Below are 57671 nucleotides of genomic sequence, written 5' to 3'. Positions count from 1 at the left end.
ACCGCCTGGAGCTGGACATCGCCGGCGCGCGCACCGAGGTCGCGGAACTGGTCGGGCGTGCCCGGCCGGACGTGGTGCTGCTCAACGACGACGACCTGACCTACACCAAGATCCGGCTCGACGAGCGGTCGCTGGCCTGCGTCACCGAGGCGATCGGCGAGTTCGTCGAGCCGCTGCCGCGCGCGTTGTGCTGGGCCGCGGCGTGGGACATGACGCGCGACGCGGAGATGGCGGCGAGCGACTACCTCAAGCTGGTCCTGGCCGGTGCGGGCGGCGAGCGGGACATCAACATCGTCCAGTCGCTCCAGCGCCAGGTCACCAGCGCGTTGGAGCTCTACGTCGACCCGGCGCACCGTGAGCGCTCGCTGGCCGAACTCGCGGTCGCGGCCGAGCGGTTCCTGCGGGCGGCCGAGCCGGGCAGCGACCACCAGCTGGCCTGGACCCGCTGCCTGGCGACGGTGGCCGCACGACCGGACCACCTGGCGATCCTGCGCGGCCTGCTCGACGGTACCGAGACGATCGAGGGCCTGGCGATCGACCCGGACCTGCGCTGGACGCTGCTGCTGCGGCTGTCGGCGACCGGCGGGGCGAGCGAGGCCGACGTACTGGCCGAACTGGAGCGCGACTCCACCGCGGCCGGTCAGCGCTACGCGGAAGCGGCCCGCGCGGCCCGCCCGACCACCGAGGCCAAGGACGCGGCATGGGCGGCGGTGGTCGAATCCGACACCCTCCCCAACGCCACCCAGGCGGCGGTGATCGGCGGCTTCGTCCAGCCCGCCCAACGAGACCTGCTCGCCACTTACACGGAACGCTACTTCGACGCGATCGCAAACGTCTGGGCCACCCGCACCAACGAAATCGCCCAACAAATCGTCATCGGCCTCTACCCGACCCTCCAGGTCACGGAGGACACCCTCAACCGCACAGACGCCTGGCTGGCCTCCGCGGACCACCCGGCCGGCCTCCGCCGCCTGGTCCTCGAAAGCCGAGACGGCGTAGCCCGAAGCCTGCGAGCCCAAGCCCGAGACACCCACTGACAGGAGGCGGGCATCCCGGCGGCCCACCGGCATGGACCGGCCCGCCCCCCGCCCCACCAAACCGAGGCCGGCCCGCCCCACGCCCACCAGCCGGGGCAGGCCGGCCTGCGGCCCACTGTCCTCAAACGCCGGACAGGCTGAAAACCACCCACCCGTCACCAAACAGCCCGGCCGGCACCAGAAGCCAAACAGCCCGGCCGGCATTCGAGGCCGAACAGCCGGGCCGGCGCCTGAGGCCAAACAGCCCGGCCGGCGCCTGAGGCCAAACAGCCCGGCCGGCGCTTGAGGCCAAGCAGCCCGGCCGGCGCTTGAGGCCACCGGACCGGAGGTCGGCCCACCCCGAAAGGGTCAACCCGGTGCGCACCCCACCGCACCGACCCGATACCGTAACCCCCGTGGTGAACAGGAACGCACTTCGCGCCGGGGCCGTGTCGGCCGTAGTCACGCTCATGTCGCTGATCTCGGCGCCCGCCTTCGCGAACATCCGCGACGACGGCGACGAGCCGGGCGCAAGCATGGGCCTCGGCACGACGCTGGCCGTCTTCGTCGGCATCCCGATCCTGGCGTTCGTCGTCATCGCGGGCCTCGTGATGCTTCCGGACATCATCAAAAAGAAGCGCTGACCCTCCGCCGAAGCCGCCGACCGGGCCCACGCCCACTCGGCGGCTTCCGCACGTACGCGGCGACCCACCCCCCGCCCGCCCGCTAGCGCCCCCGCAGCGTCCGCGCCAGCGACACCGCGCGCGGATCCACCGGCAGGTCCTCCAGGCAGACCCGCCGCCCCTGGCCGTCGGCGACCGGCAGCAGCCAGTTCGGATACTCCCGCGAGGTGCCCGGCAGGTTCTGCGGCCGCCGATCGCCCACCCCGTCCGGCAGCCACACCCCCAGCAGCCGGCACGGCGTGGCCGCGAGCAGCCGATGCAGCGCCTCGACCGTCTCCCGCTCGCCCGCACCCGGCCGCAGGTACCCGCGCCGGCGCAACAGTTCGAGCCACTGCTCACGGTCGGCCAGGTCCTCGGCCCGCTCCACCTCCGCGTCCCGCACCAGCAGGTGCAGCCGCTCCCACAGGTCGATGTGCTCCCCCGCGAGCCGGGCCGCGGTGGGCGGCAGATCGTGCGTGGTCACCGTCGCCAGCGAACTCGCCCGCCACTGCTCGGGCGACAGCGGCCGGCCCTTGTCGTCGCGCTCGAACCACAACACCGAGGTGCCCAGGATCCCGCGCTCGGCAAGGTACGTGCGCACCCACGGCTCCACCGTGCCCAGGTCCTCGCCGATCACCACCGCGCCCGCCCGATGCGCCTCCAGGGCCAGGATGCCGACCATCGCCTCGTGGTCGTAGCGCACATAGGCGCCTTCGGCGGGGCTGTTGCCCTTCGGCACCCACCAGAACCGGAACAGCCCGAGCACGTGGTCCACCCGCACCGCGCCCGCGTGCCGAAAGACCGCGCGCAGCAGCTCCCGGTACGGCGCGTAGCCCGCCTCGGCCAACCGCTGCGGATGCCACGGCGGCTGGTTCCAGTCCTGCCCGATCTGGTTCATCGCGTCCGGCGGCGCCCCGCCCGTCGCCCCGAGCGCCAGCACCCCACCACCCCGGGCCGCGCCGAGCACCCACGCGTCCGCCCCGTCGGGGTGCACGCCCACCGCGAGGTCGTGCACGACGCCCACCGGCATGCCCGCCCGGGTCGCGGCCTCCTGCGCGGCGCGCAGCTGATCGGCCAGCACCCACTGGGTCCAGCGGTGGAAGTCGACCGTGCCGGCCAGCCGTTCGCGCGCCGCGGCGACCTCGGCCGAGTCCGGGTCGTGCAGTTCCCCGGGCCACTCGCGCCAGGTCGGGCCGTACTCCTCGACCAGCGCACACCAGGTGGCGAAGTCGGTCAACCACTGGCCCTCACGCGCGATGAACGCCCGGTAGTCGGCGTCGCGCCCCAGACTCCGCGGCACCTTGTGCACCAGCGCGAGCGCGGCCCGCTTGGCCGTGCGGACCGCGTCCCGGTCCAGCCGATCCGCGCCGTCCGACCCGTCCCCCGCCGAGGCCCGCAACTCCTCGGCGACCGCCCGCTCGACGGGGCTCAGATAGGCGAACTCGGGCACCGCCTCGACCCGCACGTACATCGGATCCGGAAAACGACGGCTCACCGGCAGATACGGCGAGGGCTCCACCGGCGGCACCGGCGAGGCCGCGTGCAGCGGATTGACCAGTACGAACCCGGCCCCCTGCGCACGCGCCGACCACGTGGCCAGATCGGCCAGGTCGGCGAGGTCGCCGATGCCCCACGAGCGGCGCGAGGGCAGCGAGTAGAGCTGGACCATGTAGCCCCACGCCCGCTCCGCCGGCACCGGCAGCACGGTCGGGGTGATCGCGATCGCGCACGACGCGTACACCCCATCGCCGTTCGCGCTCGGCACACCGCCCGAGCCCAACGACTCCTCCGGCTCGGGCGAGCAGCGCGCGTGCAGGGTGTGCCAGCCCAGCGGCAGGTCGGCGGGGACGCGGTGGGCCCCGATCGGGTCCCCCAGCGGGCCTGGCCCCGGGCCGGGGCCGACATCGCGCCGGACCCCGCCGTCCTCCAGTTCGATCCACAACTCGACCCGATGTCCCGCCGGCACGTTGACCGTGAAGCCGGCCGCGCGGCCCGCGCGCAGCACGAGCACCGGAGGCAGCAGCCGGGTCCGGCGCGCCTCGTCCTGCGCCGCCAGCGCGGCCCGAGCCGCCTCGGGCGTCGACGCGTCCACCCCCAGTGCGCCGAGCACCGCTATCACCGTCGCGGGAGCGGCGTGCACGGCCTCGCCGCGCCACCCCTCGTACTCCGTGGCCACCCCGAACGCGGAGGCGAGCCGGACCAATTCGGGAGACAACTGCGATACGCGTGGTTCCTCCATGCCCGCGAGCATCGCACCCGAACGGCCCGGCTGTCGGCGTGTTCGCCGCGGACGCGAACGGGTGTGTCGGGACCCGACCGCGGCGCGCGGACACGTCGAAACGCGGCGGGGAACCCGTCGCGGCGCAGCGACCCCGCGAAACGCGGCGCCCCGCCCCAACGCAAACGGCGACGGGCTCCCCTGAGGAAATCCGCCGCCGTCTAGGCGCTCGCGACCTGGTCGAAATGGTCGAAGCCCGCTTCCTGCGCACCGTACGGCGCCAGGTAGGGCTCCCAGCGTGGATCGCGGAACCCGGTACCGAGGATCCGCCACGCCAGGCCGGTGGGTTGGGCCGGCGGGCGCGGCATTCGCCAGCCCAGTTCGGCGATGTAGCGGTCGCTTTTGACGTGATTGCAGCGACGACACGCCGAGACCACGTTGTCCCACGTGTGCCGGCCGCCGCGGCTGCGGGGGACGACGTGGTCGACGCTGGTGGCGGCGCTTCCGCAATAGACACAACGCCCTCCGTCGCGGGCGAACAGCGCGCGGCGGGTGAGCGGTACCTGGCCCCGAAAGGGGATTCGGACGAAACGGGTCAGTCTGATGACACTGGGTACGGGAATCTCGGTGGTGGCGCTGTGCAGGATGGTGCCTGTCTCTTCCAGGCACATTGCCTTGTCGTTCAGCACGAGAATGAGTGCGCGGCGAACGGGCACCACGCACAGGGGCTCGTACGACGCGTTGAGGACCAGCGAATGCGGCACGTATGCCTCCCTGTGACGCCGACAGCGCGTGGCTCGCGCCGGGGACGATCGGCCTCCAGTGTCCATGGCGGGATACCCCACGCGCTACCAGGAATCGACAAGGTCACATAGCGTTCACCTGCACGAGTGGCCGCGCGTGGTGGATCGGTGACCGTCCGCATCGCCCGAACGCGCGACGGGCGCGGGCGTCTAGGGTGCGCCCATGACGCGCTCTGTGCAGCCCGCGGAACACGCCCCCCACGAGACCCCCCGCGCGCCCGCCGCCGCCCGTGGCGACACGGTCGACGTGCTGTTCGGCCGCTCCGTGCCGGATCCCTATCGTGCCCTGGAGGACCCGGACGCGCCGGCCACCCGCGCCTGGTCGGCCGCGCAGGACGAGTGGTTCCACGCCCATGTGGACCATCTGGCCGGACGCGATCGGCTGCGGGCGCGCCTGGACGAACTGCTCGCCACCGGGTCGATGGGGCTGCCCTGTTGGCGCGGTGGGCGGCACTTCCTGGTCCGCCGCGACCCGGGGCGCGAGCACGGCGTGTTGTTCGTGGTCGAGCCGGACGGGAGCGAGCGGGAGTTGGTGGATCCGATCGCGATCGACCCGGGCGGCACCACCACGCTCGACCAGTGGGTGCCCTCCGACGAGGGCGACCGACTGGCGTATCTGCTCTCCACCGGCGGGGACGAGGAGTCGCGCCTGTACGTGCTCGACGTCGCCGACGGCACCCGGATCGAGGGCCCGATCGACCGGATGCGGGACACCTCGATCGCCTGGCTTCCCGGCGGCGAGGCGTGTTATCTGGTGCGCCGACTGCCGCCGGAGGCGGTGCCCGAAGGTGAGGAGCAGCACCACCGCCGGGTGTACCTGCACCGGATCGGCGCGGATCCGGCCGAGGATGTGGAGGTGTTCGGCGCGGGCACCGATCCGGGCACCTACTTCGGCGTCGGGGTCAGTCGGGACGGCCGCTGGCTGAGCGTGTCCTCCTCCTCGGGCACCGCGCCGCGCAACGACCTGTGGCTGGCCGATCTGCACGAGGGTCCGCCGGAGCGGCCGGTACTGCGGCCGGTGACCGTGGGTCTGGACGCGCTCACCGGGGTGCGGGTGGGCCGCGACGGGCGGCTGTACGTGCTCACCGACCTGGACGCGCCGCGCGGCCGGCTGTGCGTGGCCGATCCGGCGGCGCCCGGGCCCGAGGGCTGGCACGATCTGGTCGCCGAAGAGCCGGACGCGGTGCTGACGGGCTTCGCGATCCTGGACGGACCGCAGGCGCCCCGACCGACCCTGCTGGTCGGTCGGACCCGGCACGCGGTGGGCGAGCTGTCCGCGTACGACCTGGCGGACGGGCGATTGTTGGCCCGCCCGAGCATGCCCGGCGGCTCGCCGGGGTCCATCGGCGGCCTCGCCGAACACCCCGAGGGCGGACACGAGGCGTGGTTCGGCTGGTCGGACTACACCGCCCCGTCGGCGGTGCTGCGCTACGACGCGCGTACCGGGGCGATCGACACCTGGGCCACCGCGCCCGGCACCACGACGCTGCCCGACGTACACGTGCGCCAGGAGACGTACCGCTCGGCCGACGGCACCACCGTGCACATGTTCGTGATCGCGCCGACCGCCGAACCGGACCGCCCCCGGCCCACCGTGCTCTACGGGTACGGCGGCTTCGGCATCTCGCTCGGCCCCGCCTACTCGGCGGGTGTGCTCGCCTGGGTGGAGGCCGGTGGGGTGTACGCGATCGCCAACCTGCGCGGCGGCGGCGAGGAGGGCGAGCAGTGGCATCGAGCGGGCATGCGGGGGCACAAGCAACACGTGTTCGACGACTTCCACGCCGCCGCGGAGCACTTGGTCGCCCGCGGGTGGACGACGCCCGACCGGCTAGCCGCGTCCGGCGGCTCCAACGGCGGCCTGCTCGTCGGCGCCGCGCTCACCCAGCGGCCCGAGTTGTACGCGGCCGTGGCCTGCTCGATGCCGCTGCTCGACATGGTCCGCTACGAGCGCTTCGGCCTGGGGCGGTTGTGGTCCGACGAGTACGGCACCGCCGAGGTGGCGGAGGAACTGCACTGGCTGCTGGGCTACTCGCCCTACCACCACGTGCGTCAGGGCGTGGCGTATCCGGCGGTGCTGTTCACCGTGTTCGACGGGGACAGCCGGGTGGATCCGCTGCACGCGCGCAAGATGTGCGCGGCCCTGCAACACGCGACCACGAGCGGGCGCCCGGTGCTGCTGCGGGCCGAGGCCGAGGTGGGTCACGCGGCCCGCTCGGTCACCCGCACGGTCGAACTGACCGCGGACACACTCTCCTTCCTGGCCGCGCACACCGGCCTCGGGCGCGGCGTCGGGTACGGGATCGACGAAGGTGAGGATCGGTGACTTAACGGTGATCAGCGACGAAAGGCGTGAAGGAGAGGTAACACACGAGTGCCCTCGGCCTCGTGACTACTGTGGGACGCGGGTCCCCGGTCGCGGGGAGATCGTCCCCCGCTCGTCGTCCGAAAGGTCTCGTACGTGTCCGCGCTCGTCCCCGGAGTCCAGTTGTCCCTCGACGCCGCCGCAGGCAACGGCAAGGTGTCGTCGTGGTTCGATCGGCACGGCGAGTCCCTCGTGGTGACGCCGATCCGGATCCTCGTGATCATCCTGGTCGCGCTGATCCTGCGGGCGGTGACCCGAAAGCTGATCACCCAGCTGGTCGGCCGGATGGCCAACAGCGGCACGGACAGCAGCGGGCGGCCGGTCACCGGCTTCCTGCTCAACGCCGAGCGCCGCCGCCAGCGCGCCGAGACGGTGGGCTCGGTGCTGCGCAGCACCGCGTCGTTCGTGATCCTGGGCATCGCCGGGCTGATGGTGCTCGGCGAGTTCAAGGTCAACCTCGCGCCGCTCCTCGCCAGCGCGGGCATCGCCGGCATCGCGCTCGGCTTCGGCGCGCGCAACCTGGTGACCGACTTCCTGTCCGGGATGTTCATGATCCTGGAGGACCAGTACGGCGTGGGCGACCTGGTCGACGCCGGTCCGGCCACCGGCACCGTGGTGGAGGTGGGCCTGCGGATCACCAAGCTGCGCGACGTGGACGGCACGGTCTGGTACATCCGCAACGGCGAGATCAAGCGGATCGGCAACAAGAGCCAGGGTTGGGGCACCGCCAAGGTGGACGTGCAGGTCGGCTACCACGAGGACGTGGACAAGGTCCGCGCGGTGATCACCTCCACCGCCGAGGCGCTGGCCGACGTGGAGCCGTGGAACGAGCGGGTCTGGGGCTCGGCGACGGTGGTCGGGATGGAGTCGGTGACGGCCGACGCGGTGGTGCTCCAGGTGCAGATCAAGACCATGCCGGGCCAGGAACTGCCGGTCGCGCGCGAGTTGCGGGGGCGGGTCAAGCGCGCGTTCGACGACGCGGGCATCCGCATCAGCGAACCAATCGCCAGCGCCACACCCCCCACCGAGGAGCCGGGCGCCCCGGCCCCCCAGGCCGAACCGGCCCCGGTCCCGGTCAACCCGCCGCCCACACCCCCCGCGCCGCAGGCTCCGGGGGCACCCTGAACCCGACCCCGCCGGCCCGGGTCCACCGCCCGTGTCGTGGGTGAACCCGGCGGCGGGGGCCGGGCCGGGCGTCTTCGGGGTGCGGGCGCGGGACCATTCGGGCTACCCGTGGCGCGCCTGCGGTCGTTGTGGCTGCCGCGTCGCCGAGACTGGGTCGGGTGAACGCTCCCCTGTGCCTGGTCACCGGATCCACCGGCTATCTGGGCGGCCGACTGGTGACCGAGTTGCTCGCCGCCGGTCATCGGGTGCGCTGCATGGCCCGGACCCCGGCCAAGCTGCGCGACCACCCGTGGGCGGACCGGGTGGAGATCGTGCGCGCCGACGCGCTCGATCCGTCCGCTGTGCGCCGCGCCCTCGACGGCGTGGACGTGGCCTACTACCTGATCCACGCGCTCGGCAGCGGGCCGCGCTTCGCCGACACCGACCGCGAGAGCGCGCGCGTGTTCGCCGAGGCGGCCGAGGACGCGGGCGTGGGCCGGCTCGTCTACCTCGGCGGCCTGGGCCCGGCCGCCGGTTCCGCGGCCCGCGACTCCTCCCCGCACCTGCGTTCGCGCGCCGAGGTGGGCGAGATCCTGCTCGCCGGCGCGGTGCCCACCGCCGTGCTGCGCGCGGCGGTGATCATCGGCTCGGGCTCGGCGTCCTTCGAGATGTTGCGCTACCTGACCGAGCGGCTGCCGGTGATGGTCACCCCGCGCTGGGTCACCTCCCGGATCCAGCCGATCGCCGTTCGCGACGTACTGCGCTACCTGGTCGGCTGCGCCACGCTGCCCCCGGACGTGAACCGCGCCTTCGACATCGGCGGCCCGGACGTGCTCACCTACGAGCAGATGATGCAGCGCTACGCGACCGTGGCCGGACTGCGCCGCCGCCGGGTGTTGCCGGTGCCGATGCTCTCGCCCTGGTTGTCCAGCCACTGGGTGGGCCTGATCACCCCCGTACCCGGAGCGCTGGCCCGACCGCTGGTGGAGTCGCTGCGCAGCGAGGTGGTCTGCCACGAGCACGACATCGCCCGCTACGTCCCCGACCCGCCGGAGGGCCTGATCGGCTTCGACCGGGCCCTCGAACTGGCGCTGGTCCGGATCCGCGACGCCGACGTGGCCACCCGCTGGTCCTCTGCGGCCACCGCCGGGGCGCCCAGCGATCCGCTGCCCACCGACCCGGACTGGTCCGGCGGCTCGCTGTACGAGGACGTCCGCGAGGCGGAGCCGGCCGCGTCCCCGGCGGCGGTGTGGCGGGTGATCGAGGGCATCGGCGGCGGCAACGGCTGGTACTCGTGGCCGCTCGCCTGGTCGGTGCGCGGCGCCCTGGATCGGATCGTGGGCGGGGTCGGACTGCGCCGGGGACGCCGTGATCCGCACCGGCTCCGGGTCGGCGACTCGCTCGACTTCTGGCGGGTGGAGGAGGTGGTGCCAGGCCGGCTGCTCCGCCTGCGCGCCGAGATGCGCCTGCCGGGCCTGGCCTGGCTGGAGTTCAGCGTCACCGACCGCGACGGCACCACGCACTACCGCCAGCGTGCGCTGTTCCATCCCCGTGGACTGTTCGGGCACGCGTACTGGTGGGCCGTGTTCCCCTTCCACGGCATCGTCTTCGGCGGCATGTGCCGGGGCATCGCCCGCGCCGCGGCACGTTAGGTCCCGTCCGGGGGCCTCCGGCTCGCGGGCCCATCTGAGAGGATGGAGCGGTGACCCAGATGCCGGCGCCGGAACCGAGTCTCTACGAAGCCGTGGGCGGCGAGGAGACGTTCGCCAAACTCGTGCACCGCTTCTATCAGGGTGTGCGCGAGGATCCCCTGCTGCGTCCGATGTATCCGGAGGAGGACCTGGACGGAGCCGAGGACCGGCTGCGGATGTTCCTCGTCCAATACTGGGGCGGCCCGCGCACCTACAGCGAACAACGCGGCCACCCGCGGCTGCGGATGCGGCACGCGCCGTTCGCCGTGACCGAGGAGGCGCGCGACGCGTGGTTGCGGCACATGCGCGCGGCGGTCGACGAGATCGCGCTGCCGGCCGCGCAGGAGAACACCCTCTGGGAATACCTGGTCTACGCCGCGCAGTCGATGGTCAACCGGCTCGACTGACGCGGCGACCGACGGCGGGCGGGACGGGGCGACAGCCACACCGGGAGCGATCCGACGGAGGCGGCCGATGGTACGCGGGTGGTGGCACGACGCGGTCTTCTACCAGGTCTATCCGCGCAGCTTCGCGGACGGCGACGGGGACGGGGTCGGCGATCTGCCCGGGCTCATCGCCCGCCTGCCGTACCTCCGGGACCTGGGTGTCGACGCGATCTGGCTGAGCCCCTTCTATCGGTCGCCGATGGTCGACGCCGGCTACGACGTCGCCGATCCGCGCGACGTGGACCCCCTGTTCGGCACCCTCGCCGACGCGGATCGGGTGTTCGCGCGGGCCCACGAACTCGGCCTGGCGGTCCTGGTGGACGTGGTCCCGAACCACACCTCTCGGGACAGCGCGTGGTTCGCCGCCGCGCTCGCCTCGCCCCCGGGCTCGGTCGAACGCTCCCGCTACCTCTTCCGCGACGGCCGGGGCACGGGCGGGGAGGAGCCGCCGAACAACTGGCTGTCCCAGTTCGGCGGCCCCGCGTGGACCCGGATCACCGAGGCCGACGGCCGTCCGGGCCAGTGGTATCTGCACCTGTACTCACCGGCGCAGCCCGACCTGAACTGGCGCAACCTCGAAGTGCGTTGCGAGTATCTGTCGATCCTGCGCTTTTGGCTGGACCGGGGCGTGGACGGCTTCCGGATCGACGTCGCGCACGGTCTGGTCAAGGCACTCGGCCTGCCGGACGTGCCGCCGGGCGTGCCGCAGGGGTGGGAGGGTCGGCTGCGGCACCGGTTGCCGTATTGGGACCAGCCCGAGGTGCACGACGTCTACCGCACGTGGCGTCGGCTGCTCGACTCGTACGCCGACGTGGACACCGGCGGCGGGCGGCGCGGGCGGATCGCGGTGGCCGAGGTGTGGCTGCCCCGGGCCGAGTGGTCGGCCGCCTACCTGCGACCCGGCGAGCTGCACCAGGCGTTCGACTTCCCCTTCCTGCTCGCCGGCTGGGACCCGGTCCGGCTGCGCGCGGCGATCGACGACGCCCTGGCCGCCACCGCCGCGGTGGGCGCGGCGCCGACGTGGGTGCTGGCCAACCACGACGTGGTGCGGCCGGTGACCCGGCTCGGCGGCGGAGCCCTCGGCCTCGCCCGGGCCAGGGCGGCGCTGCTGCTCGAACTCGCCCTGCCCGGCGCGGCCTACCTGTACCAGGGCGACGAGTTGGGTCTGCCGGAGGTCGAGGACCTGCCCGACGGGCTGCGTCGGGACCCGGTGTTCGCGCGCTCGGACGGTCGGCTGCCGGGCCGGGACGGGTGCCGGGTGCCGCTCCCGTGGGCCGGCGAGGCGGCGCCGTTCGACTTCACCTCGGGGGAGGCCGCCTGGTTGCCCCAGCCCGCGTCCTGGGCGGAGCTGACCGTCGCGGCCCAGCGGCACGACCCGGACTCCACCCTCGCGCTGTGCCGCACCGCGCTGCGCATCCGCCGGACCCACCCGGCCCTCGGCGCCCGCGCGGCCGGCCGCGGCCTGACCTGGGCCCGGGACGAACTCCCGCCGGACGTACTGGCCTTCACCCGAGTCCCCGGCTTCGGCTGCGCGGTGAACATGGGCAGGGCCCCGGCTCGCGTCCCCGTGACCGGTCCGCTGCTGCTGGCCTCGGGACCGGTGGAGCACACCGGGACCGGCGACCTGACCCTCCCGCCGAACACCGCGGCGTGGTGGTCGACCACCCCTTGACCACGACCTCGCCTCCGACGAGTCGACATCGGCGGCTCGACGCGGGCCGCGTTCTTTCGGGGGCGGTCAGCGGGTGAACAGCAGGCCCGGGGCGTCCTCGCGCCGGACCGATACCGAGCCGTAGCGGGCCTCCAGGCGCAGCCAGGCTCCGGTGCGCAACACCTCGGCCCGGGCGTCGGCGTCCGGCGGGCCCAGGAAGCCGAAGGACTGCGCGGCGTGCGCGGCCCGCAGCGGTAGTCGGCCGGCCATCGGTCGGGTCCAGATCCCGGCCGCGACCCGCTCGAACTCGGCACGCGGCATGCCCGGCTCGGTCCTGGCCCGGAACTCGGCGACGCCGGCGGCCACTTCGCGGGCCAGGTCGGGCACCGCGAGGTCGGAGACGTGTTCCCACCCGGTGCGCGGCGGCAGCAGGCCGGCCCACCCCGGACCGGTCACCGACGGCGGGAGCGACACACGCGCGTCGTCCGCGATCGCGTCGAGGAGTTGTCCGGCGGATACGGTCGCGTCCACCGTCGCGGGTTCGGCCAATTCGCTCGCCCGCAGCGTGATCACGCCCGAGGCGGCGGCACCGAACGGCGGATGCCCGAACGTACCGAGCACCATCCCCTCGGCCCGTATCCGCACCACCGCGCCGCGGTCGTAGCGCAGCAGTCGGCTCAGGTAGCCGCCCAGGTCCGCGGCGGCGGCCGGGTCGGCGAGTCGCAGCACGGTCATGCGCGGGCCGACCGCCCCGCCGACTCGTCCCGCGGTTCGAGGAAGCGGTCCAGGTAGGCCCGTTCCTCCTCGGTCAGCCGCCGGGGACGCTGCTCGACCAGCGAATAGGGCACGAGCACGGACAGCGCCGTGGCGTACACCTGCTCGTCGTCCCTGATCTCGTAGGCCAGGGTGAACCGGGCGGCCCCGATCCGGGTCACCCAGGTCTCCACCCGCACGGGTTCGGCGCGCCACACCAGCGGGCGTTTGTAGTCGATCTCGTGGCGGGCGATCACCACGCCCTCGGAGAGTGTCTTGGCCCCCTCGCGCTGCCCGAGGGTGAACATCATGTCCACGCGCGCCTCCTCCAGGTAGCGGAGGTATTGCACATTGTTGACGTGCCGGTAGGCGTCCATGTCGGACCACCGAACCGCCGCGTGATAGATGTGCCTGGCCACGTGCCCAGCCTCTTCTCTGTGATTGCCGACCGACCGGCGCGGCCCGGTGTCGCCGACGGCCTGCCGCATGGGACGTGCGACAGGCCGTCGGCCGCGCCGAACCGATCGGGTGGATCAGTTGCGCTTGAGCTTCTTGTAGGTCGCGCGATGCGGCCGGGCCGCGTCCGCGCCCAGGCGCTCGACCTTGTTCTTCTCGTACGACTCGAAGTTGCCCTCGAACCAGAACCACTTCGAGTCACCCTCGTAGGCGAGGATGTGCGTGGCGACCCGGTCCAGGAACCAGCGGTCGTGCGAGACGACCACGGCGCAGCCGGGGAACTCCAGGAGCGCGTTCTCCAGGCTGGACAGGGTCTCGACGTCGAGGTCGTTGGTCGGTTCGTCGAGCAGCAGCAGGTTGCCGCCCTGCTTGAGCGTCAGCGCCAGGTTGAGCCGGTTGCGCTCACCGCCGGAGAGCACCCCGGTGGGCTTCTGCTGGTCCGGACCCTTGAAGCCGAAGGCGCTGACGTAGGCCCGGGACGGGACCTCGACGTTGCCGACCTTGATGTAGTCCAGGCCGTCGGAGACGACCTCCCACAGGTTCTTCTTCGGGTCCAGGCCGCCGCGCGACTGGTCGACGTAGGAGACCTTGACGGTCTCGCCGACCTTGATGTCGCCGGTGTCGGGCGTCTCGGCGTCGATCAGCATCTTGAACAGCGTGGTCTTGCCCGCGCCGTTCGGACCGATGATGCCGACGATGCCGTTGCGCGGCAGCGTGAAGGACAGGTCGTCCATCAGCAGCTTGTCGTCGAACGCCTTGCTGAGGTGCTCGACCTCGATCACGACGTTGCCCAGGCGCGGACCCGGCGGGATCTGGATCTCCTCGAAGTCCAGCTTCCGCATCTTGTCCGCCTCGGCGGCCATCTCCTCGTAGCGGGCCAGTCGCGCCTTGCTCTTGGCCTGCCGGCCCTTCGCGTTGGAGCGGACCCACTCGAGCTCGTCCTTGAGCCGCTTCTGCCGCTTGGCGTCCTTTTGCCCTTCGACCTTCAGGCGGGTGGCCTTGGTGTCCAGGTAGGTGGAGTAGTTGCCCTCGTAGGGGTGCAGGCGACCGCGGTCCACCTCGCAGATCCACTGGGCGACGTTGTTCAGGAAGTACCGGTCGTGGGTGACCGCGACGACGGTGCCCGCGTACTTCTCCAGGTGCTGTTCCAGCCACTGGACGCTCTCCGCGTCGAGGTGGTTGGTCGGCTCGTCGAGGAGCAGCAGGTCGGGGGCTTCGAGGAGCAGCTTGCACAGCGCCACGCGGCGCTTCTCGCCACCGGAGAGGTTCACGATCGGCCAGTCGCCGGGCGGGCAGCCCAGCGCGTCCATGGCCTGTTCGAGCTGCGAGTCGAGTTCCCAGGCGTTCGCGTGGTCGAGCTGGTCCTGCAGCTCGCCCATCTCCGCCATCAGCTCGTCGGTGTAGTTCGTGGCCATCTCCTCGGCGATGGCGTTGAACCGGTCCAGCTTGCCCTTGATCTCCTTGACGCCGTCCTGGACGTTCTCCAGAACGGTCTTGGTCTCGTCGAGCGGAGGCTCTTGGAGCAGGATTCCGACGGTGTAGCCGGGGGACAGAAACGCGTCGCCGTTGGAGGGCTGTTCCAGCCCGGCCATGATCTTCAGAACGGTCGACTTACCCGCGCCGTTCGGGCCGACGACGCCGATCTTGGCTCCCGGCAGGAAGCTGAGCGTCACGTCGTCGAGGATCACCTTGTCGCCGTGCGCTTTACGCGCCTTGCGCATGGTGTAGATGTACTCAGCCATGCGTCCAAGCCTATGGTCTGGCGGACAGTGCCCGTGCATGGGTGCCCGGTGGGCGCGGGATTACGAACCCCAGGCCAAGCGCCTCGGCACGCACCCCACACCCACGCCCGACGGGCACGGGCCCGAGGCACCCCCCGGGGCAGCCTCCCGGGCAAACCCGGCCCGACGAGGATCGACCACCCTCGGCCCGCTCGTCCTCAAGCGCCGGACGGGCTGGGATTGCTTGGTTCGGGTGCCGCATGTGCGGTGGACCAACCGGGCTTGTAGCGGCTCGGTGCGGCGGTGCGCGGGTCGCTGTCGGCTTCCACTTGGCCGAGCGCACGGTTCGACCTCGCCGGGCGTCGGATCAAGACTGGGCCCGGCACCTCCGAAACCGACCCCAACCCGCCCGACTCTCGGCCTCGGCTCGACCCGACGCTGTGCCCGCCCCGGGGCCGGCCCCACCCGGCGGCGGCCGGCTCGGCGCTCGGGGCCGGCCTTGGCGGTCTGGGTTGGGCGTACGTGCGGGCCGGTGGGCGGGTTGTGGCAGGTAAGCGGGCCCCGGCGCGGTTGGGTGCGGCGGGGCCCGGTCCTTGGGGGTGGTGCTATGTGTGGCGGTTCGGCCGTCAGGCGGTGGCGCCGGTCGAGCCCTTGCGGCGACGCATGAAGAAGACGAGGCCGCCACCCGCGAGGACGAGCGCACCGGCGCCGCCCAGGATCGCGGGGGTGTTGCTGCCGTCGCTACCGGTCTCCGCGAGGTCCGGGCCCTTCGGGTTCACCGGGGCCGGGGTTCCGCCGGTGGTGCCACCGGTGGTGCCGCCGCCCGTGGTGCCGGCGGTCTCGCAGTCGAGGGTGCCGGTGAACTCCTTGGCGGTCTTGCCGTCGGGGCCCACGATCGTGATCTTGTACGCCTGGTCCTCCTGGACCTTCACGACCTGGTCGTACGACTTGCCCGCCTCGACGGTGGTTTCCTTGCCGTCGAGCTTGAACTTGTACGACTCGTCACCGTTGTTCTTCACGGTGACCTTCACGCCGCCGGCCACGCAGTCCTTGGTGGCGTTGATCTCCGGGAGCGGGCCCTTGCCGGGCTTGCCCCACTTGGCGACCGCGTGGTCCGAGGCCTGCACTTTCTGCTTGTCCGCGACGATCAGCAGCTGGCTGGTCGTCCCATTGGTGTTGACGCCCTGGAAGACCCGACCGGCCTGCACGGTCGACTCGCCGGAGACCTCGAGGGTCTGGCTGCCTTCCTTGGTGGCGCCTGTGGGGTTCACGTAGAGCTTGTCGCCGTTGCCGACCTTGGTGACCGGCTTGCCGTCGGCGTCCACCAGTACGGGCTTGCCGTCGGCGTCACCCGCGGTGAGCTTCGCGTTGATCGACTTGCCCTCGGCGTTGGTCTTGACCTCGAACGGGCCGATACCGGGCTTGTCGGTGATCTTGCCGGTCTTCTCGCCCGGGTTGAGCGAGAGCGAGACGGGCGGCTCGGTGACGTCGCCCTTGTTGGCGTCGCCGACCAGGTACTTGTACAGCTTGACGACGTCGGCGTCGTTCTTCTTGTTGCCCTCGTCCAGGTTCTGGCCGTCGGTGAAGTGCCAGATGGCGGCCTGCGTGGCAGCCGCGGCCTCACCCTCGGTCAGCTCCGGGCTCTTGATCGTCGTACGAACGTTGGCCAGGTCGACGGTCGGGAAGGAGTTGAGCAGGACCCACTTGACCTTGGCCTTGTCGGCCTTGGTCCCGAAGGACGTCTCCTTCCAGTTCGACTCGTCGTACTTCGCGCCGTCGTACACCTTGGTGTGGAAGTCGATGCAGTAGGTGCGGAGGATCTTTCCGTCCACCTGGAGCTTCAGGATCGACGCTCGCTGCGAGCCATCCTTGCCCTTCAGGAAGATGTCCGCACCGACATCGCCGCCCTGATAGACGCCCTTGGCGCCCTCCGCGTTGGCCGCACCCGCGAAACCGATCACGCCGGCCGCCGCCAGGCCCGTCGCCACGACCATGGCCGACAGGCGGGTGGCCGTCCGTCCCGGTGTACGGAACATGTGGTGGTCCCCTCGAAAAATGTATGCCGAATCTCGCGCGGCGCATCGTTCCCCCGAGCACGGCGCGAGTAAAGAACCGTTGAATGGTATGAGCCGGTGGGCCACCCCTCGCGACCCGGGGTAGCAATTTGTTTCACGTTCTTTACCTCGGGAGAAGATCCGACTCGAGGAAGGTAATTCGAATATCGCTGAGTCGACAAGTCCTCGACGGGAATAGTGGCTCATTGCGGTCGGCAAGCCGCATAGTTGCTGATCAGGGCGATCCGGTTCACTATTGATTTTTCAAGGTGCACAACCGTGCGAAACGGTCTTTTAGTGATCAATGCCTTGCCTCAGGCGTATTCACCCCCACGTTCCGACGCTTTCCGACCCCACCGCCGTGTCGGTTGCCTCGATTGCGGAGATTGGCCCGTTTCAATATGTATCGTACCGGCGGCGCGGTCGTCACAATTCTGTTTCAGATTCGTCCCGAAAACCGACCGGAATTATCTCGGCTATCGCCAATGAATGGCTTTCCCGAACATGCGGCCATGCCATGCATCAATTCATGCCGCCTCCTCTTCGCGTTCGGGACTGCTCCCCATCCCGATCGCGAGGACGCCCTGGTCGACCGTCGCTCCGGCGGCGACGTCGTCCGCGACGAGCGCCAGTCGGGCCGGTCGGGCCACCCGGCGGAACTCCGCGACCCCTCGGGCGAGGTCGTGTCCCACCGAGGAGGCGTCGATCTCGGTGACCGTCAACCACCGTCCCTCCCGCTCCCACTCGCGCACCCGCAGCCGCCCGGTGACCACGAGCGGGTCGCCCTTGTCGATCGAACTCGTCACGTTCTCGGCCAGCGCACGAAAGCACGCGATCGTGTAGAAGGACGCGTCCCCCGACACCCACTGGCCGCTGTCCCGGTCGAAGCGCCGCGGCGACACCGCCATCCGAAACCGCGCGAGCGGCACACCGGCCTGGGTCATCTGCACCCGGACCTCGCTCGCGGCATTGCCGACCACCGTCACATACGTGTCCACGCTTGCCTCCCTGTGTCATCGGCGTGCACCGCGACAACGCCGTCCGCACTCGACGATGCGGCATGCGGCGGTGGGGAGGCCGGGGATCGGGACGGGGTGTGGACAACTCGGTGCCTGTGGACAACGACGCGTCACTCACGTGGGTGACCACCCACCCACCCGACCCCCTCCCGCGCGGCCACGAACTCCGCGCACGCCTCCCGATACCGCGCCACCTCCGCCTCCCCCGGCCCCACCACCACCCGATCCGCCACATCCGCCACCCGCGCCCGCAGCGCGGCCTCCACCGCCACCATCCGCCGCCCCGCCGCACCCACCGCCGCCCGCCACCCACACCACGCCCCCGAGACCCCCACCACCAGCCCCGCGAACGCCACCCACGCCGCCACCGGAAGCCCGAGCCGGCGCGCCACCGGCACCCCCGTCCCCGCCAACCCGACCCCGAGCAGCCCGGCGATCACCGCGACCGCCCCGACCCATCGCGCACCCGCCGCCACCCGCGCACCCCGAGTCGGCGGCGGCGCCTTCGGCACGGCCCCGACCAGCGCCGCGTCCACCTCGTCCGGCAACACCCGCAACCCCTCGGCCAACGCCCGATGCACGCCGCCCACCCACACCGCCGGCATCCCCCGACTCAGCGTCGCCCCGGCCCGCCGGATCGCCTGCTCGGCCCGATGTACCTGCACCGGCTCGACCCGCACCACCGGCCGCCGCGCCCGACCCCACAACGACGCCCGCGCGGTCCGTACCCGCTCCCCCTCGGCCGCCGCCACCACGCCCACCCCGGCCGCATCGCACAACCCGCCCACCAGCACGTCCCGATCCGCCGCGGCGAACACCTCCACACCCGGCACCACGCCGGCGAAGTACGGCTCCAGCCGCTCGACCAACGCGTCCAGATCCGCGTTCAGCCGAGCCACCGACGCCTCGCCGCTCCCGGACACCCCGGCCACCACCCGGCGCAGCTCGGCGATCCCAAGCCCGGTCTCCGGCGAGGTCGCCAACACCCGCACCTCGGTGAGCCCGTCGGCCGCGAGCAACGCCCGTACATCGGTCAGACACGCCGCGAGATCCCCGACGGGCAGCCGATCCGCGTGGTTGAGCACGACCGTCATGCAGTGCGCGTGGTGCCGGAACACCCGGAGATAGCGGTCGTGCAGGAGCGCGTCGGCGTACTTCTGCGGATCGAGCACCCACACGATGTAGTCCGCGACCGCCACCAACGCGTCCACCTCCGCCCGGTGCGCGAGGTCGATCGAGTCGTGGTCCGGCAGGTCGAGCAGAATCAACCCGGCGGGCATCCCGCCACCACGCCGGGCGCCCTGCGAGCCGTGGCGGCCGTGCGCGGGCTCCGCCCCACCACCGTGCCACGCGTCCAACACCCCGTGCCGCGCCACCCGACACCCCGGCTCGATCCCGAGCAGATCGAGCAACGGCGCCGCCCCGTCGGGATCCCACGCGCACGCGAGCGTGGTCCGGGTCGTCGGCCGACGCACCCCGGTATCCGCCAGGCGCAACCCGGTAAGCACATTGAACAGCGACGACTTCCCCCCACCGGTGGCCCCCGCGAACGCCACCACGGTGTGCCGCCCGGCCGTGGCGAGCCGCGTCTCGGCATGCCCGAGCAGGTCCTCGGCGGCGGCAAGTTCGGCTCCGGGCAGCCGATCCCGGGCCAGCCGCACCGCCCGATCCAACGCGCCCGACCGCGCCACCAGCCGCGCCGATTCCTCCGTCTCGCTCACATGCCAGGCCCGGCGCACGGCGAAGCGATCGAGGTACTCCCCACCCGCCGTCATCGGCCCCGCCGAACCACGCCACCGGCTCGCCCGGCCCGGCGCCCACGCCCAGCCGCCCCGATCGGCGCCCGGGCGCCGCCCCTCACGCGCTCCTCCGCACCAGATCCAGCGCCTCGATCAACCCGACGTCGGCCCGCTCCGGCACCACCGCCACCGCGGCCACCCGCCGGCCCCGTTCCGCGTCGAGCGCCGCCGCGAACTCGGCGCGCAGGCCCCGACGGACGTCCAGGATCAACCGCGCCGCCGACTCGGCGCCGATCCGGGTCCCGAGCAGCCCCGCCGCGTCGCGCCCGATGCCCGGCCCCATCCCGGGCCCGCCCACCGCCGCGATCAGCGCGAGCTGTTCCCCCGCACCGGGCCAGACCACGGGGCCGGGCCGAAGCCGAGGCGGCGCGCCGTACGGCACACACCCCGACGCGCGCTCGGCCCCCCGCGCGAACGCGTCCGCCAACAGCGCGTCCAAGCCCTCCCGAACCGCGCCCGCCGCCCCGTCCGCGTCGCCCTCATGCCACCGAACGCCGGCCGCCCCACGCAACAACGAGCCGTCGTCCAGCGCCCGCAACGCCCACCGCGCCGTCGCCGCGTAGGCCCGATCCACACAGTCGCGCGTGCGTCCCGCCGCCTCGTACTGCCGCTCCACCGCCTGCGCCAACGGCGGCACCCGCCGGTCCAGGCTGTGCAACAACCCGCCCAGCGTGCGCCGCACCACCGCGGCCCGCGCGTCCGGATCGGCACCGCGCTCGGCGAGCCAGGTACGAATCGGCACCACGTTGCGCTCGGGCAACCCGGCCCCCGGCTCGACCTCGACGACCGGGTACAGCGGTACATCGCCGAGCCCGGCCTGCCGCAACAACCGCACGAAATCGGCCCGGACCAGGTCCGCCGGCACCGCCGGCACCCGGTTCAGCACGATCGCGAGCCGCGTGTTCCGATCCCGCGCGAGCCGAAGCAGATGCCACGGCGCGGCGTCCGCGTACCGCGCCGCGGACATGACGAACACCCACAGGTCGGCGGCGCCGAGCAGACGCACCGCGACCCGGCGGTTGTCGGCGGATACCGAGTCGATGTCGGGCACGTCGAGCAGCGCCAACCCGGGCGGCACCCGCTCGTCCAGGCGCAGTTCCACGGCGGTGTCCTCGGCGAACCAGTGCCGGTCCCGGGATCGGCAGACCAGGACCGGCACACGCGTGGTCGGCCGTACCGAACCGACCGCCGTGAGCGCCCGCCCGACCAGCGCGTTCACCAGCGTGGACCGGCCCGCCCCGGTGGAGCCGCCGACCACCGCGAGCAACGGCGCACGCGGCACCGCGAGGCGCGGCAGCACGTAGTCGTCGAGTTGTTCGATCAACTCGCGACGGGCCAGCCGCGCCTGCACGGCACCGGGCAGGTCGAGTGGGAAGCACGTCGCCACGACCCGATCGCGCAGGTCGGCGAGGGCTGCGGACAGGGTGTCGCTTCCCATGATCACCACGGGCGACCAATGCCCGAATTGTCCACATTCTCAACGTGCGGTCGGCACTACCTCACAGGGTCACCCGGTCGGCATCACGCGGGCCATCCACCGGCGTCACGCCGGCCCTCCGCCGACACCACACCGCCACGCGGTCGGCATCACGACGCTCACCCGGTCGGCAACACCACGGTCGCTCCGTCGGCGGAGGACCGCTGCGCCGCCTCGATCACCTCGATCACGGTCAGCGCCTCCGACAGTGGCACCGGCGGCCCGCCCTCCTCGCGCACCGCCGCCGCGAACATGGCGTAGTAGTCCTGGTAGGCCCCCGGCTCGGTCTCCACCGGCACGGTGTCGCCGGGCGTACCGAGCCTGCCCCACGCACTCTCCGGCTCGGTCCCCCACCCGGGCGTACCCACCGCCGCACTCCCGCCCCGCAGCAACTCCTCCTGCGGATCCATCCCGAACTTCACATACGACGCCTTCGACCCGAGCACCCGAAATCGCGGCCCGAGATCGGCCGCCGCCGCGCTCATCCACAGGTGCGAGCGCACTCCACCCTCGTGGGTGAGCGCCACGAAGCTGTCGTCGTCCACGACCGCCCCGTCCCGCCGCGTGTCCAGCTCGGCGTACACGTGCGTGGGTCGCCCGAACAACGACACGGCCTGGTCGATCAGGTGGGTGCCGAGGTCGTACAGGATCCCGCCGAGCGCCGCCGGGTCGGCCTGCTCCTTCCAGCCCGAGGTACGCACCTGCGGCCGCCACCGCTCGAACCGCGACTCGAACCGGTACACGTCGCCGAGCCGCCCCTCCTCGACAAGGCGCCGCACGGTCCGGAAATCACCGTCGAACCGCCGATTCTGGTACACCCCGAGCCCCCGCTTGGACCGCACCGCGGTCTCGCACAGCGCCCGCCCCTCCGCGAAGGTGCCCGCGAACGGCTTGTCGACGACCACGTGCAACCCGGCCTCCAGCGCCCGGGTGGCAAGCGGCACATGGAACCGGTTCGGCACGGTGATCACCACGAGGTCGAAGTCACCCGCGCGAGCGAACATCTCGTCGGTCGTCCCGATCACCTCGGCCCGCGGATACCGCGCCCGCACCTCGTCCTGCCGAGCCGGATTCCCGGTTACCACGGCGGCGAGTTCCAGCCCCTCGACGGCCGCCAGGACCGGCGCGTGGAAGGCCGAACCCCCCACGCCGTATCCGACAAGTACAGTCCTGATGGGACCCACTGCGCCTCCCGCTGTCCGTTTCGGCCCTTCCCTGATCACATTCTGGCCGCCAACTGCGTCTGATCAGGTAACGGTGACCGCCGGAACGCCGGTGAGGCATGCACACGGCCCTATTCTGTTGTGCCGCGACCGGATCCGGTGCAAGATCCTGATTCGCCCAGCCCTCGTAGCTCAGTGGACAGAGCAGGTGCCTTCTAAGCACTTGGTCGCAGGTTCGAGTCCTGCCGGGGGCACAGCCACGCCGCCGCGAGCCGCCCGCACCCCCGGGCGGCATCCGCGCAGGTCACAGCACACCTCGCCCAGACATGACGAAGCGCCGGACGCCCACCAAGTGAATCGGCGGGAGTCCGGCTCTCTCCGGCTGTCACCGGCCTTCTACGGGTAGCCACGACGAATACGCGACGAAGTCCGTCAGGGCAGCGTGAGCACCGCCTCGATTCGCTTATGCAGATCTGCTTCGTGTCCGGAGACGCACAGAGCGTAGACAGCGAGCGGAACGGCGACGCTGTTCCCTGCCCATGCCGCCACCCGCACGGGCGGCACCCCGGAATTCAGCCACTCGGTAAGACGGGAGTGCCGGAGGTCATACACCTTTTCGCCCAGCGGTGAGCCGTACCGCTCCGGCGTCGGCACAGCCTTGCGCGCGATGCCCCGGGCCCGCCGGTAAACCACTACGGAGAGCGCACCACCGCCCTCACGGGCTTGAGCCGCTGCACCGCGATGTGCTCGCGCAGGCTCACCACCAGTTTCGGATGGGCAGGCACGGGCCGTGTGTCGGTCTCCGGCCGCCACCGCGCGGACGTTGACCGATCGCGTCGAGCAGGGCAGCGGTCTGGGACGGGTTCGGCGATCACCGCTTCCACCACGCCGGACATGCGAACGGACGGCAGCGTCGTCACACCCTTCAGCGGGTTCGCGTCGAGTGCCCGCGAGCGCACCGCGAACTCCATCGCGTTGTAGAGGATCCGCCGGTTGCGCTGTGCCATGGACTTCGCGGCGTTCTCACCGTCCGACTTGCCCGCCATGGCACACACGACCACCGACAGGAATTCTTCCTCTTCCAGCACCGAAACGGGCCGCGTATTGCGCGCGACCCACCGAAGGACGCGCGAACTCGGCGGGCGCCTGATCGCGCTGCTCGCGGTTGAACGCCCACTCACGAAGCGCCGTCCGCAAGGTGACCGGATCGATCCCCTGAGGCTCGCTACGCAGCATGGCCACGGTCGCGGAAACGAGCGCCTTCGCGATGTTTTTGCGGTTGTTCGCCGAGACGTCCGGGATAGCCGCCGAAACACGGCTCACCCCCACTCGCGTGGGGACTTCCGCCCGCAGGACTGGGCCCAGGGTGATGCCGTCGGCTCACCCCCACTCGCGTGGGGACTTCGGCGACCCTGTCCCACGCACAGATCCTGCGGATCGGCTCACCCCCACTCGCGTGGGGACTTCGTGTTCATGGAGGCCCTGCGGCCCGAGTTCATCGGCTCACCCCCACTCGCGTGGGGACTTCACCTTCCGGGCCAATTCGGCCTGCCGGAACTCCGGCTCACCCCCACTCGCGTGGGGACTTCGCCTGGAACCACCGCGAAACGAACACGATGGGCGGCTCACCCCCACTCGCGTGGGGACTTCGTAGCCACGCCTCCTAGGGGTTGTGGTGACGACGGCTCACCCCCACTCGCGTGGGGACTTCCCTTGCTGACCTGCAGGTTCTTGAGGTCTTTGCCGATTCGTGATGCAGGTGAGGCCATTGCGGCAAGAGTCTTGCCTGATTCCGACCCGAACGGGGTTCGGCGCCGATCTCCTCTCCCGAAATGAACCATCAGCCAAGCCCACCCTCTGCTTGCTCCCCACTGCGTGAGCCCCTGGGCTGCTCCTTCGGCACCATTGCGGTCAACAGTTCGCCTTGCCCGGGAAGAGAAACGTACAGTCCTACGACGGATCGGCGACGACGCAACGTCGATCGGACGACTGGCTTCGGCCAGGCCTCAGGTCAGAGCCCCGGCAGCGACTGATGGCGCAGGTGCCTTCTATGCACTTGGTCGCAGGTTCGAGTCCTGCCGGGGGCACAGCCACGCCACCGCGAGCCGACCGCGCCCCGGGCGGCATCCGAGCAGGTCACGGCACGCCGAGCGCGATCGCACGGCATTCCGGCCCGCCCTCGAACCACCCGTCGGCACCCGACGGTCACCGCCCATTCACGCACGGCACCCGCCCCACGCGTGGCAACCCCTCCCAAGGCGCGCACAGAACCACGTCACACCCCCGAAGCACGCCCCCGGGTGGCCGATACTCCGCACCGAGCCGTGCTGAAATCGACCGCCCCATGAACGCAGCTCGGTAGCCGACCGTATTCGAAACGCCACGCAGATCCCGAACCGTCGACGCGCCGTCACCGCCGAGCCTCCGGATCGCCCGGTGTCGGGTAGGTCCTGAGCAGGCGGCGCACGCTGCGGGTCGACACCCCGAGCAGGTGGGCGAGTTCGATGTCGGTGACACCGGCGTGCCATGCCGTGTGGAGGGCGTGGGATACGCGGGTGTCGGCTTGCTCGTATATGTCCCGGGCGAGGGCGTGTGCGGCGGTGCGGGGTTCGAGGCGGTCCTGAATGCCGCGATGGGCGGCGCGGATGCGGAGCGCGCGCGGGCCAAGCGATCGCGGGCCTGGCCCACATCCGCCCCAGCGGTGGCGCGCCCGTCCGGTTCGGGGTTGTCATTCATGCGGCCGGCCGGCCGTCGGTCGTGAGGGTGGAGACGCGTCGGTGGAGGAGGCGGTCCGCGAAGGCTGCGCGGATTCCCTCGCTGTCGAGCCATCGGCCGATGCGTTCGTGCAGGTGGGTGGCCTGGTCCAGGGTGAGTCCGGTGTCCGGGAGGGGGTCGAGGCACAGTCGCGGTTCGGGCGGTGTCGTGGTCGGGATCAGATCGGGGCGTGTGCGCCCGATGTCGTCCAGCAGCCCGGCACGGTGATGCTCCTGGACATGCGCGATCAGCCCGGCCTCGTCCCGGACCGGCGCGACCAGCAACCGCAGCAACAGCCCGAACCCGTCCCGCACCAGCCGAGCCCGCCCCCGAGCGGGCTCCTCCGCATGCGGTGGCCGCAACAGCGTCGCGGCCAGAGCGGACACGTCGGCATCCGCGAGGTGACGGACCGCCCGATCCGGCCGCCCGTCGCAAGCGTGGTTGCCGGAGGCAAACACATCGAGCCGCCAGGGCCCGGACACACCGACACGTTCAAGGGTGACCGACCAGGCGGGAAGAGTGACCACCACAGCGGCCGGCTCGACTTCGGACACGGGAGGCTCCGTGAGATAGGTGGACAGAGGTGGTCGGTGCGGAACAAGAACGACGCCGCCGTCGGGACGGCTCGGGGGAGACCTCCTCGAACCCCGGACGTCCTCGTCCCGCCCGACCCCGGACCGGCAACGGGTGGCTGCGGGACCGGTGATGCGGCTCGGCGCGGACATCACGTCGACGACCAGCCGTTGTCCGGCCTGATCGGGCTCCGGCCGCGTCGGATCAGGTGGGCGCCGAGTTGGCGGTACAGCGCGGCTGCTTCGGCATCGGTGATGTCGGGCAGACGGCGCCCGGGGACATGTATCCGCACCGGCACCCGCTCGTCACCGCTGGGCCCGACGCGCACGATGTCGTCCAGGGTCGTTTCCTCGTTCATGCGGCTCACCTGCCTCTTCGGCCTCCGAGTGGTGGTCTCACCAGGATGTCGCGGGCATGCCGACGGGCCGGGTACGTGACGTACCCGGCCCGTCAATCCTGGGCAAACCCCGCTCGGTCAGAGGCCGATACGGCGGCTCATGCGGTGGAGGGGTTCGCGTGAGGTGAGGTGGTTGCGGCGGTGGGCCGTGGTGACCATGTCGCGGACCAAGGGGTGGGCGTGTACGTATTCCGGGGCGATGCGGTCGGCTTCCAGGAGGGCGCGCATGCTCGACTCGTCGTCGGCGTCCTGGGCGTGGGCGCGGGCGATGTCGATCTTCCGACGGGCGCGTCGTTCCTTGGGTAGGCGGGACGTGTCCACGTCGCGCGTCTCGTCCAACGCCGCTCGCCCGTCGCCGAGTTCGAGGCGAGCCGAGACGGCCAGGATGGCGGTGTTGGCCGGGCCGAAGGCGGTTTGGTAGTCGTCGCGCTCGCCGGTGCGCGCGGCGGCACGGCGGGCCTCGGACAGGTGGGCCTCGACGTCGCGGCGTCGGCACCACTGCGCCGCGCCGACCGCCGCGACCAGGTGCATCGTGCCCCACAGGGACCACGCGGCCATGTCGTCGTCGCCGAGCATGCCGTCGAGGCGATCGAGGGCGGAGTCGACGATGCCGTTCGCCTCGGTCGTGGCACCCGCCGACATGCACACCTCGGCCTGCGTCCACGCGGCGGCGAGCGACAGCAGCGGGTTGTCGGCGTCGGCCGCGGCGTCGGCGGCCTGTCGCGCGCAGACGGTGGCGAGGTCGATGTGGCCGAGTTTCTTCGTCATCATCGCCGCGTCGGTCAGGGCGCCCGACAGGAGTTCGTGCGCCTGCCGTCGGTCGTCGCCGTCGAGCCCGCGCGCGGCCCTGGACGCGTCGTCGACGAGCCCCGGCAGCAGCAGCCCCAACTCGCCGAATCGAGCGCTCGCCCGATATCGATGCGCGGTGAGCGTGTCCATGTGGATGTCCGCGAGCGCGCGCGGCGTGCCGGTCACCTGGCCGAGCTGGTTGCGAAGCAGGGCCCGGCGCAGGCCCGGCACGGCATCGAGACCGCGCGGGTGCTCGTCGGCGAGCGCGGGTCGAGCCGGAGCGCCCACCAGGTCGAGCAGCGAAACACCGAGCAGGTCGGCGATGGTCAGGATCGTGCTGAACCGGTCGAGCTGTCGTCGCCCGTCCTCCACGCTGCGCATCCACTCGGGCGAGCGGTCGAGTGCGGCGGCCATCTCGCGACGGTCGATGCCACGCTCCTTGCGCAGCGCCTTCACGCGTTGCCCAATGCTGAGTTCGTGATCGTCGGACACGGTCTCACCCACCTGGCTGTCGGGCAGGACCCCGGCAGCGGTGTGTCCTGCGGCGGAGGATGGCCTGCCAGTGCTGTCGATCCGCCGCCAGGCTACGCCGGACGAACCGCCGACTGACCCCCACAAAGCCCGCGAACCCCCGCCTCACGCCCAGCTTTTGCCCGCCCATGCCCGATCGGGTACACCCCGTACCAAGAGCCACGACCGCGGCCTCGTCGTCCGTCTCGCCCTGGCCCCGTCGAGGTCGGCGGGTGGGCTGTGTCGGTTGAAGGGATCGTCAGGCGGCCGGGCCGTTTTGGCACAGGAGGAAGCCGGTGGCCTGGAGGGTGATGGCCAGCAGGGCTACCGGGATCGCCACCGCGTAGCGGCGGCGGGGGTGGGGTGGGAGGACCAGGGCGAGGAAGGCGACGATGAAGGACAGTACGAACATGCCGAAGACCCAGGGCAGCCTGGTGTCGTACCAGTCGCGGCAGGCCTGGTCGCCGCAGGATTCGGTGCCGCCGCCCAGTCCGAGCAGCACGAACAGGTCGGTCATCGCGACCACGACGAACGTGAACAGGCCGCCGACGAACGTGATCGCGCGAGCGAATCCGTGCTCGCCACCGTCGGGGGTGGGAGGCATGTAGGTCATGCGGCCCACGCTAGGTAGGCGGGGTCGGGCCGAACATCCGTACAAGTACTCACTTCGGCCTGGGCCGCGCGGACGACACATCGGCCGCGCGGGTGAGGGCGGAGCGTGCGCTCGCGGGCCCGGCGCCGTGCGGGCGAGCACCGAGCGCGCCGCTCACGGCCTCGCCGCCGCGCGGGCGACGACCGATCGCGAAGTCGGGTGTGGACGCGAGGAGTTCCCCCGGCGACGGCTGCCCCGTCCCTACTCCGCCACCAGGATCTCCAGCCCCGCGTCCCGCAGCGCGTCGAGCGCGTCGGGGTCCGCCGGCCCGCTCGTGATCAGCAGGTCGATGTCGGCCAGCGGGCACACCTCGGCGAGTTCGGTCCGGCCCAGCTTCGAGCCGTCGGCGACCACGACCCGGCGCCCCGCCGCCCGCAACATCGCACGTTTCGCCTCGGCCTCGGGCAGGTTCACATTGGTGATGCCGCCCGTCGGGTGTACGCCGTTGCAGCCGAGGAAGACCGTGTCGGCGTGGATCCGCTCCAGGATGTGGTCGCCGAGCGGGTTGATCAGCGAGTGCTGGAGCGGTCGCAGCGTGCCGCCGGTGACCACGACGGAAAATCGCGGGATCGCCCGCTCCAACTCCAGCGCGATGGTCAGCCCGTTCGTGAAGACCACCAGGTCGCGCAGGTCCTCGCGGTCCACGAGGGCGCGTGCCACGAAGGTGGTGGTGGTGCCGACGTCCAGGACCACGCTCTCCGACGGCGACACCAGCGCCGCCGCGGCCCGACCGATCAGCGTCTTCGCGGGCGAGGCCGAGGTCAGCGCCTCCTCGAAGGACGGCTCGACGCGCGGATCGCGACCGGTGAACATCGCCCCGCCGCGTACCCGGCGTACCCGACCCTGGCGCTCCAGTACCTCCAGATCGGCCCGGACCGTGACGCGCGAGATGCCGAACGCCTCGGCCAGGTCGGTGACCTTGGCGAAGCCGCGATCCGCGATCGTGGCGGCCATCCGGGCGCGGCGGCCTTCGGCGGGCAGACCGTCGGTGTCGTCGTCAGGCATGGGCAGCATCTTGCGGACACCTTCCGAAACTTGTCAAACCGCAGGTGAGGGCGGGTTCGACCGGCTATCGGCAAGCATCAAGCCTGCCAATGCTTTCTAATTGACAAGATTTGGAAAGCTTCGCAAAATGAAGGCATGAAGAAGACGCAGGCCGTCCTGGCCGACGGTCGCGAGATCGTCTACTACGACACGCGGGACGAGGGGGTTCGCGCCGCCGTCGACACGCGCGACCTCGCCCCCGTGGTCAGCGGCTCCGAGATGCGCTACGACCGACTCCTCGACGAGTGGGTCGTGGTCGCCTCGCACCGGCAGACCCGGACCCACCTGCCCGCCGCCGACGCGTGTCCACTGTGTCCGTCCACGCCCGAGCGGGCCACCGAGGTGCCCGAAGCCGACTACGAGGTCGTGGTCTTCGAGAACCGCTTCCCGTCGATGTCCGGCGGCGGCGCCGAGCGCGAACCGCTCGCGCCGGGGTGGGCCGACGACCCGTTCCCGCGCCGGCCGTCGGGCGGGCGCTGCGAGGTGATGTGCTTCACCCCCGAGCACGACGCCTCGTTCAAGGACCTCACCCCCGAGCGGGCCCGCCTGGTGCTCGACGCGTGGACCGACCGCACCGCCGAGTTGTCCGCGCTGCCCGGCGTGGAGCAGGTGTACTGCTTCGAGAACCGCGGCCGGGAGATCGGCGTCACGCTGCCGCACTCGCACGGACAGATCTACGCCTACCCGTTCGTCACCCCGCGTACGGCCGCCATGATCGCCTCCACCGCCGCCCACCGGCACCGCACCGGCCGCAACCTGTTCGAGGACGTGGTCGCCGCCGAGCGCGCCGACGGGGCCCGGATCGTCGCGGAGAACGCGCACTGGACGGCGTTCGTCCCGGCCGCCGCGCGCTGGCCGTACGAGGTGCACCTGTACCCGAACCGGCGCGTGCCCGACCTGCTCGCCCTGGACGAGGACGCGCGCGCCGCGTTCGGCGGGATGTACCTGGACCTGCTGCGCCGCTTCGACCGCCTCTTCGACGGCGAGCCCGCGCCGTACATCGCCGCGTGGCAACAGGCGCCGGTGCGCTCCGGGCGGGTCGACTTCGCGCTGCACCTGGAGCTTTTCTCGATCCGCCGGGCGCCGGGCAAGCTGAAGTACCTTGCCGGAAGCGAATCGGGGATGGGCGTGTTCATCAGCGACGTACCGCCGGAGACGGCGGCGGCGCGACTGCGGGAGGTCGGCGAATGAGGCTCATGGTCACCGGCGGCGCGGGCTACGTGGGCAGCGTGGTCGCCGCCCACCTGGTCGAGGCCGGGCACGACGTGGTGGTGCTCGACGACCTGTCCACGGGGCATCGCGACGCGGTGCCGGAGAAGGCGGGGTTCGTCCGGGGCCGGGTCCAGGACGCCGCCGGGCACCTCGACGCCTCCTTCGACGCGGTGCTGCACTTCGCCGCCTCGTCCCTGGTCGGCGAGTCGGTCACGCACCCGGGGAAGTATTGGCACAACAACGTCGGCGGCTCGCTCGCGCTGCTCGACGCGCTGCGCACGCACGGGATCGACCGCTTCGTGTTCTCCTCCACCGCGGCGGTCTACGGCGCCCCGGAGGTGTCGCCGATCACCGAGGACGCGCCGAGTGCGCCGACGAACCCCTACGGCGCCTCGAAGGCGGCGGTGGATCAGCTGATCGCGTCGTATTGCGCCGCCTACGGCCTGCGCGCGGTGAGCCTGCGCTACTTCAACGTGGCGGGCGCGTACGGGCGTTACGGGGAGCGGCACACGACCGAGACCCACCTGATCCCGCTGGCGCTCCAGGTACCGCACGGCACGCGCGGCTCGGTCGCGCTGTACGGCACCGACTACCCGACGCCCGACGGTACTTGTGTGCGCGACTACATCCACGTCGCCGACCTGGCCGACGCGCACCTGCTCGCGCTGGACGCCACCGCCGAGGGCGGCGCGGCGAGCGGACACCTGGTGTGCAACCTCGGGAACGGGACGGGCTTCTCGGTCCGCGACGTGGTGGACGCGGTTCGGGTGGTCACCGGCTGCGCGGTGCCCACGCACGAGGCGCCGCGGCGGGCGGGCGATCCGCCGGTACTGGTCGCCTCCGCCGACCGGGCGCGCGAACTGCTCGGCTGGCGGCCCACACGCACCTCCCTGGAGGACATCGTGGCGGACGCGTGGTCCTTCCTGCGCGAGGGTGAGGCCGGTCGGTGAGCGAGTTCGTCGTCGAGGGGGTCTGGGCGGCCCCGGGTCGGGTCAATGTGATCGGCGAACACACCGACTACAACAACGGTTTCGTGCTGCCGATCGCGATCCCGCACACCGCGCGCGCGTTCGTCGGCCGGCGTGCCGACGGCCGGCTGCGACTCGCGTCCACCCACGCCGGGAGCGAATCGGTCGACCTCGCGATCGCCGACCTGGCGCCCGGCGCGCTGTCCGGGTGGACGGCGTATCCGGCGGGCGTGGTGTGGGCGATGCGGGCGGCCGGGTACGACATCGGCGGCGCGGACATCCGGATCGACAGCGACGTGCCGGTGGGCGCGGGCCTGTCCTCGTCGGCGGCGCTGTCCTGCGCGGTCGCGCTCGCCTTCGACGACCTGTACGAACTCGGCCTGGACCGGGTCGAGTTGGCTCGGATCGCGCAGCGCGTGGAGACCGACTTCGTCGGCGTGCCGGTCGGCATGCTGGACCAGATGGCCTCGCTCGGCTGCATCGAGGGCCACGCGTACTTCCTGGACTGCCGCGACCTGACGGGCACTCACGTCCCGTTCGACTGCGCGGGCGCGGGCCTGCGCCTGCTCGTCGTCGACACCCGGGCCCGGCACGCGCTGGTGGACGGCGGGTACGCGGAGCGCCGCGCCTCGTGCGAGGAGGCGGCGGCGCTGCTCGGCGTGTCGTCGCTGCGCGAGGTGACCGACCCGGACGCGGCCCTCGCCGCGCTGCCCGACGGCCCGCTGCGCCGCCGGGTGCGCCACGTGCTCACCGAGAACGAGCGTGTGCTGCGTGTGGTCGAGGCCCTGCGTGACGGCGATGTCCGGGCGATCGGCCCGGAGTTGACCGCGTCGCACGCGTCGATGCGCGACGACTACACGATCTCGTGCGCCGAGTTGGACACGGCGGTCGACACCGCGCTCGCCGAAGGCGCCCTCGGCGCCAGGCTGGTCGGCGGCGGCTTCGGCGGCTCGGCGATCGCCCTGGTCGACGAGACCCGCTGCGCCGAGGTGACCACGGCGATCGAGAAGGCCTTCGCGGCCCGCTCCTTCACGCCACCACGCTTCTTCCAGGCGGTCCCCTCGGCAGGAGCCCGCCGAGAGCGCTGAGCAACGGACACACGGCGCGGGCGGCCACCCGACTTCGATCGAGTAGCCGCCGGCCGCCGATGACGCCATTCCACCAACGGTTACGCCACACACCGGGCGCACCCGCCGGCGCACGTTCTGTCACCACGCGCCGACTACCGGTCACCCGTGTCGGTGTGTCCGGGCCCTGGCGGCTCGATGTGTTTGCCTCCGGCAACCACGCTTGCGACGGGCGGCCGGATCGGGCGGTCCGTCACCTCGCGGATGCCGACGTGTCCGCTCTGGCCGCGACGCTGTTGCGGCCACCGCATGCGGAGGAGCCCGCTCGGGGGCGGGCTCGGCTGGTAGGCCGCGTCGGCTTGGAGGGCTCGGGCCACGGTGTGCGGGGTGCCGGTGTACATGTTGCCGACTGCCAGGTAGTCGGCCGGCGTGAAATCGGCGGGAAGCGGCCCGACGCGCGGGCCTGGGCGAACCAGGGGCCAGGTGTTCGGCGAGGGCGTCGGGGGCGTCCGGGTGGATCGGGCGGGACAGGCGGGACAGGCGGGACAGGCGGGACAGGCGGGACAGGGCAATCCTGGGCGGTGCGTGGCAGGCCAGGTGTGCCGCCACCTCACGGTCTCCCCCGCCGGAGTCGAGCCGGCGTCCTTTCGATGCCTCCCCCCGCCGACCCCGTGCCGCCCGGCAAGGGGAACAGGCCGGCCGCATGCTCTCGGAAGCGCGCTGTGCGGGGGTCGCGAGTGCACGGGTCGGAGCCCGCCCCGAGGGCGGGTTCGAGCCGGCTGCCGCTGAGCGTGTCCGGTGCGGCGGCGTCCTCGGTGAGCCGGAGCGGGTGCTTTGTCGTGGCCACCTCGACCGCCCGCGCGAGCCGCGGGGTCATCCGTTTCCCGCCGGGCCTGGACCGAACGGTTGCCCACGCGCCGCGTCCTCTTCCCCCGCCGCGTACCGTGACGGCATGAGCAACCTCGATACCCGACCGACCCTGACCACGTGCGGTGGCCGGGCCGACGTGTCGGGCGAACCCGTGCGCGAGCTGCTGAAGTCGCGCGATGTACTGCTGGGCGAGAGCCACATGGTCCGTCGCCTGCTGCCGAGCCTGGGTCGGCGGATGATCGGCGCCTGGTGCTTCGTGGACCACTACGGGCCCGACGACATCGCCGATCAGCCCGGCATGCAGGTCCCGCCGCACCCGCACCTGGGCCTGCAGACGGTGAGCTGGCTGCGCGAGGGCACCGTGCTGCACCGGGACAGCCTGGGCAGTCTGGCCACCGTACGGCCCGGCGAGTTGGGGCTGATGACGTCCGGGCGAGCCATCTCGCACTCCGAGGAGTCGCCGAAGGAGCACGCCCGGCTGCTGCACGGGGCCCAGCTGTGGGTCGCGCTGCCGGACGCGCACCGGCACGTGGACCCGAGCTTCGAGCACCACACCGAACTCCCGCGGGCCACCGGCGGCGGCCTGACCGCCACGGTGATCATGGGCACGCTGGACGGCGCGACCTCGCCGGGCACCGCCTACACCCCGCTGGTCGGGGCGGATCTGACGCTGGCGCCGGGCACGGACGTACGGCCACCGCTGGAGCCGGACTTCGAGTACGCGGTGATGTCGATGTCGGGCGAGGCCGAGGTGGACGGCGTACCGCTGACGCCCGGCGGGCTGCTGTACCTCGGCTGTGGGCGCACCTCGTTGGCCATCCGCTCCACCAACGGCGCGGACCTGATGCTGCTCGGGGGCGAGCCGTTCGCCGAGGAGATCGTGATGTGGTGGAACTTCGTGGCGCGCACCGGTGAGGAGATCGCGACGGCGCGCACCGCCTGGGAGAACGGCTCGGACTTCGGCACCGTCACCGGCTACGCGGCGCCCCGGATGCACGCACCGGAGCTGCCGTCCGTACCGCTGCGGGCCCGGGGACGCGTGCGCTAGCCGTATCGATCCCGACCGGCGGGACCACGGTGCGCCGCACCGACCCCGCCCCGTACGCCGACCGGGCCGGCTCTCGGCCCGGTCGGCGTACGGGACCACACAGGCGACACGAGCCGACCGGCACCCGGCTCAGCGAATACCCGCCGCCGTCCGCCGCGCGGCCTCCACGATCTCGTCCAGGTGGCCGCCGTGCGCCCCGTGCCAGTACACCCGGTCGCAGGCCCGGCACCGGGCGAACGCGTCGACCTTGTCCAGCGTGCCCGCCTCGACCTCGGACTCGACCTCCTCGCGGGTGGCCGCACGCAACTCGCCGTTGCACGCCGTACAGCGTGTCCAGGGCGCGAGCGGCAGCGCGAACCGGCGGAGCAGGTCGTCGAGTTGGGCGTCGGCGCGGATCCCGTACACGTACGCCCCGAACCACAGGTTCTTGCGCCGCAGCAGCCCGCGGTCCTGGGTGAGCAGCACCCGGCGTTCGGCGTTGGCCTGGATCACCAGGGTCGGGTCGTCGCAGTCGTTGTGGTACGCGGTGTCGATCCCGACCAGCCGCATCCGGCGGGCCAGCGCGCCCAGGTGCACGTCGAGCAGGAAGCGCGGTGCCTCGTCGGCGAATTCCGGAATCGCCTGCGGGCGCCGGATCGGCAGCACGTCGACCACCTCGCCGCCCACCGGTCGATATCCCGAGGCCACCTCGCGGCCGTCCACGAGCAGTCCGCCCACCTCGGGCAGCGGCGGGCCGACCGATTCGACCAGGTGCCCGAGCGTCGATTCCCCGTCGGCGGGGGCGGTCACCGGCAGTCCGCGCAGGCGCGGCGGCAGGAACTGTTGCAGTTCGGCGGGGATCTGAAGCAGCACGTCCGATCGATTCACCGGCCAAGCATCGCACCGCCGACACCCGCCGCGCCCGTGGTTTCCGAGCACCCCCGGCACCCCCGTCGCCCCGCCGCGCCCGGCCGCCGGACTGCCGGGCTGCCGGGCTGCCCGACGGGCGCCGGGGAATACCGAGGTCACCCGCATTGGGCCGACCGGGCATCGGGTCGTGGAATAACCGGGTGCCCGTCCGCATTGAAGCACGCGTCGGGACAGACTTCGAAAACTCCGGGAGGCGTCCATGGCTCGCAGTGAGCTTCGTCCGATCGTGAAGCTTCGGTCCACCGCCGGGACCGGATTCACCTACGTGACCCGAAAGAACCGGCGCAACGATCCGGACCGGATGACGCTGCGCAAGTACGACCCGGCCGCCGGAAAGCACGTGCTGTTCCGCGAAGAGCGATAAGCACGCGGATTTCGGGCCGAAATCGAAAGGGCCACCCGCTCGTATCGAGCGGGTGGCCCTTCGACCGCCCCCATTCGACCGCCCCCTACGAAGGCGACTCGTCCGCGTCGTCCCCCACCAGGTCGTGCCACCAGCCGAGTTCGCGCAGCACCGCCATCCCGCGCGGCCCGGACGCCGCGAGGCCGGATACGAGCGCCTTGCGCAGCTGATTCCGCTCGAAATCGTCGGCGTCCCCGAGCAGCGCGAGCAGCTCGCCGGCCGGCGTGCGGGGTGTGGCGGAACCGGCAGGTGTACCAGGCACACCAAATGCACCAGGCGCACCATCGGCACCCCGCATCATTCCCCGATCGTCCAGATGGTCCACTACGGCCTTGATCTGATCGGGAAATCGGGTCAACCAGTAGGCGATCAACGTCTCCGGCCCCTCCCGAATCAGCTCCCGGTGAAACTCCATCCGCTTCAGGGTCAGCCGCTGCCGCTCCATTTCCAGCAAAATCGCCGCCCTCGCCCGGTCCAACTCCTCGCGAACATCGGCCGATATCGGCTCCGTCCGCAGGAACGCCCCCACCGGTCGATAACCGAGCCCGTATTCCGCGAGCACGATCGTGTGCGACAACGCGACATCGACCGCGTCCTGCAACCGCGCCTCATCCACATCGGCCGCAGCATCCGCACCATCCGCACCGACCGCGCCGCCCGCACCCGCCAGCGCCCCGCGAATCCGCTTCTCCACATCGCGATACACGAACGCCCCGGCGTCCACCGCCCGATGCCGGGCGACCGCCCTCGGGTCGTGCACCCACCAGCGCAGCTGTACCTCGACCCGGCCGGCCCGTCCCCCCGCCGCGCCGACCCGCACCTCGAACGTACGCACCTCGGCGAACTCGCGGACGGTGACCCACCACAGCTCGGCCGCCCCGCGTATCTCCGCGAAGGTCGGCGCCGGCCCCGCGCTCGACGGCACCGCAAGCATCCGGCGCACCCGCCGCGCACGCCGGCCCAGGCGATACCGGAGGTAGGCGCCCAGGCGCGATCCGCCGACGGGGTGGACCACGGACACGGGTTCGTCGATCATGCGCGGGTACCCCCGTTCGGCCCGAGGATCGGCTCCTCGAACGCCCGGATCGCCGGTTCGAGCACCCCGATGTCGATCACCTCGCCGTTCGGCAACCCCTCGTAGGCGAGCCGGGTCAGGTCGAAGGCGAGTCGTTCCAGCCCGTGGTCGCGCCCCGGACCGAACAGCCGCGTCAGGCCCTCCCGCAATGCCGAGGCGCGGGTCGGATCATCCGCCCCGGCCCCGAGCAGTCGGGTGAACAACCGGGCCACGACCGCATATCCGTCCCGATCCGTGACCGCGTTCCGGACCACCGCCAGGAACCGGTCGTCGGCCGGCGACCCGCCCGCCCCCTCGTCGAGCACGAGGTGCGCGGCCAACTCGGCCGCGGCGGCGGCCTCTTCCCAGTCCTCCACCCGCTCCAGGACCGATTCGGCGCGGATGCCCTCCCGACACAGCGCCGCGATGCCGTCCCGGGCCGCCTCGGCCACCGCACGATCCCCGGTCCGGGCCAGGCGCAGCAGTCCGGTCAGGGTCGGGCCGGGATAGACGGAGGCGAGGCCGGGGTAGGCGCGGGCGGCCATCAGGCGCAGCCCCGGGTGGGTGGTGTCCCGGCTCCACGCCTCCACCAGGTGCCGTACCTGGGTGGCCACCACCGCGTCCTGGGCCGCCGCCTTCAGGGCCGACACCGCCATCGTGCGCCGGGCGCCGGTTCGGGCCCAGCGGTGGATCGGGGCCAGCGGCCGATGCCCCCGACCCCCGGCCATGAACGCGCCCGCGGCCCGCGCCGCGACCCGGTGGACGTCGGCCGGTTGCCGGGGGGTCGCGGCCAGCCACTCGACCAGCGGGTCGCGCAGGTCGGGGTAGACGTCCCAAACGTGTTCGCGGACCGACGCCGCCCAGCGCGGCCGGTTGAAGCGCACCACGTCCAGCCGGTAGCGGGCCCCGTCCCGGGTGGCGTCGGCGGCGACCGCGGTCGCGTCGATCAGGTCCAGGCGCACGGACCGGGCCTGCGGCGGCCACCCGTCGGCCGACGCGGCCGAGGTCGGCAGATGCTCGGCCAGCATCGCGCGCAGCGCCGCGGCCCGCTCGGCGACGATGCCGTAGTCGTGCCCCTCGAACACCGCGGCGGCGATCATCAACGCCCAGTCGGCACACGCCGGATGGGCCCGCAGCCAGCCGGCCACCGCCGCGTGCTCACGATCGCGCAGCGCGTTCAGCACCTGGGTCCTGGTGAACCTGCCGTCGGCGAAGCCGGCCAGTTCGGCGGCGATCCTCGCGGCCCGTGCGGGCCGGCCGCCGTCGGCGCGCACCAGTTCGGCGATGTCCTCGTCCACCAGGTCCAGGTGCCGGCGCTCCCAGCCCGGCCCCAGGCGGTCGGTGAGGTGGCTGTGCAGCACCTGGACCGGATCGGGTCGGGCGCACGGTACGTGCCACGGCGCCCAGACGCCGAGCATCGGTGCGCCGACGACCGCCGTGGCGACCAGGACGCTGCCGCGCTCGACCAGGCGGCGGCGCAGCAGTTCCAGGTCGTCGCGGGTGTAGCCGGCGAGCGCGTCGGCGCGGACGGAGTCGACCACATAGCCCCGGCCGCGCTGGATCCGACGGGTGGTCAGGTCTTCCTCGGGATCGAGCGCGATCACGCTCTCCACGTGCTGATCCTGCATCAGGTGCAGGGCCAGCGTGCGTTTTCCGGACCGGGCCTCGCCGGTGAGCAGGATCAGCTGCCGGGACATCATGCCCTGGGCGCGCAGATAACCCTTGGGCGGCACGAACGTACGCCGGACCAGGTCGCTCTCCTCCGACCAGATCGGTCCCTCGCGGGCCTGGCGCGGCCGGTGCGGCGCGGCGGGGGGCGAACCCGCGCCGAAGTGGTGCCGGCCGGTCCCGTCGGGGGTGACGATCACCGTCGCGGCCGACTCGGCGGGCCCGAACTCCTCGTCGGACCACGCCCCGTCGGCCGGCCCGGGGCCGGCCGGCGACACCGGCGTGCGGGCCCCGCCGCGGGGTTCGCTCGGTGCGTCGACGTCCTCGGGGGCGAACGGATCAGGTGCGTCGAACGGATCGAACGGGTCGAACGGATCGAGCGCGTCGAACGGGTCGAGCGAGTCGACCGGGTCGAGCGGTCGCTCCTCGGGGTGGGTCATCTCAGACGCCCCGGGCCGGGGCGGCGACGTGCGGATCGTCGTCCGGGTCCCGGTCGTCGCGGGCCGCGCGCGGGGCCCCTGCGGGCGCGAGCGTGTGCCGGTGGTGGTCGAACGGCTCGGCGTCCACGGCGGACGACGACCGGATCGGCGGGAGGTCGGACACGGATTCCCCCTTCGGTGAGCGTGTGGCCACGCTGGGTTCGTCGGGTCCACCGTGCCGCAGCCGTGGCGTTCTTGCGGGCTCCGTTCGAATTCGGGACGGCGGTTCGTGACATCACGGCCGAGCAATTCGCCACCTTCACTGACGAATCGCCGGCGGCGAGGAAGCGTGTCCCGTCACCGCCGGCCACCGCCGAATCGCACCCGGTTGCCGGGCCCGCGACCCGGACAGGGCCTAGGCTCGCTCGTATGGTGATCACCATCGATCCGGCCTCGTCCGTCGCACCGTTCGAGCAGATTCGGGGGCAACTCGCCGATCAGGCCCGGGCCGGCACACTGCCCGCCGGCACCAGACTGCCGACCGTACGCGGCTTGGCCGGCGAACTCGGCCTGGCGCCCAACACGGTCGCGCGCGCCTACCGCGAACTGGAGGCGGACGGCGTGATCGAGACCCGCGGCCGCTCGGGCAGCTTCGTCGCCGCGGTCGGGGACAGCGCGCACCGGGCGGCGAGCGAGGCCGCGCTCGAATACGCGCACCGCGCACACCGACTCGGCCTGACCCGCGACGAGGCGATCAGCGCCGCACTGGGCGCGGTCGAGGCGGCCTATCCAAGCTAGCGCGTGTCCTGGAACTCCCGCCGAGGCTCCCCGAGCCCTTGTCCGGCCGCCCGGAAACCGCACCGCTATGGGTAAACCCCTGTACGGACGGCCCGGGGCACCGGATCATCGAAATCATGTCGATGCCTCGCCAGACGCCCCGCCCATCGGATGGGGCGCCGAATTCAGCCGGTGACGACCCATCAACGCTGTTGCCCTTCGTGTTCGGACTCGACGACGCGGACACCCCGTACGACGCCGTGGACGGACTCGCCCTCGCCGCCTTCCTGACCGGCGCCCAGCCGTGGGCCAGGACCACCCGACTGGACCGGGTCAAGCCCGGCGCCCGACTCGTCCCGCGCGGCGCCAGAGTGGTCCGCGCCGTGGAGGAGGACGACCGTTCCTCCCAACTCGCCGTCGGTGACGGCTGGACCCTGCGGTCGGTGCGCTGGCGCAGCGGCGGCGGCGAGGTGACCGTGACCGCCGTCGACGAGAAGGTCGGCCGCGCGGTGTTGAAGAAGGCGGTCAAGGGCGCGGCGGCCGACCCGCCGCCCAAGGACGAGGCCGTGGCGATGGGCTTTTGGTACTTCTCCGCCCGGCGCGGCCCGTACCGCACCACCCGGGCGATCACCGCCGCGCCCTGGGAGGACATCCGCCGCAACTACACCGGTCCGACCGCCGGCGCGTTCGACCGGCTGATGAAGGTCACCCCCGACGACGTGTCGGGGCGGTTGATCCTGCTGCACGGGCCGCCCGGCACCGGCAAGACCACGGCGCTGCGCGCGCTGGCCCGCTCGTGGCAGGACTGGTGTCGGATGGACTGCGTCCTGGACCCCGAGGCACTGTTCGGCGACACCGGCTACCTGATGGACGTCGCGATCGGGCGCGGCGACGAGGACGAGGAGTCGCACGACAAGTCGAAGAAGCAGAAGTGGCGGCTGCTGGTCCTGGAGGACTGCGACGAGTTGATCCGCGGCGAGGCCAAACGTTCGGCGGGTCAGGCACTGTCCCGGCTCCTCAACCTCACCGACGGCCTGCTCGGCCAGGGGCGCAACGTGATGGTCGCGATCACCACCAACGAGAGCCTGGGCCGACTGCACCCGGCGGTGGTGCGCCCCGGTCGTTGTCTGGCCCAGATCGACGTCGGCCCGCTGGAGTTCGCCGAGGCGCGCGAGTGGCTGGGCACCGCCGACGGCATCGGTACACACGCGACGCTCGCCGAGTTGTACGCGCTGCGCAACGGGGCGGCGCCGGTGGAGATCGAACGGCCCCGGCACGGGGGCGAAGGGTTGTATCTCTAGCTAGAGTTTCGGCCGTGAGTGACGAGGTTCGTACGACTGCTTCGGCATCGGATCCGTCGGGGGCGGAAGGGCGGTGGACGGACCTGCGATGGTTGGTCAACGCTGATCCGGAGCGGGTCATGGGGTTGCCGGCTTCCGATGCGACTTCCGATGCGCGACTGATGGCTGCGGTCTACCGGGCGTCGGTGGACGTCCACCGGGACGTGCCACCGTGGGTGCGGCGGCAACTGCTGGCCCTGGACGCGGCTCGGTACGGGGACCGGGAGTTGTCCGCGCGGATAGCCGCCGTGCCGGTGGAGGATGTCTTCGCCGAGCCGTGGCGGGTGCTGTGGTCCACCGGCGCGCGGAGTGACCCGCACTTCCGGATGAACCCGTCGGGTCACACCGGCGGTGTCGACGCGGTGGTGACAACCTTCTCGGATGGCCGCCACGTCGTGGTCACCGGCAGCAAGGACCGGACGGTCCGGGTGCGGGACCTTGAGACCGGCCGGCCGGTCGGCGAACCCATGGGCGACCTCGACGGCAGGGTGTGGGCGGTGGCGACGGAGGTCGTGGACGGTCGAACATACGTCGTCACGGCCGGCGACTGGGCGGTACGCGCGTGGGACCTGGCCACCCGACAGCAGACGGGCGAGCTGCCGGGGATCAACGGTGAGGTGTGGTGTCTGGGCACCGCTGTCGTCCACGGGCGACCGTGTGCGCTCGCCAGCGACGACGACGTGTCCGTGCGGGTCTGGGATCTGGTCAGTGGGGAACAGGTCGGCGAACTCACCGGACACGACGACTTCCTGATGGCCGTCGACACGCTGGTGATCGATGACAGACCCCATGCGGTGGGCTGTATGAGCGGCGGCTCGGTCCGGCAGTGGGACCTGACCACCGGACAATCGGTCGGGGAGCCTCTGCCGGGCCACGACGGCGAGGCGTGGGCGGTCGCGACAGCGGTCGTCGGCGGCCGAGCCCACGCGATCACGGCAGGTCACGACGCCACCGTGCGCGTATGGGACCTGGTCATGGGACGGGAAGTCGGCAGGCTGGTCGGCCACGAAGGCACCGTGTCCGCGGTGGTGACCGCGGTGATCGGTGGAGAACTCAGGGTCGTCACCGGTGGTTCGGATGGAACGGTGTGCCTGTGGGAGCCGGCTACCACGCGGCAAATCGGCCGGGAACTGGTGTTCCCCGCGCCGGTCCACGCGCTGACCGTGACCCCGGAAGGCTCGCTCGTGGTGGGCTTCGGCGGCGACGTCGCGGCCCTGTCCCTGCATGCCGACCCCGGCTCCATGTGACCGTGAGCCGTTGGCGGTGTGACCGGATGGTTGCCGGCCCGTCCGGCGACGAGGACAAAGCGCGGCCGGCGGCTGCACAACCCGGCGAACCTACACGGACAGAGCACCAGCGCCGCACACGGTCCCCGAGCCGCGATCGGCTCGGGGGGTCCGTGCGGGGAGCGCCGACTCGCGGGCCGGCGCGGGAGCGACCGGCTACACGTCGAGGTCCACCACGACCGGTGCGTGGTCGCTGGTGCCCTTGCCCTTGCGGGCCTCGCGGTCGACGTAGGAGTCGGTGACCGCGGCGGCGAACGGCGCGTTGCCGTAGACGAGGTCGATCCGCATGCCCTTGTTCTTCGGGAACCCCAGCTCGCGGTAGTCCCAGTAGGTGAACGGCACGTCGTACTTGAGCGCCCGGGGCATCACCTCGCGCAGCCCCACACCCTCCAGCGCGGTGACCGCGTCCCGCTCCGCCTGCGTGACGTGCGTCGAGTTCTCGCCGAACAGCGAGATGTCCCAGACGTCCTTGTCGGTGGGCGCGACGTTGAAGTCGCCGAGCACGGCGAACGGCAGCGGGCCGGCCGCGTCGGCGGCGACCGCGGCGCGCAGCGCGCCCAGCCATTCCAGCTTGTAGGCGTAGTGCGGGTTGTCCACCTCGCGGCCGTTGGGCACGTACACCGACCAGAGCCGCACGCCGCCGCACGTCGCGGAGATCGCCCGGGCCTCGTGCGGGCCGTCGACCTCGGGGAAGCCGGGGCCGGGCGTCAGCCCGATGGTGACGTCGTCGAGGCCGACCTTGGACAGGATCGCGACGCCGTTCCAGCGCCCGCCCGCGTTGACGGCGGAGGTGTAGCCGGCCTCCTCCAGCTCCTTCAGCGGATACGCCTCGGGCGTGGACTTCAGCTCCTGCAGGCACACCGCGTCGGGTGCGGCCCGCTCCAGCCACTCGAGCAGCTTGGGCAGCCGGGCCCCGATCGAGTTGATGTTCCAGGTGGCGACCCTCATGTGAACCTTCCAGGGCGGACGACGGCGATCGGGGCCGCCCGGACGAGTCCGGGCCTGCCCTCGGCCATTCTCCCTCGCCGGGGTGACAGGGCCCGGCGGCTCTGGGCGCGGCGGGTGCGGTAGGCATGGGGTATGGACACCACTCCGGACACCACTTCCCCGGCCGGCTCCGACATCGCCGAACTGACCGCCGCGATCGCCGCGTTCTCCGCCGAGCGGCACTGGCAGCCCTTCCACACCCCGAAGAACCTGGTGATGGCACTCAGCGTGGAGGCCTCGGAGCTGGTGGAGATCTTCCAGTGGCTGACCCCCGAACAGGCCGACGACGTGATGTCGGACCCGGAGCGCGGCGAACACGTCCGCGAGGAGATCGCCGACGTCCTGTCCTATCTGCTGAGCCTGGCGAACCGACTCGGCATCGACCCGGCCCAGGCCCTGCGGGACAAGATGGTGAAGAACGCGATCAAGTACCCGCCGGGCGCGCCGGGCCTGTAGGCCCACCGGGCGGGTCCGGGTGGATCGAGCCCCGGGCACCCTGCGCGCGAGGCGGTGAAACCGCCGGCCCGGGGAGCGTTTCGGGCCGGCGGGGGATTGTGGTGGGCGGGTCACCGGGGTCGCCGGACGAGCCGGTGACCCCGGGTCGGGCGCCCCCGAACGCGCCCGCCGACCCCGCCCCGGGACCGGTGGACCGTCGACGCCGAGGCTCAGGCGTCGTACCCGGCCCCCGCCCCCAGGCAGGCGTCCATCGCGCGACGATTGCGTCGGATCTCGGCCGGCGTGCCCTCCGCAACCACGCGGCCGGTGTCCAGGACGGTGACGCGATCGCACAGCGCCTCGACGAAGTCGATCCTTCGATCCACCACGATCAGGCCCACGCCGTCCGCCGCGACCCCCCGCAGCAGTACCAGCAGCGCGTCCGTCTCGCGGGCGTTCAGCCCCGCGCTCGGCTCGTCCAGCATGAGCACCCGGGGCACCGCCGCGATGCCCCGGGCGATGTCGAGCAGCCGACGTTCCCCGTACGTCAGCACGTCCGCGCCCCGCTGCGGCCGTCCCCCCGGCCCGGCCCGGTCCGTCCCGATGCCCCGTTCCAGGTCCACCCGCGCCAGCAGCGGGTGCAACAACCACGCGGCGAGCAGACCCCGATGCCGGGTGTCGGAGCGGGTGAGCACGAAGTTGTCCGCGCCGGACAGCGCGCGAACCGGTTGCGGGGTCTGGAACATCCGGACCAGACCGGCGCGGCGCGAGCGTTCGGGGCTGCCCAGCCGTACCGGCAGGCCGTCCACGAACAGCGCGCCGGTGGCCGGCACCACCCCGGTGAGCGCGTTCAGCAGCGTGGTCTTGCCGCTGCCCGCGGGGCCGACCACGCCGACCACCTCACCGCGCTCGACCCACATGGACACCCCGTCCACGGCGGGCATCCCGGCGAACTCCACCCGCAGGTCCCGGGCCCGCAACACGGGCCGCCGGACCGGGTCGATGCCGACGGCCGGAATCGGTTCCGGTCCCGAGGCGAACAGCGGTACGGGATCCGGGATCTCGCCGTCGGCCGGCGAGCGCAGCGCCCGAACCCGACCCCGGGCCGAACGCGCCCGCCGAGCACATCCCGGGTCCGAGCCGAGGCGCGTCGGTCTACGCGCCTCGGCATCGGACCCTCGCCACGGGCGGCGCGCGGGATCGAACGCCATACCTGACACGGCGTCACCCCCCACCCGCGCGCCACCCGTATCGGGAGCCGTACCCGGGCTCGGGTCGACGGTCGAACAGGGCTCCCCCGCCCCGTCCGGCCCCGACCCGGGGACACCCGGGACCACTCCCGCGTCCCGGCCGGGGGACGCCGACTCCCCTCCTGACCCGGCGTCACCTCCCGGCCACGACACGTATTCGGTGCCGGTTGCATACCTACCGGCTCTGTGCGTCCCGCTCGGACGCGGCACGATCGCCGACAGCCGTGTGGGGTAAGGGATCACGCCCACCTGGCCCGGTAACCGGTGCTCATCGAACGGGAGTTGATTCACCCACGCGGCGACGCGGCCGGGTGCCGCACCCGCGGGATCGCCGAACTCGACGGCGGACACGGCCGTTCGGCCGGACTCGCCGGCGCGGGACGGCGCGACTGAGGTGCCCATGGTCAGAACGCACCCGTGCGGGGTGCGCGAACGGGACTGGAGTCGCCGATCCAACCGGCCCACCCGGTGGCCACCAGCTCGGTGTGCGCGGGTACGCCGCCGTCGGTCGAGGACGATGCCCCGGCCGGACCCGGACGTGGTGTCACCGCTCGCGTCGTGTCTGTGACGCGGGCCGGTGGTGCGACATGGGTTGCGATGTGTGCTCTGTGCGGTGCCGTCGTACGAGCCATGGGAGCCAACGCCTTTCGCGTCGTCTCCCCGCCCGGCCATCCCCCACGGACTCCCGGATGCGGCACAAGCTAGACCGCAACCCCCGTGCGCCGCAAGGCCCTTGACAGGGAATCGGGATCTGGCGTAGAAGGTTCAGCACAATCTAACAAATGTTAGATAGGCAGTTCGGATCTCCCTGAAGGCATCCCCCACTGAATCAACGGCAACCGCTCCACCTGCGGTTAGGCTGCACGGCACCTGGCAGTACGCGGCAGCAGTCAACCCGCCGGACCGAGAACGGGCGCTCATGGCACGCAGGAAGACGGAACCCGAAGCACTTCCGCGCCGGGAGGTGATCCTGTCCGAGGCCGCCGCACTGTTCGCCCGCAAGGGCGTCGTCGCGTCAACGGTTCGTGAGATAGCCGACGCGTCGGGCATTCTCGCGGGCAGCATCTACCACTGGTTCGGTTCGAAAGAGGACTTGATCGACGAGATCCTCACCGCCGCGATGCGCGACCTCGCGACGTGGTACGACGAGGCGTTCGCCGACGCGCGCACCGCGTCCGACCGGCTGCGCGGACTCGTGCACGCCGCGTTCCGGACCATAGAGCACCACCCCGACGCGGCCGTGATGTACGTTCGCGACTACGCCTACCTGGCCACGCTGCCGCGCTTCGCGCACCTGGCGGCGGACGGCATGCGGGTCCGCGATCTGTGGCTGAACACCCTTCAGGAAGGCATCGATTCCGGAGAGTTCCGCGCGGACCTGGATCCGGAGCTGGCCTACCGCTACCTCGCCTACCCGCTGTGGCTCACGGCCGGGTGGAAGTCGACGATCGACCGGACCCTGTCCGAACTGGAGACCCAATTCACGGCGCTGGTACTCGAAGGCGTCACCCCGAGGAACTGACGAAGCGTCCCGGTCACCGACCGCGCCGGCGCCGGTGAGGTGTCCCGAGCGTTCGCGAAAGGACCACACCATGCACGTCGACGGTTTCATCGCGCCCGGATTCGCGCCCGTACAGGCCGCGTTCGAGGAGAACTTCGCGATTCACGGCGAGGTCGGCGCGGCGCTCGCGGTTCGACTGCGCGGCGCGCCCGTGGTGGACCTGTGGGGCGGACTGGCCGAACCGATCTCGGGCCGAAGCTGGGAGCACGACACCGTACAGGTGGTCTGGTCGGTCACCAAGGGCCTGGTCGCGACCTGTCTGGCGATCCTGATCGACCGGGACCGGCTCGACCCCGCGCTGCCGGTGTGTCGCTACTGGCCCGAGTTCGCGGCGGCCGGCAAGCAGGCCGTGACGGTGGCCCAACTGTTGTCCCATCAGGCCGGGTTGCCCTTCCTCGACGAGCCGATCACGCTCGACCAGGTGGCCATGCCCGACGCGCTGGCCGACGCGCTCGCCGCACAGCGTCCCGTCTGGGAACCGGGGACGGCGCACGGCTATCACGCGGTGACCTGGGGCTTCTACGCGAGCGAGCTGATCCGGCGGGTGGACGGGCGCACGGTCGGCGCGTTCCTGGCCGAGGAGGTGGCCGGACCGCTGGGTCTGGACGCGCATATCGGCCTTCCCGCAGCGGAGTTGCCCCGGCTGGCGCATCTGACCACGATCGCCCCGAGCGATCCCGCCCTGCTCGACCTCGGCTCCGAACTGGGCCGCACGATGCTGGCGCTGCCCGAACTGGCCGCGCCCGGCGCGGATCACGACCCGAGCGTGCTCACCTGGGAGGTGCCCTCGGGCCTGGGCGTCACCAACGCGCGTGCGCTGGCCCGGGTGTACGCGATGCTCGGCGCGGGCGGCACACTCGACGGGGTGCGCCTGCTCTCCCCCGAAACGGTCGCCGACGTGACCTCGACGGTGGTCGCGGGGCCGGACCGCATCCTCGGCGACCACACCGCGTTCAGCCTCGGCTTCATGAAGCCGGAGACCACGTTCTTCGGGGTGTCCCCCGACCCCGCCGCGTTCGGCCACCCGGGCAGCGGCGGCCCCCTGGCCTTCGCCGACCCGGCCACGGGCCTCGCCTTCGCGTATGTGACGAACGGCCAGTCCCCGCTGAACACGGACGTGCGGGCCCTCGGCCTGATCGAGGCGGTCCGGGAGTGCCTGGGGCGGTAGGGCGCGGTCGGGGTCAGCCGGCCGGGCGGCGGGCTCCGACCGGGCGGGCCGTGCGGGTCGGGCGGTTGCCTCGGCGGCGGGAACCGACGACCAGTGCGCCGCCGACCAGGAGCAGCGCGCCGGCGGCCAGGCCCAGCGGGAGCACCGCCCCGGATCCGGTGCCCGCCACGTGGTCGGTGATGGCCCGGCGGGCCAGTACGGCCGGGCCGTCGTGCACGGCCCGCTTGGCGGCGTCGCCGCGATCCTTGTCGTCGCCGTCGCGGGCGCCCGGGGTCTTGGCCCGACGCGGGGGCGCGACCTGCGGCGCGGCGCCCCGACGCGACGCCGGGCGCCCGGGCGGGAGGTCGCCGGCCGGGTCGGCCTCGGGCCGCGCCGAAATCGGAGCGGGGGCCGACGGGGCCGCGGCCGATCCGGTGCGCGCGCCCGGGGCGGGCTCGTGCCGCCGGCCCGGGCCGAGGAGCCCCCGGCAGTCGAGGCGGGCCGGGTCGACCCCGGGCGCACGGACCCGGAGGTGATCCCAGCAGCAGGCCGCGGCGTCCCGCGTCGGCCCCGGGGCGGTGGCGCCGACCGCTCGCGGCGTCTCGTCCGGACACCGATCCACGGCGGGCGCCCCGGCGTCCGGGGGGCGGACGCCGGGGCGCGGGGCGGCGCCGCCGGGAGGGCTCGGCAGCGGCGAAAGCGGGTGGCGCACGGCGGCGAGCGGCAGGTGTACGGCCCCGGCCCAAGGATCGCCGGACCCGGATCCCGGCCCGACCCGCGGCGTCGCGGCGGCGCTCGGAACGGCGACCGCGCCGAGCACGACCGCGCCGACAACAACCGCCGCCCGCCTCACCCGCCCGTTTCCGCCTCCACGCACCAGACCACGCTAAGTCACCAAGTGGTTACTCTGTCGCCACCGCGCATACCATTCGCTCGTTCGGCCCAACGTCGCCGACCGGCCCAACGTCCTGATCGGCCCGATCCGCCGCGCCCGGGCTCGCGGGGTCCGCGCTCAGAGCAGCACGGCCTGGCCGCCCGGACCCTCCTCGGTGATGTCGAGGACCGTCGGCGGGCGGCGGCTGGACGGGGGCGGGGGCAGGACCGGCGTCGGGTCGAGCGTGGGGGCCGCGGCGGTGCGCGCGTGCAGCTCGGCGCGGGGTTCGGCCAGATCGGCGAGCAGGCCCAGGACATGGAGCAGGTCGATCAGTTCGCTGGTCAGGTCGGTGGACCAGGTGCGTTCGCGGATGCGTTCCAGGCCCTCGCCCGGGGGTTCGACGCGGGCCGCGATCCACGGTTCGAGGACGCCCGACTCCCACGCCTCGCGCGCGACCGGACCGATCCGGCCGGAGCCGAGCAGGAGCGATCGGGACTCGTCGTCGTAGTGCGCGCCCGCCGGCCGCGCCGGCACCGGCTCGCGGACGAACGGGCGGCGCCCGCCCGGCAGTCGGGGCTTGCCGTCGCCGGGGCGACCGAACCGCGCGCCGAACGTGTGCAGCCCGACCAGCCGGCGGCCGAGGTCGACGCCCGTCGCCCAGACGTCCGGGTCGGCGGTGAGCGGCACCCGCTCGGGGTCCACCGTCACCGCGACGATCCAGGCGAACAGGTCCTCCGCGTCGACCGGGACGCCGAGCCGGTCCGCGAGCAGGTCCACCAGGCCCGGCGCCAGGTTCGGATCCAGGCCCGCCGGGTCCCGGTACAGCGGCGCGATCCGCCCGCCGCGGCCACCGTGGTGCGTCCCGTCCGGGATCAGCGCGCTGCACAACAGCGGCCGGGGATCCCCCGCCTGACGGATCGACAGGTATACCTGTCGGTCTCCGCGCACCCGCCACAACTCGGGCCGGGCGGCGTCCAACACCCGGTGGTCCGCGAGCAGCCACTGCCGATCGAACGGGTGCCGTGCGATCCGCACCAGCCGGGGCGTCGGCCCCACCTCGCGCGCCAGCGGACCGGACGGGGCGTCACATCCGGGCAGCGGCGCGGGAAACGACATCGCCGTTCGGGAACGGGTGGGCCGCAGCAGGGTGTCGCGATCCTCCGCCGCGGCCAGCCGGGCCCAGCGCCGACGCAGCGTCTCCCGCTCGGGTGCGTACACCCAACTCCGCCCGGTGGCGATCCCGGCCGTGCCCCACGGCATCAGGTCGGTCAACGCGACCGGCCCGCCCCCGCTCACATCGCGTGGTCCCACACCCGCCGCTCCTCCCGGTCCGGGTCGCCGACCACCGTCGCCGGCACGTCGAGCAGCATCGTGCGGCGCTCGGTCGGGTCGTACAAGGGCCAGTCGGGCAGCCCGTCGGCGACCGGCGGCCCGCCCGCGACGAACGCCGCCCACGCCTGCCGCATCCGGCCGGACAGCGCCCGCGCCTCGGCCGGCACGCCGCCGGTCAGCCAGCGGCCGAGCGGGGTGTCCAGGGTGCCGAACACGAACGGGATGTCGATCGCGTGCGGCGAACCCAGGCGCTGCGGATGCGCCTTGGGCGCCCAGCGGAAGCGGTACATGTACGCCTGCCCGCCGGCCGCGTGCTGCGCCTCGGCGAGCCGCACCGTCGGTATCCCGTACGACTCGGCGGTGAGCAGCCGGATCCGCCGCGAGCGTCCGTTCAGTTCGGGGTACAGCTCCGCGTATCCGCGCACCAGCTCGGCCAGTCGGTCCGGTCGGCGCAGGTTGGCCAGGTCGGCGGCCACGGGTTCGCGCGCGCCCGACCGCTCGGTCACGACGAACATCTCCTCCTCGTCCTGATTCGACCCGAGCAGGAGCGGTACGTCGCCCCGGATCGTGTGCAGCGGCACCGCCGGCAGCGGCCCGTCGGGATCGACCACCGGCCGGAACACGAACCTCGCGGTACCGCGCCCGATCGCCTCGGCCTGGGCCGCGAGCAGGTCGGGCACGGGCACGTCGACCAGTTCCGCGGCCCGGTCCGGTCCCAGACCGAGCGCGGCCGACACGTGGCCGGTCGCCTCCTCGGCCTCGGGCACCGTGCGCACGGTCTGCGCCCCGCCGCTCTGCACGATCGCGCGGTGGAAGAGGCCGCGGGCGGCGGGCAGCGCGAGCAGGTTCGCGGTGACCTTGCCGCCCGCCGAGACCCCGCCGAGGGTGACCCGACCGGGGTCGCCGTCGAACGCGGCGATGTGCTCGCGCACCCAGTGCAGCGCACGCACCACGTCCAGAAGGGAGTTGGCCGAGGAGTCGGCGTAGGAGTCGCCGAGCAGGTGCCGCAGGTGCAGCAGCCCGAGGACGCCGAGCCGGTAGGCGACGGTGACCACGACCACGCCGTGCCGGGCCAATTCGGAGCCGTCGTAGACCGCCTCGAACGACGCGCCGCTCGTGTAGCCGCCGCCGTGCACCCAGACCAGCACCGGGTGCGGGCCGGGCTCGGCGGGGGCGAAGACGTTCAGGTACAGGCAGTCCTCGTCGATCTCCACCGGCGCGGCGCCGTACTGCCCGATCGGCTGCGGTGCGGCCCGGGCGAACTCGCGGGCGTCGCGCGCCCCGTGCCAGGCGGCCGCGGGGCGGGCCGGACGAAACCGCGCGGGACCCACGGGTGGCGCGGCGAAGGGTACGCCTCGGAAGACCCGGACCCCGTCCGACTCCGCGCCGATCAGCTCACCCAGCGACGTCCGTACACGCACCATGGCATCGAGCATATGGGGCCGGTCGGCGGCCCTGCCGGGGCATCGTCGCGGTGGGAGATACCGCACAGGGCCCGGCAGGGGCGCCGTCGCGATGCGTACTGCCGGGGGATGCGCCGGGGGGTCGGCCGGTATCGCCCCCGGGAGCAGGCTCGGATACTCCGCGTGCCGGATGCCGGGGCCGGGGCGGGCGTGACACGCTTCCCGTGAAACATTCCTCCGTCCGGGAGCCCCGCCTTGACCGTTGTCCTGGGGATCGTTGTGGCCGTCGTCGTGCTCGCGCTGCTGGTCGGCGTGCACCTTTACGTGTGGCGGCGGCTGGTGCGCGACACCACGCGGCCGGGGGTGGTGCGGCGGGTCGGCGCGGGGGTGGTGGTCGCGCTCGGGGTGTCGATGGTGGGCGCGCTGGTGTTGCCGAAGGTGTTCGGCCCGCGCGGCACGGAGTGGATCGCGTGGCCGGGCTTCGTGTGGATGGCCCTGCTGCTGTATGTGGTGCTCGCGCTCGGGGTGTTGGAGCTGCCGCGCCTGTTCGCGTTGCGGGCGCTGCGCCGGCGCGGGGGCGAGGGCGAGGGCGAGGTGTCGCACGCGGTCGCGCCGGTGCCGGTGCCCGTGGGGGCGGAGGCGGCAGAGGCGACGGAGACGATCGAGCCCGGTCCGGAAGCGGCGGCCGGCCCCCGCGGCACGCCGCTCGGCCCGGATCGGCGGCTTGTGCTGACCCGCTCGGTCGCGCTGCTCGCGGCCGGCACCTCGCTGGGCACCGTCGGCTACGGGATGAACCAGGCCCTGGGCGCGCCGCGCACGGTGCGGGTGCGGATACCGGTGGCCCGGCTCGACCCGCGCCTGGCGGGTTTTCGGATCGCGGTGGTGGGCGACATCCACCTCGGCCCGCTGCTCGGCCACGCGCACACCACCCGGGTCGTGCAGACGATCAACCGCACCAACCCGGACCTGGTCGCCATCGTCGGCGACCTCGCCGACGGCACGGCGGCCCAACTCGGCGCCGACGCGGCCCCGTTGCGCCGGCTTTCCGCCCGCCACGGCGCGTTCTTCGTCACGGGCAACCACGACTACATGTCGGGCGCGACCGACTGGATCGCCGAACTGGCCGAACTCGACGTGCGCACCCTGGCCAACGACCGGCTCGAAATCATCCGGGGCGGCGCCGCGTTCGACCTGGCGGGCGTCAACGACGTCACCGGCAAGTCCCACCACGACGGCCCCGACTTCGCCAAGGCCCTCGGCAACCGCGACCCGTCCCGCCCGGTCGTGCTCCTGGCCCACCAACCGGTCCAGGTGAAGGACGCCTCCCGCTACGACGTGGACGTACAACTCTCCGGCCACACCCACGGCGGCCAGATGTTCCCGGTCCAACTCCTGGTCAAGCTCGACCAACCGGCGGTGGCCGGCCTCCACAGGGTCGACGACACCATGCTCTACGTCACCAGAGGCGCCGGCTTCTGGGGCCCACCGGTCCGAGTAGGCGCACCCCCGGAAGTAACGCTCGTGGAGCTACACCCGATGTAACAAACCCAACCTCCGAGGAGCGCAACACCATGAGCGGCACGCCGTAGGAGGACATGGAGCGCGAGTTCGCGTTCACACCCGCCGAGGAGGAGCGCATCGAAGCCGAGCGACGGGCACTCCGAAGCCGAGAACACGGGACGTCCCTCGACACGGACACGCCGGTGGAGGATGACCGCCGCCCCACGACAGCCTGACCGACGCATAGCCCCGCCCTTGCGTCACCGCATCCGCAGCAACGTGCCCGGGTCCAGGGTCACCGGTGCGAACGCAGGCAAGGTGGTCTCGATGCCCGGCTTAGCGGAGGCCGAAGCCACATACGCGTCGCCGTCGAGGGTGTAGGTCTCGACGGTGAGGGTCTTCGGGTCGACGATCCAGTAGGACGGAATGGCCCAACTCGCATACTTCGCGAGCTTATCGACACGATCCCCACCCTCATGGCCAGGCGAGAGAATCTCTACCGCCGTCGCCACGTCTTCGGGAGCAAAAGCGACATCGTCGTCCTCGACTACCTCTATGGCCGCCGCCCGAGTGACGACAGCGATGTCAGGCTGCAAGAGGTCACGAGGGTCACGTCGAACGTTGACATTCTCGTAGACCACGAAATCGAGATCCGAGTCGGCGGCGACCTTTCTGAACAAGGCGGACAGGGTGACGGAGACATGTTGGTGGCGGACCCGGGGGGCCGGAGACGTCATCAGGACGCCGTCCAAGAGTTCGATTCGGTAGGGCGAGGTCTCCTGCGCGACAAGCACGTCATCGACCGTCCACTCATGATCGAAGGCAGGCTGCACGATCTCTCCCCAACGGTTGGTCGTTTCGTTCACAGGATCACCGCCAGTTTGTCAGGAATCGCCGGCCATCTCCCCGGTTTCCCGAATCATGGCCCCGAACACCCCCGGGCGGGGTGACGCCCGTTGGACGTCGACCCCGTCTCGGGAACGATCAGACCGTCTCCGTCATGCCGCCGTCCACCATCAAGTGTGTGCCCGTGACGAAGGAGGCGTCGTCGCTGAGGAGGAAGCGGACCGCTCCGGCGATTTCCTCCGGGCGGCCCAATCGGCGCAGCGGGGAGCTGTTCTCCATGCGTTCCCGGGTGCCCGGGCGGGCGAAGGAGGCGGCCAGCATCGGGGTTTCGATGTAGCCGGGGCAGACCACGTTGCTGCGGATGCCGTGTTCGGCGAGTTTGGCGGCGATCGAGCGGTTGAGCCCGAGCATGCCCGACTTCGACGCGCAGTAGGACGGGTTGAGCGCGTTGCCGACGATCGCGTTCAGCGAGGCGATGCCCACGATCGCGGAGCCGGCGTGTTCGCGCAGGTGCGGGGTCAGCGCCTGGACCAGGAGTGCGAACGAGCGCAGGTTGACGTCCAGGACCCGGTCCCAGTTCTGCGCCGTGACCTCGGTGATCGGGGTCGAGTCGACCACGCCCGCCGCGTGCACGAAGCCGCCGATCGTGCCCAGCGCCTCGACCGAGGCGTGGATCGTGTCCGGATACGCCCCTGTCTCGGTCACGTCGAGGGCCAGCCCGAGCGCCGGCACCCCGTGTTCGGCCGCGATCTCCTTCGCCGCCTCCTCCACCGGGCCCGCCGCGATGTCCCACAGCGCGACCGGCCGACCCGTCGCGGCCAGCGCCCGCGCGGTCGCCCGACCGATCCCGGAGGCGCCGCCGGTGATCACGACGCCGGTGCCGGGTGATGTCTTGTGCGTACCCATTTCGTACTCCTCCGTGGACGGGTGGACCCAAGCATCTGACGTACCGTCAGAACAAAACCAGTGGTAGCACGCCGGCCACGATGGTCTACTCACCGGCATGGCGAAACGACTCCTGGACCTGCTCCTGGTCATCGACGTCGAGGCGACCTGCTGGAACGGTCCGATCCCCGACGGTCAGTACTCGGAGATCATCGAGATCGGCATCGCCACACTCGACGTCACCACCGGCGAGCGCGTCGACCGACACGGCCTCCTGGTCCGACCCACCCACTCCACGGTGAGCACGTTCTGTACCGAACTGACCACCCTCACCCAGGCCGACGTCGACACCGGCCACACCTTCGCCGACGCGTGCGCGCTGCTGCGCACCGAGTTCAAGGCGCACCAGCGGGTGTGGGCGAGCTGGGGCGAATACGACCGGCAGGCGTTCGAGCGCCAGTGCGCGGCCGAGGGTGTGCCCTACCCGTTCGGCACCCGCCACCTCAACGCCAAGACGCTGTACTCGCTCGCCCACGGCCTGGACCGCGAACTCGGCATGGCCGGCGCCCTGGCCCACGCCGGCCTCCCCCTCGACGGCACCCACCACCGGGGCGTCGACGACGCGTGGAACATCGCCGCCCTCCTCGGCGGCGTCCTGCGCGCGTCCCGTCACAACGGCCCGAGCCGGCCGCTCACCCCGCACACCGCAGACGCCCCGCCGGCCTGAGCACGCCAAGCGCCTCGCGCCCGCAGACTCTCAGTCGCCCGTCACCAGCATCGCGGCGCCCACGATCCCCGCGTCGTTGTGCAGCTTCGCCGGCACCAGATCGGCCCGGATCTTAATGAGCGGCAGGAACTTCTCCGGCTTCTTGCTGATCCCGCCCCCGATGATGATCAGCGACGGCGAGAACAACATCTCCACGTGCCGCAGGTAGTCCTGCACCCGCGCGGCCCACTTCTCCCAGGACAGCTCGTGCGTCTCGCGCGCCACCGCCGAGGCCCGCCGCTCGGCCTCGTGCCCGTCCAGTTCCAGGTGGCCCAGCTCGGTGTTCGGCACCAGCCGGCCGTCCACGAACAGCGCGCTGCCGATGCCCGTACCGAACGTCAACATCAGCACCGTGCCGCGCTGCCCGGCGCCCGCGCCGAAGCGCATCTCGGCCACACCCGCCGCGTCCGCGTCGTTGACCATCGTCACCGGCCGGCCGAGCGTCGCGGAGAACAGCGCGTCGGCGTCCAGATCGATCCAGGACTTGTCCACATTCGCGGCCGTGCGCACGATGCCGTCGCGGACCACGCCGGGGAAGGTGATCCCCACGGGCCCCTCGGTGTCCGCGAACTCCGCGAGCACGTCGCGGACCACGCCGATCACCGCCTGCGGTTCGGACGGTTCGGGAGTGAGCAGCCGGACCCGCTCCCGGGTCAGCCGCCCGGCGTCGGTGTCCACCGGCGCGCCCTTGATCCCGGTCCCGCCGATGTCGATGCCCATGACCGGCACGTACGGCTCCTTAGCCCTCGAATTCGCCCTCGAACCCACCCGCGCACCACCCGGCCGGCACCCGGCGGGCGGCCCGCGTCCCCGGGCCGTTACCCCGCCGGCGCGGACCGATTCACCGCAGGTCGGGCAGATCCTCCGGATGCAGCGTCCGCAACTCCTCCATGCCCGCCCCCGGCAGCTGGGCCAACCGGGTCGCGTGCCGCTCGATCATCGCCTCGAAGGTGCGCCGCGCCTCGCGCGCGTTGCCGAACGCGGCACCGCGCGGCAGTCGGCGGAAGTAGCCGAGCAGCGCCTCACACGCCTCGTCGGTGAGCACGTACTCGTGCTCGCGCACCTGCATGAGGGTGATCTCGACCAGGTCGTCGGCCGAGTAGTCCTGGAAGGTGATGGTGCGGGAGAACCGGGACCCGAAGCCGGGGTTCGCGCCGAGGAAGCGCTCCATCTCGTCGGTGTAGCCCGCCACGATCACCACCACGTCGTCGCGGTGGTCCTCCATCATCTTCACCAGCGTGTCGATCGCCTCGCGGCCGAAGTCGCGCGAGGGGTCCGGCGGGGCCAGGCTGTACGCCTCGTCGATGAACAACACCCCGCCCCGGGCCCGATCGAAGACCTCCTTGGTGCGCGGCGCGGTCGAGCCGATGTGCTCGCCGACCAGGTCGACCCGGGATACCTCGACCAGGTGCCCCACCCGCAACACGCCGAGCGCCTGGGCGATCTCCCCGTACAACCGGGCCACGGTGGTCTTGCCGGTGCCCGGGGAGCCGGTGAAGACCAGGTGCCGGCGCAGCGTGGGCGCCTTGAGCCCGGCCTCCTCGCGCCGGCGGCCCACCGAGATCAGGTCGATCAGGTTGCGCACCTCGGCCTTGACCCCGGCGAGGCCGACCAGACCGTCCAACTCGGCCAGCAGTTCGTCCACTCCGCGCCCGGACGTGGTCGCCGCCTCGTCCGCGGCCGCGCCGTCGCGCGCGCCGGGGATCGGCAGCGTGGCGGTCAGCCGGGCCACCCCCTGGGGTTGTGCGCCGGCCGCCGCGATCGGGCTCGGCGTGCCCAGGATCCCGCCCGCAGCCGGCTCCGTGCCGCTCGTCCCGTCGCCCTGCGAGGTGCACTCGACCGCGACCGGCCCCGGGCCGGCGAACTCGAAGCCGCCCTTGGCGTTGTCGCGCGTGGTGCAGCGGGTGAACACCGGATGGCAGCCCTCGCGCACGTGCACCCCGTAGCCGCGCCCGCCGAGCACCTCGCAGTCCTCGAAGTCGCCGCGCCCGCCGCCGGCGATCCGGATGCCCTCCCCGGTGGCCCGGTCCACCCGGACCCGGCGCACCGTGGGCCCGGCCGCGCCGGTGACCGAGACACCGTCCGTGGTGTCCTCGATCGTGCAGTCGGCGATGATGCCGCCGCAGTCCGACTCCATGAACCACACGCCGGTGGTGGCCTTGCGCACCTTGCAGGACTTGACCGAGACCACCGCGCCCGCGCCCACGCCGATGCCGGTCTCGTCCACGTCGTGGATCTCGCAGTCGTGCATCGACAGTCCGGTGCCGGAGCCGGCCACCTTGACCCCGTCGAGCACGTCGTGGATGCGGCACTCGCCGAGCGCGGCGTCCGCGCCGTCGGCGACCCACACGGCCGGCTTGCCGCCGGTGGAGTCGTGGAATTCGCAGTCGATCGCCGACGCGCGGGCCCCGTGGTCGGCCAGCGCGAGCCCGTTGCGGCCGAAGCTGCGGATCGTACAACCGCTGAGGGTGACCTCGGAGTGGCCGTGCACGTCGACGCCGTTGCGGCCCATGTCGCGCAGTCGGCAGCCGACCAGGGTCAGGTTGGCGC

Annotated in this window: 49 protein-coding genes, 2 tRNA genes and 1 CRISPR repeat array (2 of these 52 only partly in view); of the genes, 22 read left to right on the top strand and 29 right to left on the bottom strand. The window is 72.3% G+C overall.

Annotation, left to right across the window (positions count from 1 at the left end):
- Both pepN and ACFRCG_RS05535 read left to right on the top strand, forming a co-directional pair.
- Window positions 1-1037: the 3' end of an aminopeptidase N gene (gene pepN, locus ACFRCG_RS05540; RefSeq protein ID WP_380029057.1), read on the top strand. The gene continues 1510 nt to the left of window position 1, outside the view; the window shows 1037 of its 2547 coding nt (coding positions 1511-2547); its start codon lies off the left edge, out of view; it ends in the stop codon at window positions 1035-1037.
- Window positions 1038-1432: 395 nt separating this feature from the next.
- Window positions 1433-1660: a hypothetical protein gene (locus ACFRCG_RS05535; RefSeq protein WP_126642614.1), complete on the top strand. Its 228-nt coding sequence runs from the start codon at window positions 1433-1435 to the stop codon at window positions 1658-1660.
- Window positions 1661-1742: 82 nt separating this feature from the next.
- Here the strand turns inward: ACFRCG_RS05535 and malQ are convergent, their stop codons facing one another.
- Together malQ and ACFRCG_RS05525 are read right to left on the bottom strand one after the other, a co-directional pair.
- Window positions 1743-3917, bottom strand: a complete 2175-nt coding sequence (gene malQ / locus ACFRCG_RS05530; RefSeq protein ID WP_380029054.1) for a 4-alpha-glucanotransferase — start codon at window positions 3915-3917, stop codon at window positions 1743-1745.
- A 200-nt stretch (window positions 3918-4117) separates the two neighbouring features.
- The gene (locus ACFRCG_RS05525) at window positions 4118-4660 is read right to left on the bottom strand and encodes an HNH endonuclease (protein ID WP_380002897.1); all 543 of its coding nucleotides are present in this window, start codon (window positions 4658-4660) and stop codon (window positions 4118-4120) included.
- Between the two features lie 202 nt (window positions 4661-4862).
- On the opposite strand from ACFRCG_RS05525, the gene ACFRCG_RS05520 reads away from it, so the two are divergent.
- The 5 genes from ACFRCG_RS05520 (at window position 4863) to ACFRCG_RS05500 (ending at window position 11974) form a co-directional block, all read left to right on the top strand.
- Complete coding sequence (locus tag ACFRCG_RS05520; protein ID WP_380029052.1) at window positions 4863-7022, top strand: prolyl oligopeptidase family protein; 2160 nt, start codon at window positions 4863-4865, stop codon at window positions 7020-7022.
- Between the two features lie 135 nt (window positions 7023-7157).
- Complete coding sequence (locus ACFRCG_RS05515) at window positions 7158-8186, top strand: mechanosensitive ion channel family protein (RefSeq protein WP_380029050.1); 1029 nt, start codon at window positions 7158-7160, stop codon at window positions 8184-8186.
- 158 nt (window positions 8187-8344) lie between these two features.
- Entirely contained in the window at window positions 8345-9817 is a 1473-nt protein-coding gene (locus ACFRCG_RS05510) for an SDR family oxidoreductase (protein ID WP_380029048.1), read from the top strand.
- Window positions 9818-9876: 59 nt separating this feature from the next.
- Window positions 9877-10263, top strand: coding sequence for a globin (locus ACFRCG_RS05505; protein ID WP_380029220.1), 387 nt, complete (start codon window positions 9877-9879; stop codon window positions 10261-10263).
- A gap of 67 nt (window positions 10264-10330) precedes the next feature.
- A complete protein-coding gene (locus ACFRCG_RS05500) occupies window positions 10331-11974 on the top strand; it encodes a glycoside hydrolase family 13 protein (protein ID WP_380029046.1) in 1644 nt (547 codons plus the stop codon).
- Between the two features lie 66 nt (window positions 11975-12040).
- On the opposite strand, the gene ACFRCG_RS05495 is transcribed toward ACFRCG_RS05500, so the two are convergent.
- From ACFRCG_RS05495 to ACFRCG_RS05460, 8 genes are all read right to left on the bottom strand, one after another.
- Window positions 12041-12688 (bottom strand): hypothetical protein, encoded by a 648-nt coding sequence (locus ACFRCG_RS05495; protein ID WP_380029044.1) that lies wholly within the window; start codon window positions 12686-12688, stop codon window positions 12041-12043.
- Complete coding sequence (locus ACFRCG_RS05490) at window positions 12685-13125, bottom strand: acyl-CoA thioesterase (RefSeq protein WP_380029042.1); 441 nt, start codon at window positions 13123-13125, stop codon at window positions 12685-12687. The genes ACFRCG_RS05495 and ACFRCG_RS05490 overlap by 4 nt, the downstream gene beginning before the upstream one ends.
- Before the next feature lie 114 nt (window positions 13126-13239).
- Window positions 13240-14904 (bottom strand): energy-dependent translational throttle protein EttA, encoded by a 1665-nt coding sequence (gene ettA, locus ACFRCG_RS05485; RefSeq protein WP_380029040.1) that lies wholly within the window; start codon window positions 14902-14904, stop codon window positions 13240-13242.
- 605 nt (window positions 14905-15509) lie between these two features.
- A complete protein-coding gene (locus tag ACFRCG_RS05480; protein WP_380029038.1) occupies window positions 15510-16919 on the bottom strand; it encodes a Cys-Gln thioester bond-forming surface protein in 1410 nt (469 codons plus the stop codon).
- Window positions 16920-17464: 545 nt separating this feature from the next.
- On the bottom strand, window positions 17465-17935 hold the full coding sequence (gene ssb, locus ACFRCG_RS05475) for a single-stranded DNA-binding protein (protein WP_380002888.1): 471 nt from the start codon (window positions 17933-17935) through the stop codon (window positions 17465-17467).
- A 131-nt stretch (window positions 17936-18066) separates the two neighbouring features.
- Window positions 18067-19731: a GTPase gene (locus ACFRCG_RS05470; RefSeq protein WP_380029036.1), complete on the bottom strand. Its 1665-nt coding sequence runs from the start codon at window positions 19729-19731 to the stop codon at window positions 18067-18069.
- A gap of 82 nt (window positions 19732-19813) precedes the next feature.
- Window positions 19814-21193, bottom strand: coding sequence for a GTPase (locus ACFRCG_RS05465; protein ID WP_380029034.1), 1380 nt, complete (start codon window positions 21191-21193; stop codon window positions 19814-19816).
- A gap of 158 nt (window positions 21194-21351) precedes the next feature.
- Complete coding sequence (locus ACFRCG_RS05460) at window positions 21352-22416, bottom strand: Gfo/Idh/MocA family oxidoreductase (RefSeq protein ID WP_380029032.1); 1065 nt, start codon at window positions 22414-22416, stop codon at window positions 21352-21354.
- A gap of 160 nt (window positions 22417-22576) precedes the next feature.
- On the opposite strand from ACFRCG_RS05460, the gene ACFRCG_RS05455 reads away from it, so the two are divergent.
- Window positions 22577-22649, top strand: a tRNA-Arg gene (locus ACFRCG_RS05455).
- Between the two features lie 438 nt (window positions 22650-23087).
- Here ACFRCG_RS05455 and ACFRCG_RS05450 read toward each other — a convergent pair.
- The gene (locus tag ACFRCG_RS05450) at window positions 23088-23483 is read right to left on the bottom strand and encodes a hypothetical protein (RefSeq protein WP_380029030.1); all 396 of its coding nucleotides are present in this window, start codon (window positions 23481-23483) and stop codon (window positions 23088-23090) included.
- A 227-nt stretch (window positions 23484-23710) separates the two neighbouring features.
- A CRISPR array of direct repeats spans window positions 23711-24106; the repeat unit is 29 nt; unit sequence CGGCTCACCCCCACTCGCGTGGGGACTTC.
- A 305-nt stretch (window positions 24107-24411) separates the two neighbouring features.
- Between ACFRCG_RS05450 and ACFRCG_RS05445 the strand changes: the two genes are divergently transcribed.
- Window positions 24412-24482, top strand: a tRNA-Arg gene (locus ACFRCG_RS05445).
- Between the two features lie 645 nt (window positions 24483-25127).
- Here ACFRCG_RS05445 and ACFRCG_RS05440 read toward each other — a convergent pair.
- The 5 genes from ACFRCG_RS05440 to ACFRCG_RS05420 all read right to left on the bottom strand — a co-directional run bounded on the left by ACFRCG_RS05440 (window position 25128) and on the right by ACFRCG_RS05420 (window position 29075).
- Window positions 25128-25535: a hypothetical protein gene (locus ACFRCG_RS05440; protein ID WP_380029028.1), complete on the bottom strand. Its 408-nt coding sequence runs from the start codon at window positions 25533-25535 to the stop codon at window positions 25128-25130.
- A 338-nt stretch (window positions 25536-25873) separates the two neighbouring features.
- Window positions 25874-26080, bottom strand: a complete 207-nt coding sequence (locus ACFRCG_RS05435; RefSeq protein WP_380029026.1) for a hypothetical protein — start codon at window positions 26078-26080, stop codon at window positions 25874-25876.
- Window positions 26081-26197: 117 nt separating this feature from the next.
- Complete coding sequence (locus ACFRCG_RS05430; RefSeq protein WP_380029024.1) at window positions 26198-27400, bottom strand: helix-turn-helix domain-containing protein; 1203 nt, start codon at window positions 27398-27400, stop codon at window positions 26198-26200.
- Between the two features lie 277 nt (window positions 27401-27677).
- The gene (locus ACFRCG_RS05425; RefSeq protein WP_380029023.1) at window positions 27678-28031 is read right to left on the bottom strand and encodes a hypothetical protein; all 354 of its coding nucleotides are present in this window, start codon (window positions 28029-28031) and stop codon (window positions 27678-27680) included.
- A gap of 240 nt (window positions 28032-28271) precedes the next feature.
- A complete protein-coding gene (locus ACFRCG_RS05420) occupies window positions 28272-29075 on the bottom strand; it encodes a DeoR/GlpR family DNA-binding transcription regulator (RefSeq protein ID WP_380002879.1) in 804 nt (267 codons plus the stop codon).
- Window positions 29076-29210: 135 nt separating this feature from the next.
- On the opposite strand from ACFRCG_RS05420, the gene galT reads away from it, so the two are divergent.
- From galT to ACFRCG_RS05400, 4 genes are all read left to right on the top strand, one after another.
- Window positions 29211-30305, top strand: a complete 1095-nt coding sequence (gene galT, locus ACFRCG_RS05415; RefSeq protein WP_380029021.1) for a galactose-1-phosphate uridylyltransferase — start codon at window positions 29211-29213, stop codon at window positions 30303-30305.
- Window positions 30306-30310: 5 nt separating this feature from the next.
- The gene (gene galE, locus ACFRCG_RS05410) at window positions 30311-31276 is read left to right on the top strand and encodes a UDP-glucose 4-epimerase GalE (protein WP_380029218.1); all 966 of its coding nucleotides are present in this window, start codon (window positions 30311-30313) and stop codon (window positions 31274-31276) included.
- Entirely contained in the window at window positions 31273-32382 is a 1110-nt protein-coding gene (galK, locus tag ACFRCG_RS05405; RefSeq protein WP_380029019.1) for a galactokinase, read from the top strand. The genes galE and galK overlap by 4 nt, the downstream gene beginning before the upstream one ends.
- Window positions 32383-33313: 931 nt before the next feature.
- Window positions 33314-34279: a pirin family protein gene (locus tag ACFRCG_RS05400; protein ID WP_380029017.1), complete on the top strand. Its 966-nt coding sequence runs from the start codon at window positions 33314-33316 to the stop codon at window positions 34277-34279.
- A gap of 129 nt (window positions 34280-34408) precedes the next feature.
- On the opposite strand, the gene ACFRCG_RS05395 is transcribed toward ACFRCG_RS05400, so the two are convergent.
- Window positions 34409-35146, bottom strand: a complete 738-nt coding sequence (locus ACFRCG_RS05395) for a Mut7-C RNAse domain-containing protein (protein WP_380029016.1) — start codon at window positions 35144-35146, stop codon at window positions 34409-34411.
- Window positions 35147-35387: 241 nt separating this feature from the next.
- Here ACFRCG_RS05395 and rpmG point away from each other — a divergent pair, with 241 nt between their 5' ends.
- Complete coding sequence (gene rpmG, locus ACFRCG_RS05390) at window positions 35388-35552, top strand: 50S ribosomal protein L33 (protein WP_078977190.1); 165 nt, start codon at window positions 35388-35390, stop codon at window positions 35550-35552.
- Between the two features lie 85 nt (window positions 35553-35637).
- Here the strand turns inward: rpmG and ACFRCG_RS05385 are convergent, their stop codons facing one another.
- From ACFRCG_RS05385 to ACFRCG_RS05375, 3 genes are read right to left on the bottom strand one after another with little or no spacing between them, the layout of a single operon-like run.
- Window positions 35638-36627, bottom strand: a complete 990-nt coding sequence (locus ACFRCG_RS05385) for a hypothetical protein (protein WP_380029014.1) — start codon at window positions 36625-36627, stop codon at window positions 35638-35640.
- A complete protein-coding gene (locus tag ACFRCG_RS05380) occupies window positions 36624-38753 on the bottom strand; it encodes a hypothetical protein (RefSeq protein WP_380029012.1) in 2130 nt (709 codons plus the stop codon). Before ACFRCG_RS05380 ends, ACFRCG_RS05385 begins: the two co-directional genes overlap by 4 nt.
- 1 nt (window position 38754) lies before the next feature.
- Window positions 38755-38916, bottom strand: a complete 162-nt coding sequence (locus ACFRCG_RS05375) for a hypothetical protein (RefSeq protein WP_380029010.1) — start codon at window positions 38914-38916, stop codon at window positions 38755-38757.
- A 245-nt stretch (window positions 38917-39161) separates the two neighbouring features.
- Between ACFRCG_RS05375 and ACFRCG_RS05370 the strand changes: the two genes are divergently transcribed.
- The 3 genes from ACFRCG_RS05370 (at window position 39162) to ACFRCG_RS05360 (ending at window position 42096) form a co-directional block, all read left to right on the top strand.
- Window positions 39162-39530 carry a GntR family transcriptional regulator gene (locus ACFRCG_RS05370; protein ID WP_380002868.1) on the top strand — a complete coding sequence of 123 codons (369 nt, stop codon included), beginning with the start codon at window positions 39162-39164 and terminating at the stop codon, window positions 39528-39530.
- A gap of 122 nt (window positions 39531-39652) precedes the next feature.
- Window positions 39653-40810, top strand: coding sequence for a DUF5925 domain-containing protein (locus tag ACFRCG_RS05365; RefSeq protein ID WP_380029216.1), 1158 nt, complete (start codon window positions 39653-39655; stop codon window positions 40808-40810).
- 161 nt (window positions 40811-40971) lie between these two features.
- The gene (locus tag ACFRCG_RS05360; protein ID WP_380029008.1) at window positions 40972-42096 is read left to right on the top strand and encodes a WD40 repeat domain-containing protein; all 1125 of its coding nucleotides are present in this window, start codon (window positions 40972-40974) and stop codon (window positions 42094-42096) included.
- A gap of 195 nt (window positions 42097-42291) precedes the next feature.
- On the opposite strand, the gene ACFRCG_RS05355 is transcribed toward ACFRCG_RS05360, so the two are convergent.
- Window positions 42292-43083 carry an exodeoxyribonuclease III gene (locus ACFRCG_RS05355; protein ID WP_380029006.1) on the bottom strand — a complete coding sequence of 264 codons (792 nt, stop codon included), beginning with the start codon at window positions 43081-43083 and terminating at the stop codon, window positions 42292-42294.
- Window positions 43084-43215: 132 nt separating this feature from the next.
- Here ACFRCG_RS05355 and ACFRCG_RS05350 point away from each other — a divergent pair, with 132 nt between their 5' ends.
- Window positions 43216-43578, top strand: a complete 363-nt coding sequence (locus tag ACFRCG_RS05350) for a nucleotide pyrophosphohydrolase (protein ID WP_380029004.1) — start codon at window positions 43216-43218, stop codon at window positions 43576-43578.
- A 209-nt stretch (window positions 43579-43787) separates the two neighbouring features.
- Here ACFRCG_RS05350 and ACFRCG_RS05345 read toward each other — a convergent pair whose 3' ends face one another.
- Window positions 43788-44768 carry an ATP-binding cassette domain-containing protein gene (locus tag ACFRCG_RS05345; RefSeq protein WP_380029002.1) on the bottom strand — a complete coding sequence of 327 codons (981 nt, stop codon included), beginning with the start codon at window positions 44766-44768 and terminating at the stop codon, window positions 43788-43790.
- Between the two features lie 958 nt (window positions 44769-45726).
- On the opposite strand from ACFRCG_RS05345, the gene ACFRCG_RS05340 reads away from it, so the two are divergent.
- A complete protein-coding gene (locus ACFRCG_RS05340; RefSeq protein ID WP_380029000.1) occupies window positions 45727-46329 on the top strand; it encodes a TetR/AcrR family transcriptional regulator in 603 nt (200 codons plus the stop codon).
- 70 nt (window positions 46330-46399) lie between these two features.
- Complete coding sequence (locus tag ACFRCG_RS05335) at window positions 46400-47536, top strand: serine hydrolase domain-containing protein (RefSeq protein ID WP_380028997.1); 1137 nt, start codon at window positions 46400-46402, stop codon at window positions 47534-47536.
- Between the two features lie 13 nt (window positions 47537-47549).
- On the opposite strand, the gene ACFRCG_RS05330 is transcribed toward ACFRCG_RS05335, so the two are convergent.
- The 3 genes from ACFRCG_RS05330 to ACFRCG_RS05320 all read right to left on the bottom strand — a co-directional run bounded on the left by ACFRCG_RS05330 (window position 47550) and on the right by ACFRCG_RS05320 (window position 51145).
- Window positions 47550-48392 (bottom strand): hypothetical protein, encoded by an 843-nt coding sequence (locus ACFRCG_RS05330; protein WP_380028995.1) that lies wholly within the window; start codon window positions 48390-48392, stop codon window positions 47550-47552.
- Window positions 48393-48527: 135 nt separating this feature from the next.
- Entirely contained in the window at window positions 48528-49700 is a 1173-nt protein-coding gene (locus ACFRCG_RS05325) for a type ISP restriction/modification enzyme (protein ID WP_380028993.1), read from the bottom strand.
- Complete coding sequence (locus tag ACFRCG_RS05320; RefSeq protein ID WP_380028991.1) at window positions 49682-51145, bottom strand: carboxylesterase/lipase family protein; 1464 nt, start codon at window positions 51143-51145, stop codon at window positions 49682-49684. The genes ACFRCG_RS05325 and ACFRCG_RS05320 overlap by 19 nt, the downstream gene beginning before the upstream one ends.
- Window positions 51146-51379: 234 nt before the next feature.
- Here ACFRCG_RS05320 and ACFRCG_RS05315 point away from each other — a divergent pair, with 234 nt between their 5' ends.
- Entirely contained in the window at window positions 51380-52666 is a 1287-nt protein-coding gene (locus ACFRCG_RS05315) for a metallophosphoesterase (protein ID WP_380028989.1), read from the top strand.
- A gap of 218 nt (window positions 52667-52884) precedes the next feature.
- Here the strand turns inward: ACFRCG_RS05315 and ACFRCG_RS05310 are convergent, their stop codons facing one another.
- Together ACFRCG_RS05310 and ACFRCG_RS05305 are read right to left on the bottom strand one after the other, a co-directional pair.
- Window positions 52885-53490 carry a Uma2 family endonuclease gene (locus ACFRCG_RS05310; protein WP_380028987.1) on the bottom strand — a complete coding sequence of 202 codons (606 nt, stop codon included), beginning with the start codon at window positions 53488-53490 and terminating at the stop codon, window positions 52885-52887.
- Window positions 53491-53608: 118 nt separating this feature from the next.
- Complete coding sequence (locus ACFRCG_RS05305) at window positions 53609-54376, bottom strand: SDR family NAD(P)-dependent oxidoreductase (RefSeq protein ID WP_380028985.1); 768 nt, start codon at window positions 54374-54376, stop codon at window positions 53609-53611.
- A gap of 97 nt (window positions 54377-54473) precedes the next feature.
- Here ACFRCG_RS05305 and ACFRCG_RS05300 point away from each other — a divergent pair, with 97 nt between their 5' ends.
- The gene (locus ACFRCG_RS05300; protein WP_380028984.1) at window positions 54474-55082 is read left to right on the top strand and encodes an exonuclease domain-containing protein; all 609 of its coding nucleotides are present in this window, start codon (window positions 54474-54476) and stop codon (window positions 55080-55082) included.
- A gap of 30 nt (window positions 55083-55112) precedes the next feature.
- Here ACFRCG_RS05300 and ppgK read toward each other — a convergent pair whose 3' ends face one another.
- The gene (gene ppgK / locus ACFRCG_RS05295; RefSeq protein ID WP_380029214.1) at window positions 55113-55841 is read right to left on the bottom strand and encodes a polyphosphate--glucose phosphotransferase; all 729 of its coding nucleotides are present in this window, start codon (window positions 55839-55841) and stop codon (window positions 55113-55115) included.
- A 121-nt stretch (window positions 55842-55962) separates the two neighbouring features.
- Window positions 55963-57671, bottom strand: partial view of a right-handed parallel beta-helix repeat-containing protein gene (locus ACFRCG_RS05290; protein WP_380028982.1) — the 3' portion only. Its footprint extends 940 nt past the window's final position; only the last 1709 of its 2649 coding nucleotides appear in the window; the start codon falls outside the window, past its right edge; the stop codon is at window positions 55963-55965.

Source organism: Embleya sp. NPDC056575 (assembly GCF_042793325.1).
In the GTDB taxonomy this organism is placed as follows: Bacteria; Actinomycetota; Actinomycetes; order Streptomycetales; family Streptomycetaceae; genus Embleya.
Note: the sequence above shows the minus strand (reverse complement) of the source record. Positions and strands in the feature narration are given on the sequence as shown.

Excerpts from the sequence above, each read along its gene's own strand:
- malQ (WP_380029054.1), bottom strand. The coding sequence starts at position 3,917 with ATGGAGGAACCACGCGTATCGCAGTTGTCTCCCGAATTGGTCCGGCTC.
- ACFRCG_RS05520 (WP_380029052.1), top strand. The coding sequence starts at position 4,863 with ATGACGCGCTCTGTGCAGCCCGCGGAACACGCCCCCCACGAGACCCCC.
- ACFRCG_RS05505 (WP_380029220.1), top strand. The coding sequence starts at position 9,877 with ATGCCGGCGCCGGAACCGAGTCTCTACGAAGCCGTGGGCGGCGAGGAG.
- ACFRCG_RS05500 (WP_380029046.1), top strand. The coding sequence starts at position 10,331 with ATGGTACGCGGGTGGTGGCACGACGCGGTCTTCTACCAGGTCTATCCG.
- ACFRCG_RS05495 (WP_380029044.1), bottom strand. The coding sequence starts at position 12,688 with ATGACCGTGCTGCGACTCGCCGACCCGGCCGCCGCCGCGGACCTGGGC.
- ettA (WP_380029040.1), bottom strand. The coding sequence starts at position 14,904 with ATGGCTGAGTACATCTACACCATGCGCAAGGCGCGTAAAGCGCACGGC.
- ACFRCG_RS05480 (WP_380029038.1), bottom strand. The coding sequence starts at position 16,919 with ATGTTCCGTACACCGGGACGGACGGCCACCCGCCTGTCGGCCATGGTC.
- ACFRCG_RS05470 (WP_380029036.1), bottom strand. The coding sequence starts at position 19,731 with ATGACGGCGGGTGGGGAGTACCTCGATCGCTTCGCCGTGCGCCGGGCC.
- ACFRCG_RS05465 (WP_380029034.1), bottom strand. The coding sequence starts at position 21,193 with ATGGGAAGCGACACCCTGTCCGCAGCCCTCGCCGACCTGCGCGATCGG.
- ACFRCG_RS05435 (WP_380029026.1), bottom strand. The coding sequence starts at position 26,080 with ATGAACGAGGAAACGACCCTGGACGACATCGTGCGCGTCGGGCCCAGC.
- ACFRCG_RS05425 (WP_380029023.1), bottom strand. The coding sequence starts at position 28,031 with ATGACCTACATGCCTCCCACCCCCGACGGTGGCGAGCACGGATTCGCT.
- ACFRCG_RS05420 (WP_380002879.1), bottom strand. The coding sequence starts at position 29,075 with ATGCCTGACGACGACACCGACGGTCTGCCCGCCGAAGGCCGCCGCGCC.
- galT (WP_380029021.1), top strand. The coding sequence starts at position 29,211 with ATGAAGAAGACGCAGGCCGTCCTGGCCGACGGTCGCGAGATCGTCTAC.
- galE (WP_380029218.1), top strand. The coding sequence starts at position 30,311 with ATGGTCACCGGCGGCGCGGGCTACGTGGGCAGCGTGGTCGCCGCCCAC.
- ACFRCG_RS05400 (WP_380029017.1), top strand. The coding sequence starts at position 33,314 with ATGAGCAACCTCGATACCCGACCGACCCTGACCACGTGCGGTGGCCGG.
- rpmG (WP_078977190.1), top strand. The coding sequence starts at position 35,388 with ATGGCTCGCAGTGAGCTTCGTCCGATCGTGAAGCTTCGGTCCACCGCC.
- ACFRCG_RS05385 (WP_380029014.1), bottom strand. The coding sequence starts at position 36,627 with ATGATCGACGAACCCGTGTCCGTGGTCCACCCCGTCGGCGGATCGCGC.
- ACFRCG_RS05380 (WP_380029012.1), bottom strand. The coding sequence starts at position 38,753 with ATGACCCACCCCGAGGAGCGACCGCTCGACCCGGTCGACTCGCTCGAC.
- ACFRCG_RS05370 (WP_380002868.1), top strand. The coding sequence starts at position 39,162 with ATGGTGATCACCATCGATCCGGCCTCGTCCGTCGCACCGTTCGAGCAG.
- ACFRCG_RS05365 (WP_380029216.1), top strand. The coding sequence starts at position 39,653 with ATGCCTCGCCAGACGCCCCGCCCATCGGATGGGGCGCCGAATTCAGCC.
- ACFRCG_RS05360 (WP_380029008.1), top strand. The coding sequence starts at position 40,972 with ATGGCTGCGGTCTACCGGGCGTCGGTGGACGTCCACCGGGACGTGCCA.
- ACFRCG_RS05355 (WP_380029006.1), bottom strand. The coding sequence starts at position 43,083 with ATGAGGGTCGCCACCTGGAACATCAACTCGATCGGGGCCCGGCTGCCC.
- ACFRCG_RS05350 (WP_380029004.1), top strand. The coding sequence starts at position 43,216 with ATGGACACCACTCCGGACACCACTTCCCCGGCCGGCTCCGACATCGCC.
- ACFRCG_RS05345 (WP_380029002.1), bottom strand. The coding sequence starts at position 44,768 with ATGGCGTTCGATCCCGCGCGCCGCCCGTGGCGAGGGTCCGATGCCGAG.
- ACFRCG_RS05340 (WP_380029000.1), top strand. The coding sequence starts at position 45,727 with ATGGCACGCAGGAAGACGGAACCCGAAGCACTTCCGCGCCGGGAGGTG.
- ACFRCG_RS05335 (WP_380028997.1), top strand. The coding sequence starts at position 46,400 with ATGCACGTCGACGGTTTCATCGCGCCCGGATTCGCGCCCGTACAGGCC.
- ACFRCG_RS05320 (WP_380028991.1), bottom strand. The coding sequence starts at position 51,145 with ATGGTGCGTGTACGGACGTCGCTGGGTGAGCTGATCGGCGCGGAGTCG.
- ACFRCG_RS05305 (WP_380028985.1), bottom strand. The coding sequence starts at position 54,376 with ATGGGTACGCACAAGACATCACCCGGCACCGGCGTCGTGATCACCGGC.
- ACFRCG_RS05300 (WP_380028984.1), top strand. The coding sequence starts at position 54,474 with ATGGCGAAACGACTCCTGGACCTGCTCCTGGTCATCGACGTCGAGGCG.
- ppgK (WP_380029214.1), bottom strand. The coding sequence starts at position 55,841 with ATGGGCATCGACATCGGCGGGACCGGGATCAAGGGCGCGCCGGTGGAC.